At 41.0% G+C, this 40,682-nt stretch carries 40 protein-coding genes and 1 tRNA gene; 25 read left to right on the forward strand and 16 right to left on the reverse strand.

Features of this window, described 5'->3' with window-relative positions:
- Window positions 1-292 precede the first annotated feature (292 nt).
- Window positions 293-369, forward strand: a tRNA-Met gene (locus KXV15_RS13175).
- A 157-nt stretch (window positions 370-526) separates the two neighbouring features.
- Window positions 527-1,717 (forward strand): SAM-dependent methyltransferase, encoded by a 1,191-nt coding sequence (locus KXV15_RS13180; protein WP_240008677.1) that lies wholly within the window; start codon window positions 527-529, stop codon window positions 1,715-1,717.
- On the opposite strand, the gene KXV15_RS13185 is transcribed toward KXV15_RS13180, so the two are convergent.
- The 3 genes from KXV15_RS13185 to KXV15_RS13195 are packed head-to-tail and all read right to left on the reverse strand — an operon-like array spanning window position 1,701 to window position 3,467.
- Window positions 1,701-2,120 carry a DUF2177 family protein gene (locus KXV15_RS13185; protein ID WP_240008678.1) on the reverse strand — a complete coding sequence of 140 codons (420 nt, stop codon included), beginning with the start codon at window positions 2,118-2,120 and terminating at the stop codon, window positions 1,701-1,703. The genes KXV15_RS13180 and KXV15_RS13185 overlap by 17 nt on opposite strands.
- Window positions 2,121-2,127: 7 nt before the next feature.
- Entirely contained in the window at window positions 2,128-2,787 is a 660-nt protein-coding gene (locus KXV15_RS13190) for a cupin domain-containing protein (protein WP_240008679.1), read from the reverse strand.
- Window positions 2,784-3,467 (reverse strand): sigma-70 family RNA polymerase sigma factor, encoded by a 684-nt coding sequence (locus tag KXV15_RS13195; RefSeq protein ID WP_240008680.1) that lies wholly within the window; start codon window positions 3,465-3,467, stop codon window positions 2,784-2,786. Before KXV15_RS13195 ends, KXV15_RS13190 begins: the two co-directional genes overlap by 4 nt.
- Before the next feature lie 54 nt (window positions 3,468-3,521).
- Here KXV15_RS13195 and KXV15_RS13200 point away from each other — a divergent pair, with 54 nt between their 5' ends.
- Entirely contained in the window at window positions 3,522-4,886 is a 1,365-nt protein-coding gene (locus KXV15_RS13200) for an NAD(P)/FAD-dependent oxidoreductase (RefSeq protein ID WP_240008681.1), read from the forward strand.
- A complete protein-coding gene (locus KXV15_RS13205) occupies window positions 4,879-5,664 on the forward strand; it encodes a DUF1365 domain-containing protein (RefSeq protein ID WP_240008682.1) in 786 nt (261 codons plus the stop codon). Before KXV15_RS13200 ends, KXV15_RS13205 begins: the two co-directional genes overlap by 8 nt.
- On the opposite strand, the gene KXV15_RS13210 is transcribed toward KXV15_RS13205, so the two are convergent.
- Together KXV15_RS13210 and KXV15_RS13215 are read right to left on the reverse strand one after the other, a co-directional pair.
- Window positions 5,657-6,682, reverse strand: coding sequence for an SAM-dependent methyltransferase (locus KXV15_RS13210; protein ID WP_240008683.1), 1,026 nt, complete (start codon window positions 6,680-6,682; stop codon window positions 5,657-5,659). The genes KXV15_RS13205 and KXV15_RS13210 overlap by 8 nt on opposite strands.
- Complete coding sequence (locus KXV15_RS13215; protein ID WP_240008684.1) at window positions 6,679-7,461, reverse strand: DUF1295 domain-containing protein; 783 nt, start codon at window positions 7,459-7,461, stop codon at window positions 6,679-6,681. The genes KXV15_RS13210 and KXV15_RS13215 overlap by 4 nt, the downstream gene beginning before the upstream one ends.
- Before the next feature lie 75 nt (window positions 7,462-7,536).
- Between KXV15_RS13215 and KXV15_RS13220 the strand changes: the two genes are divergently transcribed.
- A complete protein-coding gene (locus KXV15_RS13220; protein WP_240008685.1) occupies window positions 7,537-7,917 on the forward strand; it encodes a DUF2147 domain-containing protein in 381 nt (126 codons plus the stop codon).
- A gap of 30 nt (window positions 7,918-7,947) precedes the next feature.
- On the opposite strand, the gene pelA is transcribed toward KXV15_RS13220, so the two are convergent.
- The 4 genes from pelA to KXV15_RS13240 are packed head-to-tail and all read right to left on the reverse strand — an operon-like array spanning window position 7,948 to window position 13,448.
- Window positions 7,948-9,162 (reverse strand): pectate lyase, encoded by a 1,215-nt coding sequence (gene pelA / locus KXV15_RS13225; RefSeq protein ID WP_240008686.1) that lies wholly within the window; start codon window positions 9,160-9,162, stop codon window positions 7,948-7,950.
- Between the two features lie 41 nt (window positions 9,163-9,203).
- Complete coding sequence (locus KXV15_RS13230; RefSeq protein WP_240008687.1) at window positions 9,204-10,562, reverse strand: pectate lyase family protein; 1,359 nt, start codon at window positions 10,560-10,562, stop codon at window positions 9,204-9,206.
- Window positions 10,549-11,979 carry a mannitol dehydrogenase family protein gene (locus KXV15_RS13235; protein ID WP_240008688.1) on the reverse strand — a complete coding sequence of 477 codons (1,431 nt, stop codon included), beginning with the start codon at window positions 11,977-11,979 and terminating at the stop codon, window positions 10,549-10,551. Before KXV15_RS13235 ends, KXV15_RS13230 begins: the two co-directional genes overlap by 14 nt.
- Window positions 11,976-13,448 (reverse strand): UxaA family hydrolase, encoded by a 1,473-nt coding sequence (locus tag KXV15_RS13240; protein WP_240008689.1) that lies wholly within the window; start codon window positions 13,446-13,448, stop codon window positions 11,976-11,978. Before KXV15_RS13240 ends, KXV15_RS13235 begins: the two co-directional genes overlap by 4 nt.
- Before the next feature lie 123 nt (window positions 13,449-13,571).
- Here KXV15_RS13240 and KXV15_RS13245 point away from each other — a divergent pair, with 123 nt between their 5' ends.
- The 7 genes from KXV15_RS13245 to KXV15_RS13275 all read left to right on the forward strand — a co-directional run bounded on the left by KXV15_RS13245 (window position 13,572) and on the right by KXV15_RS13275 (window position 23,040).
- Complete coding sequence (locus tag KXV15_RS13245; RefSeq protein ID WP_240008690.1) at window positions 13,572-14,666, forward strand: LacI family DNA-binding transcriptional regulator; 1,095 nt, start codon at window positions 13,572-13,574, stop codon at window positions 14,664-14,666.
- A 171-nt stretch (window positions 14,667-14,837) separates the two neighbouring features.
- Window positions 14,838-16,259: a glucuronate isomerase gene (gene uxaC / locus KXV15_RS13250; RefSeq protein ID WP_240008691.1), complete on the forward strand. Its 1,422-nt coding sequence runs from the start codon at window positions 14,838-14,840 to the stop codon at window positions 16,257-16,259.
- Between the two features lie 24 nt (window positions 16,260-16,283).
- Window positions 16,284-17,132 (forward strand): 5-dehydro-4-deoxy-D-glucuronate isomerase, encoded by an 849-nt coding sequence (gene kduI, locus KXV15_RS13255; RefSeq protein WP_240008715.1) that lies wholly within the window; start codon window positions 16,284-16,286, stop codon window positions 17,130-17,132.
- A 12-nt stretch (window positions 17,133-17,144) separates the two neighbouring features.
- The gene (kduD, locus tag KXV15_RS13260) at window positions 17,145-17,897 is read left to right on the forward strand and encodes a 2-dehydro-3-deoxy-D-gluconate 5-dehydrogenase KduD (RefSeq protein ID WP_240008692.1); all 753 of its coding nucleotides are present in this window, start codon (window positions 17,145-17,147) and stop codon (window positions 17,895-17,897) included.
- A complete protein-coding gene (locus KXV15_RS13265; RefSeq protein ID WP_240008693.1) occupies window positions 17,894-18,736 on the forward strand; it encodes a 2-keto-4-pentenoate hydratase in 843 nt (280 codons plus the stop codon). The genes kduD and KXV15_RS13265 overlap by 4 nt, the downstream gene beginning before the upstream one ends.
- A gap of 203 nt (window positions 18,737-18,939) precedes the next feature.
- Entirely contained in the window at window positions 18,940-21,918 is a 2,979-nt protein-coding gene (locus KXV15_RS13270; protein ID WP_240008694.1) for a TonB-dependent receptor, read from the forward strand.
- Between the two features lie 111 nt (window positions 21,919-22,029).
- A complete protein-coding gene (locus KXV15_RS13275; protein ID WP_240008695.1) occupies window positions 22,030-23,040 on the forward strand; it encodes a sugar kinase in 1,011 nt (336 codons plus the stop codon).
- Between the two features lie 2 nt (window positions 23,041-23,042).
- Here KXV15_RS13275 and KXV15_RS13280 read toward each other — a convergent pair whose 3' ends face one another.
- The 7 genes from KXV15_RS13280 to KXV15_RS13310 form a co-directional block, all read right to left on the reverse strand.
- Window positions 23,043-24,569, reverse strand: a complete 1,527-nt coding sequence (locus KXV15_RS13280; RefSeq protein ID WP_240008696.1) for a family 43 glycosylhydrolase — start codon at window positions 24,567-24,569, stop codon at window positions 23,043-23,045.
- A 58-nt stretch (window positions 24,570-24,627) separates the two neighbouring features.
- Window positions 24,628-25,533 carry a rhamnogalacturonan acetylesterase gene (locus KXV15_RS13285; RefSeq protein WP_240008697.1) on the reverse strand — a complete coding sequence of 302 codons (906 nt, stop codon included), beginning with the start codon at window positions 25,531-25,533 and terminating at the stop codon, window positions 24,628-24,630.
- Between the two features lie 8 nt (window positions 25,534-25,541).
- A complete protein-coding gene (locus KXV15_RS13290; protein ID WP_240008698.1) occupies window positions 25,542-26,834 on the reverse strand; it encodes an MFS transporter in 1,293 nt (430 codons plus the stop codon).
- Between the two features lie 190 nt (window positions 26,835-27,024).
- Window positions 27,025-27,825, reverse strand: coding sequence for a transporter (locus tag KXV15_RS13295; protein WP_240008699.1), 801 nt, complete (start codon window positions 27,823-27,825; stop codon window positions 27,025-27,027).
- A gap of 32 nt (window positions 27,826-27,857) precedes the next feature.
- Entirely contained in the window at window positions 27,858-28,895 is a 1,038-nt protein-coding gene (gene dmpG, locus KXV15_RS13300; protein WP_240008700.1) for a 4-hydroxy-2-oxovalerate aldolase, read from the reverse strand.
- Window positions 28,895-29,830, reverse strand: a complete 936-nt coding sequence (locus KXV15_RS13305; RefSeq protein ID WP_240008701.1) for an acetaldehyde dehydrogenase (acetylating) — start codon at window positions 29,828-29,830, stop codon at window positions 28,895-28,897. The genes dmpG and KXV15_RS13305 overlap by 1 nt, the downstream gene beginning before the upstream one ends.
- Before the next feature lie 99 nt (window positions 29,831-29,929).
- On the reverse strand, window positions 29,930-30,835 hold the full coding sequence (locus tag KXV15_RS13310; RefSeq protein WP_240008702.1) for a LysR family transcriptional regulator: 906 nt from the start codon (window positions 30,833-30,835) through the stop codon (window positions 29,930-29,932).
- Between the two features lie 188 nt (window positions 30,836-31,023).
- On the opposite strand from KXV15_RS13310, the gene KXV15_RS13315 reads away from it, so the two are divergent.
- From KXV15_RS13315 to KXV15_RS13375, 13 genes are all read left to right on the forward strand, one after another.
- Window positions 31,024-31,383 carry a 2Fe-2S iron-sulfur cluster-binding protein gene (locus tag KXV15_RS13315; RefSeq protein ID WP_240008703.1) on the forward strand — a complete coding sequence of 120 codons (360 nt, stop codon included), beginning with the start codon at window positions 31,024-31,026 and terminating at the stop codon, window positions 31,381-31,383.
- Window positions 31,384-31,407: 24 nt separating this feature from the next.
- A complete protein-coding gene (locus tag KXV15_RS13320) occupies window positions 31,408-32,334 on the forward strand; it encodes a catechol 2,3-dioxygenase (RefSeq protein ID WP_240008704.1) in 927 nt (308 codons plus the stop codon).
- Between the two features lie 80 nt (window positions 32,335-32,414).
- A complete protein-coding gene (locus tag KXV15_RS13325; protein WP_240008705.1) occupies window positions 32,415-33,872 on the forward strand; it encodes a 2-hydroxymuconic semialdehyde dehydrogenase in 1,458 nt (485 codons plus the stop codon).
- On the forward strand, window positions 33,853-34,644 hold the full coding sequence (gene dmpE / locus KXV15_RS13330; protein WP_240008706.1) for a 2-oxopent-4-enoate hydratase: 792 nt from the start codon (window positions 33,853-33,855) through the stop codon (window positions 34,642-34,644). Before KXV15_RS13325 ends, dmpE begins: the two co-directional genes overlap by 20 nt.
- A gap of 6 nt (window positions 34,645-34,650) precedes the next feature.
- A complete protein-coding gene (gene dmpH, locus KXV15_RS13335) occupies window positions 34,651-35,439 on the forward strand; it encodes a 2-oxo-3-hexenedioate decarboxylase (protein WP_240008707.1) in 789 nt (262 codons plus the stop codon).
- Between the two features lie 17 nt (window positions 35,440-35,456).
- Window positions 35,457-36,203 (forward strand): SDR family oxidoreductase, encoded by a 747-nt coding sequence (locus KXV15_RS13340; protein ID WP_240008708.1) that lies wholly within the window; start codon window positions 35,457-35,459, stop codon window positions 36,201-36,203.
- Between the two features lie 12 nt (window positions 36,204-36,215).
- Window positions 36,216-36,656, forward strand: a complete 441-nt coding sequence (locus KXV15_RS13345) for a tautomerase family protein (protein WP_240008709.1) — start codon at window positions 36,216-36,218, stop codon at window positions 36,654-36,656.
- Between the two features lie 210 nt (window positions 36,657-36,866).
- Window positions 36,867-37,121 (forward strand): phenol hydroxylase subunit, encoded by a 255-nt coding sequence (locus tag KXV15_RS13350; protein WP_240008710.1) that lies wholly within the window; start codon window positions 36,867-36,869, stop codon window positions 37,119-37,121.
- A 35-nt stretch (window positions 37,122-37,156) separates the two neighbouring features.
- Entirely contained in the window at window positions 37,157-38,146 is a 990-nt protein-coding gene (locus KXV15_RS13355) for a ferritin family protein (protein WP_240008711.1), read from the forward strand.
- Between the two features lie 4 nt (window positions 38,147-38,150).
- On the forward strand, window positions 38,151-38,423 hold the full coding sequence (locus KXV15_RS13360; RefSeq protein ID WP_240008712.1) for an MmoB/DmpM family protein: 273 nt from the start codon (window positions 38,151-38,153) through the stop codon (window positions 38,421-38,423).
- 13 nt (window positions 38,424-38,436) lie between these two features.
- Window positions 38,437-39,954 (forward strand): aromatic/alkene/methane monooxygenase hydroxylase/oxygenase subunit alpha, encoded by a 1,518-nt coding sequence (locus KXV15_RS13365; protein WP_240008713.1) that lies wholly within the window; start codon window positions 38,437-38,439, stop codon window positions 39,952-39,954.
- Window positions 39,955-39,965: 11 nt separating this feature from the next.
- Window positions 39,966-40,331 carry a phenol hydroxylase subunit P4 gene (locus KXV15_RS13370; protein ID WP_240008714.1) on the forward strand — a complete coding sequence of 122 codons (366 nt, stop codon included), beginning with the start codon at window positions 39,966-39,968 and terminating at the stop codon, window positions 40,329-40,331.
- The coding region (locus KXV15_RS13375; protein ID WP_240008553.1) for a 2Fe-2S iron-sulfur cluster-binding protein at window positions 40,331-40,682 on the forward strand (352 nt) is incomplete at its 3' end. The genes KXV15_RS13370 and KXV15_RS13375, both read left to right, overlap by 1 nt.

A 40,682-nucleotide genomic window follows, 5' to 3' on the forward strand; every position in this document is an offset into this window, starting at 1 on the left:
ATGGTTCCTTCGCTGACTACACCAGTCAGCACATCTTTATCGCGGGGTGGAGCAGCCCTCAACCGAATGAACCCATATTGGGTGAATTCGGCAAACCAAACGAACCGGGCCCTGCCAAGCCCACCAACGGTTCACTCACTGACTACACCAGTCAGCACATCTTTATCGCGGGGTGGAGCAGCCCTCAACCGAATGAACCCATATTGGGTGAATTCGGCAAACCAAACGAACCGGGCCCTGCCAAGCCCACCAATGGTTCCTTCGCTGACAATTTCGTCAGCACCAATTTTATCGCGGGGTGGAGCAGCCCGGTAGCTCGTCAGGCTCATAACCTGAAGGCCGCAGGTTCAAATCCTGCCCCCGCACCCAAAACACACAATAAGTCATTTATTACTCACAGCCGAGAAAAATATTCAGCGGCTTCTCTATTTTCAGAAAAATTCTTTCGTTTAATTGCATTATTTAAAAATCCAATAACTTCTTCCGTGCGTATAAAGACTATTAACGTATAGTTTGAAGAATAAAAATGGATATTATAAACAAGATTATTGAAGCTCAATTTATAAAACTACTAAATCAAAAATTGTGCATTGGTGAGCTTAATATTACGCTACCTAATGGAGCTTCGCATCTTGTTGGTAATTATGTTGATTACTTGCCCATAGGAAATATTGTTATTTATAACTATCGCTTTTTATGGCGTTTATACCTATCGGGTGACATTGGCTTTTTTGAAAGTTATGCAAAGGGTGAATGGGATTCACCTAATTTATTTGCGCTTATGCAAGTTTTGAGTGCGAATTTAGATAATTTTGCAAATATACAAAATGACAGTATTTTAAAGAAAACTATTCATGGCATTACACATGTTTTACGTCCAAATAGTAAAAGCGGGTCAAAAAAAAATATATATGCACATTACGATTTAGGGAATGATTTTTATTCACAATGGCTTGACGAAAGTATGACGTATTCAGCGGCTATTTTCGATAATGATTTAGACTTAAACACGGCCCAAAACCGAAAGTATAAAGAAATTGCAAAATCAGTAAATCTTCAAGCCGGCCAATCGGTTTTGGAAATTGGCTGCGGATGGGGCGGCTTTGCAATTTATGCAGCGGAAGTTATCGGTGCAAATGTAACCTGCGTAACTATAAGTAATGCACAATATGAATTTGCCAAAAAGAGAATTAACGATAGGGGATTGGAAGGTAAGGTTAATCTTTTGCTTTGCGATTACCGTGATATAAAGGGGCAATTTGATGCAATTGTTTCTATCGAGATGTTTGAAGCTGTTGGCTATAAATATTGGTCAGACTTTTTTAGGAAAATTAAAGAGGTTCTAAAGCCGAATGGTATGGCTGGGTTACAAATTATAACCATTCATGATGATTTATTTGACAAATATATAAAGAGTGTTGATTTCATCCAAACATATGTTTTTCCGGGCGGCTTCTTGCCTTCGATTAAGAAGCTAAAAAACTACACAATAGAAAAAGGCTTTGAAACCAATGTAGTTCGCAAATTTGGCCACGATTATGCGCGAACACTTCAAGAATGGCATAGAAGATTTAATAGTGCTTGGTCTAATGGGCGTATTAAGGGCTATGATGAGAAGTTTAAAAAATTGTGGAATTTCTATCTTGCATATTGTAACGCAGGCTTTTTATCTGATCGCACGGATGTAATTCATTTAACTCTTAAACGTGGATCTTAAACAATCTACGCAGTGTGTAAATTGTTATCATGCAAGACAAGGTTGCAGCAAACACGCCCCATAGAATATCGCCAATAGCAAGTTTAATTGAGAAACCCTGTATAACTGATAGTGCGGTAAGGTCGTATGTTGAAAATGCAACTAAGCCAAATAAAGAAGCACGCCAAATCGTTTGTTTATATGGCTTTTCTTTGAAGCTTGGCTGAACAACGAATGTTTGTAAGCCTATTGCATAAATAATATAAAAAATGCCGCCTGCCCATAGATTTGGTGAAGGATTTAGAAGCTCCCCCATAAGTGGTCTATAAAAACTATCAAGACTTGCTATGAACCAAACTGCATCAAGGCAAATTAGCGTTATAATTAAAATGATGACACTTGTTATTATTTGAACTAATCTCATTATAAACCTATATTCTTGCAAATGGTTTTAACAATTTGCCCAAAAATGTTTTGGGAAGAATTGGACCATCTTGATAGACAAGGCATAGACAATCTTCATCACCTAAAACTTCGGGCGCATGGATAGTATGGCCATCTTCATAGATAATATCACCTGCATGATAGCTATTTTCCCCATCCTTGAAGCCGCCTTCAAGTATAAGTGTGATCTCATTATTTGTATGGCTATGCGGAAGCATTTGCATGCCTGCTTTGACCCATAGGAAATATGCTTGATTAGGTGCAGGGATGCCATTGTCAACTATGGGTGCAATCCAAACATTTGGCCCTAAAAAATGACGTGGTTTAGTTTTTATGCCTTTAAGGTTATCAGGCAGACTATGCCCATAAATTTCATTTTGCAATTGTGGTAATGGCATAGTTTTCGTTTTGATTTCAGTGCGTGCCAATGCAATGTCTATGGAGTGTTTAGACATTGGGACTTCTTCAGAATTTTCTAATAATTCCCCGCACGCATCTTCAAAGAGAGACGCGTTTAATTCGCACTCTTTGCATAAGTGAAGATGGGTCGCAATTATTATACGTTCGCCATAATCACGACCGCCACGCACATAATCCCATAAATCCAAATCATCTATGTGGCCATTGATGCCATTCGCCATAATCATAATTTTTCCCCGCTATCAGACCGAAGACTTTTTAATTTTTCCAATGCTAGCCTAAGACGTGATTTAACCGTTCCAAGTGGAAGACCTAATGCATCCGCAATTTGTGTGTGTGATAAGTCTTCATAAAAAGATAAACGTACCACCCTTAATTGATCATCTGGAAGTTCTTCAATTGCTTCGCGGACAATTTTTGCGGATTGGCTTTGGACTATTTTCTCATTTTGCAAGGCTGCAATATTTGGTTCTTCGACATATTCGTTCTTAAGGCGTGAAATGCGATTTTGTTTGCGCAAATAATCAGTTCGTAAATTTCGCACTATTGTATAGAGCCATGTTGATGCCTTTGCTTTTGTAGGATTAAATTGGTTTGCATTTTGCCATACTTTTAACATTGCATCTTGTGCAATGTCTTCGGCTTCTGTGTTTGTGCATCCTCGCCCAATTAAGAACCCCTTAATTTTAGGTGCAAAGCGTCCAAATAATTCGCGATAGGCATCACGGTCTTGGGACGCAGCAATAGATATAATTAATTCTTCATCGCTTATGAAAGGACGCGAAGCGTCACTTGCATTATCATCTATTGATGCCATGAATGGCATTTGACCATAAATTTTATATTCAAGCAAAGCTAAATCCTTTGTTTTGCTGCTTTTTACGTCCGTGATAATGTTTTGGTTCACAATGAAATTAATCCAAATACAGTTTGTGGGCGTATCAAATACAAAGGAATTAAAATGCTTAAAATCCATGATTCATTTGATAATTTACAAAATACAGTAAACCACAGAAAAAAGGTCGCAGTAATTGGAAGCGGTATTTCTGGATTAGCTGCCGCGTGGCATTTGCAACATGATTGTGATGTTGAAATATTTGAAAGCGAAGAACAGATAGGCGGCCATAGCCACACGGTAAAACATATGGATGAATATGGCGACCATTGGATAGATATGGGGTTTATCGTGTTTAATAGGCCGTGCTATCCAAATTTAGTGGCACTGTTTGAAGCTTTGGATGTAAAGCATGAACTGGCAGATATGTCATTTGGTGTTTCTGCAAGAGGCGGTAATTACGAATATTCAAGTCTTGGGGTTGATGGAATTATTGCCCAAAAATCAAATTTATTAAGCCCGCGTTTTTATGGAATGATATTTGATATTATTCGCTTTAATAAAAATGCATTATCGGATTTTGCAAAGGGTAAAAACTTAGATCTCAGTTTAGGAGAATACCTCATAAAGGGTAAATATGGAAAAACTTTTATAGAAGATCATTTATTGCCCCAAGCAGCGGCTATTTGGTCATGCACAGCGGAAAAAATTTCTGAATATCCGTTTGAATCCTTTGTACGATTTTTCTCTAATCATGGTCTTTTGCAATTAAAAGATAGGGTTTTATGGCGAAGTGTTGTCGGCGGTGCACAAGCATATCTAAAAAAAATTATAACCAATTTTAATGGGGAAATTCATGTTTCATGTCCCATTAAAAATGTGGTCAGACATGATAATAAAGTTGAACTATTTGGCACAGATAAAAGCCTTGGCCTTTATGATGATGTTGTCTTTGCAACTCATACAGATGTAACGGCAAAAATATTCAATGATGCCGCAACGTCATTGGAAAAAGAGATAATTGGCACGATAAAATATAGCAAAAATCGTGTTATTCTACACAAGGATGTCAAGCTAATGCCAAAACGCCGTAAGGCATGGGCAGCATGGAATTATATTTCAAACACAAAAGGGCTTTGTGTTTCTTATTGGATGAATATTTTACAACGCCTGGAAACGAAACAGGATTATTTTGTAACACTTAATCCACCTATTGAAATTGCACCAGAAAAAATAATCTCCGAGCGAATATTTGACCATCCGATTTTTGATGCCAACGCGCTAAACGCACAAAAGCGGGTCGGGGAGATTCAAGGCGTAAGAAACTTTTGGTATTGTGGCGCATGGCAGGGGTATGGTTTCCATGAAGACGGTTTACAATCTGGGCTAGCTGTTGCTGAAGCAATATCAGGAAGGAAGCGCCCATGGGATTTTGATAATTCTCAAAGTCGGCTTGCATATCAAATGCCACAAATGGTGCAAAATGCGTAAAGGGTGTATTTATTCCGGTGAAATCATACACAGACGGCTTTTGCCGCGTGCGCATTTTTTATCATATTCTGGATTTATGCTGTTTTTGGACGTTTCTAAGTTGGATGACCTTAGTGGACTAAAGTTTATATCCGTAAACCGCTTTAATCTATTCAGTTTTTATGAGAGTGATTATGGCGTATTGCCTAGCAACAATGGCAAAAATATATATCAGCGCATAAAAAATATGCTGTCAGATTTAGGTATCGCATCCGATGGGCGAGATATTTTCATTCTTACTATGCCGCGAGTATTGGGGTTTGTTTTTAACCCAATAAGCATTTATTATATTATGAATGGCGATAGGGTTGAGTATGTTATCTATGAAGTTAACAATACGTTTGGTGATAGACACTCTTATGTATTGGAAAGCAATAATGACCAAATAATATTACAAGAGACCCAAAAACGGCTTCATGTTTCGCCATTTATGGCGACCAATGGTATGAAGTATAAATTCAAATTGGCTTTACCATCAGATGATATTTTAGTTAATATAAAGCTTTTGGATAATAAGAACCAAAAATATCTTTTTGCTTCCTTCAAAGGGCATGCCGACAAATTGAATGATGCAAATTTGTGGAAAATATTTTTGAAATTACCGTTTTTTACCCTAAAAGTTGTTTTTGGCATTCATTATGAAGCCTTAAAGCTAATTTTCAAAGGTCTTTGGCTGAAACCAAAACCAAAGACCCCAAAGTCAGGTATTAGTTTAAATAATAATCCAACTATTAGTTAATTGGGCGCATTAAATAATGGCTGATTGACCATTCTTTACCATCATCAAAACCAAATAATCCAGAAGTAGACAAGAAGAAAAGTCGCCATCTGCGCATCCAAATTTGATAGTCTTTTCCATATGTAACACGGAAAATATTCGCGATTTTTTCGCGATTTTCATCGAAATTTCTTAGCCATAAATCAGCGGTTTTCTTATAATGTGTACCATTCCAATTCCAGACTTTTTCAATCGTAAAAATATTTCCCATTTGTGCCATAAGATTATGTGATGGCATAATGCCACCTGAAAAGAAATATCGCCCAATCCAATCCGCCGGGTTATTTAAATCAAAGCGATATGAATGTGATTTATGTGTGAAAATATGAATAAAGATAAATCCATCAGGCTTTAACCATGTGCGCGCCCGTTCCAGCAAACTTTTCCAATTCGACATGTGTTCAAACATCTCAACCGATACGATACGATCAAATTTTTTATCCACGTTGAAGTCGTTCATATCAGCAGTAATAACTCTTAGATTTTTTACGCCACGAACTAATGCTTGATTTTCAATATATTCACGTTGGGAATTAGAATTAGAAACAGAAGTTATTTTTGAATTTGGATATTTTTGCGCCATATAAAGCGACAATGATCCCCACCCGCAGCCTAATTCCAACACCTCTTGGCCATCTTCAAGATTGGCACGTTTGCAAGTTTCTGAAAGTGCATTTTCTTCTGCTTGAATTAGGGTTGTGGTATCTGCTTCAAAGAAGCAACAAGAGTATTTTCTGTGTGGTCCTAAAACAATCGCAAAGAACTCGGACGGGATTTCATAATGTTGTTCATTTGCTTCTTGTGTATTGGCAGCAATTGGAAAATTTATCATTTCATTTGCAAATTGTTCGTCCGAGTATTTTGTCTTGATCAAGCGTTTTTTCTGCGTGCCAACTAGATAATTTATACCTTGTGAGTAAAGAAAATCTGGTAATGGGGCGGTTTCTGCAAAGCCTATAATGCGTTCTAGATTAATCATCTTTTGCTCTCTTTTGGTGGTAGTGGAAAAAACGGACTTGTGGTTTGTTGATATTCTGCGAATACTTCACCGCGCGTTTGCAGCATGTACGCTTCTAATGGCGGGATGCCAGATGCATAGCGCAATAATAAATACATCATTATTGGTGCGGCAAATGCCAAAATTGAGATAGGACTACCTTCATTTAAATTTATTGCTGATAGGGCAATTCCACACCAAAACAAGAATTCAAAGAAATAATTGGGATGGCGTGAATATTTCCATAGCCCATTGTTACAAACGCCGTTTCTGATTCCCATATTGCGGAAATCATTTAATTGCTTATCGGCCAATGCTTCACCCATCAGGGCGATTATTATAATTATTGCCGCCAATATGTCTAAAAAATCGATTGTGTGTTTTTGTGCCGAAAGCAATAACGAACAGCTTAAAATAATTGCGCAAAACGCCTGGATTTGAAGAAATATGAATAATTGCAAAGATGCATTTTTACCCCATTGGGTTTTTAATGCTTCATATCGCGGGTCATCTTTAATGCTGCCGCGCTTCCATAAATATGAAGAAAGGCGAAAACTCCAAAAGCTGATTATTAAAGCCAAAATGGTGGAACGAAATGTTGCGCCAACATAAAAAATTGCAATCAGCGACAATAAACCAACGTTTATGGCCCAAACAGCATCTATATAACCACTGCGACTGGTTTTGCGCTCTAAAAACCAAGCAATCGACATAATAAAAAATGCGGTTGCCGTCAAAAACATAAAAAATTGAATAGTCATAACAATGATACGTTATGAGTTTGCGTCTGGTTCAGTTTTACTAATCCAATTACCTGCCCAAGACGTACAAGATTTATGACCAAAAAAATATTTAACCTAATTTTATTCGTTTTTATCACGTTTCCTGTTTCTGCATTTTCAATGCAGCATACGCCGTATGGTAATTGGGCGCGTGGCGATAATATAGCCAAGGTTAATATCTATCAGTGCGGTGCAAATTTATGCGTTAAAAACATTTGGATTAGGCCAGGCACAAAATCAGAAAAAGTTGGCGATTATTTGGTTATTCAAATTCATTCTCATAAAAACGGTCAAATTACTGGTATTGCCGGCGATCCGCAGCGAAATTTAAAATATAAAATATCAATGCAATATGCTTCTGAAAAAATGGTTTCAAAAGGATGTATATTAGGTGGTCTTGTATGCAAAACCGCACATTGGAAAAAGATTGATTAGTATATTTAAAAATTATATTTTTAAATTGGTTTATTTATTATTTGCTTTTTTCCATTCATCATATGCCTTCATCACATTTGAATATGATGTGTTATACCATGAATAGCCATTGCGCCTTTCAAGACTTAGGTCATATACGTTATCGTGGATGGTTTTATCCCTATCGCCAAACAATGGCTGGTTGCTTGTGATATCATAATACCTTGCTAATAAAGGTTTTGCGCCGATTGCATCAATTAATTCTTTATTGCCTGTTTGGTTGCTTTTTTCCCACTTCTTGTTTTCAATTTTGTTGGCATCAAAATATTCTATGCCAGAAATAATTGCGTCTTTAATATCCTTTGAAGGGTTTTGTATCTTCATAAGGTAAAGCAATATATTGGCGCTTTCACCGCTTGCAAGGGACGTCATTTCAAAATTTCTTGCTGAACATGGCAGAAGAGTAAGCGGGTCATATTGCTGCGCCCATATTGTTTTTTTGCCATTCACCTTGACTTGCAGTGAAACTAATAAAGATAGCGCTTTTTGTTGCGCAGTTTTTGCCTGTTCACGAGTTTTGGTGGAAATTTGTGCAAAACCATCTTTGCCATCTGCAATATCACCAAGTATCTTAATGGTATTAAGCATTGCATCATCATTAAGAGTAACAGCATCGTGATACCAACCACGAAGTGGATACATTTGCGGATAGCCGCCATTGGGATATTGCGATTTGATAAGGAACTTTGCGCCATTTTCCAGTGCGTTTATAATTTGTGGTTTGTACTCATCCGGTGCGTTAGAATAGGCATGCGAAAGAAATTTTAGTTCTTCATAGGTTGCATCGTTGTCTATGGTTGCTTCATAACTTCCTTCTGGTGAATAGGCATACCCATTTTGGCGGATAATATTGCGCGGTAATGCCTTGTACCAACCACCAGATGGCATTTGAAAGCTAAGGATTGATAATAGTTTGGTGTTTTCGGTTGCCGTTGATGAGGATAAATTTGCTATTGGTAACAGTTTGTTTTGCCCAGAAAGAATTTGTTTGTCGAATATGGCTTTGTCCTGCTCTCTTTGGGCATCGCTTTGGGCTATATATTCATGCCATTCTTTCTCGTTTATCGGATGGGACGATGAAACCAGGGCATCACTAAGCGGGACTGCAGGGATAAATTTTCCAACAATTTCTGCATTTGCAATCCCGAAAGATAGAAAATAAAAAATGGCTGAGTTCGCAAATAATTTTGAAACAGAATTTTTCATTTCTATCCCTCGGTTTTACATTCTTATGGATGTTTTATAATTTAATGCTCTTGCGATGAATGCGAAAATAAGCTTTGCCAACCTGCCTTTGGTGACATGTCATCAAGATTCCAGTCACTTTCGACAAAGGCCTTGGTGGTTGGCGCATATTTTGGATAACCAATGTAATTTTGGCTTTGGCTGTCAATAATTCCGCCGCGCCCCTCAACCACATCTGATAAGATTTTGAAATCAACTGGGTCTCTTGCCCATGGTCGCGCACCCACTGAAAGATAAATTTCTCTTTCGAGTAATGAAGCCGGAATGGTTTTTACATCGGGGGTTATATATGGCGTTTTTGCTGGGATAATTTCTGCACGTCCTGTGGTGTAACGACCGGTTTGTGCCACTGGTTTACCTTCAAAATCTTGGGCAATATTGTCTTTAAGGTATAATTCAACATCACCATCTCCACCAACGCTAAATAATGGGGTGTCTGGGCGGGTATTTGGCCCTTGGCGATAGACATTGCCAATAAGGGTTACTTTTCCAGTTTGGTACGGCACATTTTCCCATTCGTGCGCTACAAGGTTATAATGGATTGCTTTTTGCCCTGGGTTGTAAATTAAATTATTGATTTCAGCCCCATGCGAACCACCTTTCCATAGAGCATTTCTTTCCATGTTTGAGGCATAAACATTGCCATAAAGCAAAATACCGGTGGTGTTATCATGCATAAGGCCGCCTTTTGAATGTTCACCTTTGGGATGGTTGGCGTTGGCAAGGCCTTCAAAGATTAAATTGTTTGAATAGGTGATATTGTGCGAAGTATTTTGCCGCCATTCATTCACATTCGCACCCTTAAAGCGTTTGCCAGATGCCGACAGGTTTTCATCGGTTCCCCATGAAAAAGAACAATGATCAATGATCACATTATATGCCCCAACAGTTGAAAAGGCATCGTCATCACCGCCAGACATTTTTGCCTTTCCTATATCTCCTGGGCGAAACATAACGTGCTGTATAATTACATCATGGGTTCCGGTTGCATTGGTTTCACCGCGAATAACGGTTATTCCTGGGTTTGGTGCGGTTTGTCCTGCAATTGTGATATATGGGTTTCGGATTGAAAGGTTTTTATCGCCAAGATCAATCACCCCACCAACTTCAAAAACAACGATGCGCGGGCCTTCTGCATCTATGGCTTCACGCAAGGATCCAGGACCAGAGCTATTAAGGTTTGTAACCTTTATAATTCGGCCACCTTTGCCGCCTTTGGTATCTTTTGCCCACGCTGTAAAGTCATAGGTAGAGCGGTTTAATTTATAGGTTTGTGGGGCCTCTTTGGCAAATGCCGTTGAACTAACTGGAAGTGACCCCAATAGGCAAATTGCGGCTATATATTTTTTAAAAGGCTTCAATGTTTCCTCCATTTTCTGCTTTTATAATTTTATTATATTGTTGTTTTACTTCGTTGATAAAGGTTTGGTTTTTTTCCAAATCAGCATCAAAAATCATTTCTAATGATAAGAAGCCGTCAATATCATTTGCTTTATCTTTTGCTTTTTTCGCAATTTCCATAAGGATTTTTGCCATTGGGTCGGTAATTTCCTTACCCTGCCTTGTCATCCTTATAATAAAGCGACACCATGCGGCAATCCCAAGTGACAAATATGAAATGTTGGCATTATCTTTCAGATTTTGTCTGATTGATGGCAATAAGCGAAAGCCAATTTTCTGTGATCCGTCCCATGCAATCTGCGCGAGTTTATGTTGCACCACTGGATTTTTGAAGCGGGCAATAATGTCATTTGCATAAGTTGTGACATCAATATTCCCGACATTTTTTAAAGACGGTATGATGTTTTTGAAAATTAAATCATGCACCAATTTTTCAAGCATTGGGTTTGCCATTGCCTGCGCAACAGTTTCAAAGCCAAGGCACCAACCCAAATAGGCAAGTGTTGAATGAGCGCCATTTAATATTCTTAGCTTTACTTGTTCAAACGCTGCAACATTATCAGTTAGAATTACGCCAACCTTTTCCCAAGGCACATTCTTATGTCCGTCATAGGTTTCAATGACCCATTGCGTAAATTCTTCGCGCCAAACCGCAGCATTATCTTTGTATCCATATTCATCTTCAATCTGGCTAAATAGAGCATTGTCAGATTTTGGGGTAATGCTATCAACCATGGTGGATGGTGCTACAAGATTGTCCATTATATATTTTGCAAAATCAGTATCAATTTTTTGTGCAAAATCGCAAAGGGCATTTTTAACCTTTTTTCCATTTTCGCTAAGGTTATCGCAAGGGATAATCACGAATGGTGGCGTCGCGTTTTTATAGCGTCTCAACAGGCCATTTATAACATAACCAATATAGGTTCTGGGGTTATCAAGGTTTTCTAAATCGTGTTTTATTCCTTCATTGTCCCAATCAAGTTTACCATCATTTTTAATGCAATAACCTTTTTCTGTTATGGTGGAGGTTATGATTTTGATTTCAGGGTTTTGAAGCAAATCAAAAATCTTGCTTTTATTAGGTGGTGCATAAATCGCATCTTTTATCGATGCGATAATGTGGTTTTTGCTATTTTCGCCAAGTTCTTTGATGGTGAATAGATTATCTTGATTTTCAAGGCTTTTGATAGTGTCTTCTGAATTTAGAGCAATTTCAACAATGCCGAAATCAGGCGTAATAGCGTTCAATAAATCAATATAATAACATTGATGCGCGCGGTGAAATGCCCCCGGGCCAAAATGCACAATTGATGCCTTTAAATTGTTTCGGTTAAAGGCTGGTGTTTTGATATGGCTTTGGGATAAAATACTCATAATGTTACCCCATTTTTCCAGATTGCGATTTCACGCTCATCATTGATTTCATTTTTGCTTGGTTTGCCATTGGCGGTTTGAATTATTAAATCCATCAATTCATCAGCAAGGGAATTAAAATCACCACTTTGCACAATTTTCCCGGCATCAAAATCAATCCAATTTGGCTTGCGCTCCGCAAGTGCAGTATTTGAAGCGATTTTCAAAGTTGGAACCGGAAAACCCATTGGCGTGCCGCGTCCGGTCGTAAATAGGATTATATGTGCACCCGCCGCCGCAAATGCAGTTGATGAAATGCCGTCATTTCCCGGTGTGTAAACAACATTCAAGCCAGCTTTATTAGTGCGTCCACCATAATTTATTAAATCAGTAATCGTTGCTTTTCCGGCCTTCTGAACAGCACCTAACGACTTTTCTTCAAGTGTAGTTATACCGCCATCTTTATTTCCCGGTGATGGGTTTTCATAAACTGCAATTTGATTTTTTGTAAAATATTCTTTGAAGTTTCCGATTGTTTCTAAAAATTTGGCTTGCGTTTCTTTGGTTGCGCATCGTTGTAATAAGACTTGTTCTGCACCAAAAATTTCGGGGATTTCACCCATTATTATTGTGCCGTCGGCATCATATATTCTCTCGCTAATATGACCGACAAGTGGGTTAGCGCTTAGTCCAGACATTCCGTCTGAACCACCGCATTTAACGGCAATTTTCAATGACGACAATGGTGCAGGGGTTCTTTGCAGCTGCGCCATTTCATGTTTCCATTTGGTGATATGGTTTAATGCGACCTCAAGTTCATCTGCCACTTCTTGTGCTTTAAAGAATAGTGTTTTTTCTTGTGCGAACTTTGGCAGGGCTTCTATTATTTTGCTGCCCTGATTATTCTCGCATCCAAGCCCAACTAATAAAATGCGGTAGGCGTTGGGGTGGCAAATTAAAGATGTAAGCAAATTTTTGATATTACCTAAATCATCGGATAATTGCGAACAGCCAAATTGATGCGCAAAAACATGGATCTTTCCGTCTAATTCAGGATGGCTTTTTGTTGCCTGAAGCCCAATTTTTTTACAAATATTGGCAACGCAGCCAACCGTTGGGATAATCCAAATTTCGTTACGTATGCCAAAACTGCCATCATCTCGTTGATAGCCCATAAAACTAATTTGTGGGCTGTTATTTGATGGCGTTCTATTATCTATTTTTGGAATTATAGAGGCAATACTTCCGTCAAGATTAGATCGACAATTATGGACATGAACATGTTCGCCCGGCATTATGTTTTGTGTCGCAACCCCAATTGGGTAGCCATATTTTATAATTGCATCACCAGCATTTATTTCACAAATTGCAACCTTATGACCACGACTAATTGGTGAGCTTAAATCAAGATGAAAATTATCGCATGATAATTGTCCCGCTTTGATGTCTTCAAGCGCAACAACAACATTATCAGTGGCGTTTATTTTCATTATTTTACGCAATTTAGCAATTTTCCTCTTTATTAAGACACCGGTGTCATATAATAGTGAATGAATGATTGCAAGTTAAATTTATTTTGCTAATAAAAATATATAAACCAAAGAAATGCTAAGATGTGCGCTGAATCTGTTAATTCTCAGGATATTATAACTGCTGACATTGTCAAAAAAATTGACAGATTATTATCTTCTAAAAAGAAGGTAACAATTAACGATGTTGCTGACGTTGCCGACGTATCTAAGAAAACGGTGTCACGAATTATCAATGATTCCCAAAATGTGAAGGATGAAACCCGAAAACTTGTAAAAGAAGTAATTAGGCTTTTGCATTATACACCAGATCCGCAGGCGCGCGCGCTTGCATCGCGCAAATCATTTTTGGTGGGCTTGGTTTATGATAACCCCAATGCGCAATATGTCGTTAATATGCAAATGGGGATTTTAGACTATTTGCGCTCTAATGGGCGCGAACTTGTGGTTCACCCGTGTGACAGAAATAACGAAAATTTAGTCGATGAAATTCGTGACTTTGTAGAACGCCAAAAACTTAGTGGGGTAATATTATTACCACCTCTTGCGGAAGATAAGCGCCTCATAAATCTTATGATAGAGCTTGATGTGCCGTATGTTCGCATTACCGCGCGTCGTGGCAATCTTACCGAGCCGCCACTTATCGGGGCGCAAGTAATTTCAATTGACCGTGTTGGTTGCGAGGCCGCTGGAAACCATCTTGCGAGGGCCGGACATAAAAATATTGGTTATATTGGCGGTAATCTTTTATATCCATCAGCGCATGAAAGGCGGGCGGGTTTTGAGGCCGGTCTTTTGTCAGAAGGGGTGAAAATCAACCCGCAGTTTGATGAACCGGGTGATTATTCGTTCGAAACCGGATATCTTGCGGCGCTTAAAATATTAAAGCAGCATAATCGCCCAACTGCAATAATTGCCTGTAATGATGAAATGGCTGCGGGTGTTTATAAGGCTGCATATGAGTTAAATATTGCAATTCCTAATGAATTAAGTGTGGTGGGGTTTGACGATGCTCCGCTTTCAGCGCGCTTAACGCCACCTTTGACAACAGTGCGATTGCCAACCCGTGATATGGGGCGCAATGCGGCGCAAATGCTTGTTGAAATTGATAATAAAGGCTTGGTGGAGATGGTGTTCCCGTCTGATTTGATAGTTCGTGGTTCAACCAAGGGATTTTGATAATTTGCATTGAATGCATGCAATTGTCTCTTGTTTTTTAGGTTGTGCATTTAAGTAATTCACTGAAATGAAACGATTTTTAAAAATTTCTGCGATTTAATGAAAAAAGTAAATGACACCGGTGTCTTTTTATTGTAATGCTGGTAAAAATAAATAAGGGAGTTGGTTTTAATGTCGTTGCAATCTGCAAAGCTCATACATAATTCAGATAGGTTATTTCCGTCTGATGTTGGTGTGCGGGCAATTGCGCGTGAATTATTTACCCTTGTTGAAAAGCTACCTATTATTTCGCCGCATGGTCACACTGACCCATCTTGGTTTTCTTTGAATGAAAACTTTGCCAATGCCACAGAATTATTTATATCGCCCGATCATTATGTTTACCGTATGTTATATTCACAAGGTATTGGCCTTGATGAATTGTGCGTTCCAAAGCATGGGGTTTATCCAAAAACTGATAGGCGCGCTGCGTGGCGCATTTTCGCGGAAAATTTTTATACATTACGCGGTACACCATCATATATGTGGTTAAATCATGTATTTTCAGAAGTATTTGGATTTGATATTCTTTTAAATAAACAAAGTGCGGATTTGTACTATGATAAGATAAATGATGCGCTTGCAACGGATGAATTTAAACCGCGTGCGTTGTTTGAACGCTTTAATATCGAGGTTCTTGCAACAACTGAATCGCCAATTGATACGCTTGAATATCATAAAGCCATTCGTGAAAGTGATTGGTCTGGAAATGTTATTACCGCATATCGCCCTGATAATGTAATCGATCCAGAGTTTGAAGGATTTCAAAAAAATCTGGAAATTATGTCGTCATTAAGTGGTGAAGACTGCTTTAGCTATAAGGGTTATATTAAGGCGCATCAGAAACGACGTGCTTTTTTTAAATCTATGGGTGCAACCTCAACCGATCATGGTCACCCAGCTGCCAAGACTGTAAAACTAAGTAGTTCGCGTGCCGAAGCTTTGTTTGAAAAAATTATTTCGTGTCATTTTGATGCGGTTGATGCCGAAGTTTTCCGTGGGCATATGTTGTGTGAAATGGCGCGTATGTCATTAGAAGATGGTTTGGTGATGCAAATTCATCCGGGCGCATACCGCAATCATAATAAAAAGATATTTGATAAATATGGCCGTGATAAAGGGGCGGATGTTCCATCTGTTACAGAATATGTTCAAAATCTAAAACCACTTTTAGATTTGTATGGCAATGAAAAAGATTTAACCATAATTTTGTTTACCCTTGATGAGACGAACTATGCCCGTGAAATCGCACCACTTGCGGGGCATTATCCAGCATTGAAAATCGGCCCCGCGTGGTGGTTCAATGATAGCCCAGAGGGGATGCAGCGTTTCCGCGAAACTATTACACCAATAGCGGGCTTCTATAATACCATTGGATTTAATGACGATACAAGGGCGTTTTTATCAATACCGGCACGTCATGATATGGCGCGCCGCATGGATGCAAGCTTCCTTGCCAATCTTGTCGCGCAACATCGCCTAACAATTGATGAAGCATCCGAAATTGTTGTGGATCTTGCGTATAAATTACCGAAATTAGCTTATAAATTATAGGACAATAAAATGTGCAATAACTCAATATATAATAAGACTTATCACGCAACTCATCCTGACATGATGCAAAATGCCGATAATCAGGATTTACGTGATAAATACTTGTTGGAAAAAATGTTTGAGGATGAAAAAGTCGTCCTAAATTATACCCATTTTGAAAGATTTGTGATTGGTGGTGCCTCACCGGTATCACAAGAAGTGCTTCTTCCCCGCCAAACCGAGCCTGCATCAGCCGCAGGGAAATCATTCCTTGAGCGCCGTGAACTTGGCGTAATTAATGTTGGTGCAGGCAATGGTAAGGTGAAGGTTGACGGTGTTGAATATGTTTTGACACCGAAAGACGGTCTTTATATTCCAATGGGCGTTGAAGAAGTTATTTTTACGTCTGATGACGCAAATAATCCTGCGAAATATTATCTTGCATCTACCCCTGCACATCATGCCTATGAGGTGAAGCACATTTCAATTGCCCAGGCCGTTCCATTGCAACGTGGCGCGCTTGAAACCTCTAATGAACGGACGATTTACCAATATATTGTTCCATCAACTGTAAAATCATGCCAGCTTTTGTTGGGCCTAACCATGCTTAATACCGGTAGTGTTTGGAACACCATGCCACCGCATCTGCATGATCGCCGTTCAGAAGTATATTTCTATTTTAATCTTGGCGAAAATGATCGGGTTTTCCATTTTATGGGGGAGCCAGATAATTGCCGTCACATCGTAATGAAAAATAATCAGGCGGTGGTGTCGCCACCTTGGTCAATTCATATGGGATCTGGAACTTCAAATTACTCATTCATTTGGGCGATGGGTGGTGAAAACCTTGACTATACGGATATGAACCAACTCGACATTTGCCAGCTTGCCTAACAGGGGGACGAAATGAATTTATTTGATTTAAGTGGAAAGACGGCACTAGTAACTGGTGCAAATACTGGCCTTGGGCAGGGTATGGCGTTGGCATTGGCCTCTGCGGGGGCAGATATTGTTTCTGCTGGCGTATCTCCTGCGGATGATACGGGCGAAAAAGTAAAGGCATTGGGACGTAAATTTATTGATGTCTCTGCTGATTTATCAAGCCTTGAGCCAGTGGAAAAAATTGTTGAAGCTGCCAAATCTGAATTTGGTAAAATTGATATTTTGATTAATAACGCCGGACTTATTCGCCGCGAAGATTCCGTTAATTTCAGTGAGAAAGACTGGGATGACGTAATGAATGTTAATATCAAAGGTGCTTTCTTTTTATCACAGCGTGTTGGTCGCGAAATGATTGCTCAAGGTTATGGTAAGATTATCAATGTTGCCTCAATGCTTAGCTTTCAAGGTGGTATTCGTGTTCCTTCATATACCGCTTCTAAATCTGCGATTGCGGGTATTACCCGACTTTTGGCGAACGAATGGGCATCAAAAGGCATAAATATAAATGCAATTGCCCCTGGATATATGGCAACCGACAATACAGCTCAATTGCGTGATGATGAAAAACGTTCTTCTGAAATATTATCACGAATTCCTGCGGGGCGATGGGGCTTGCCATCTGATTTAGGTGGCGCAGTTATATTCCTTGCCTCGTCTGCTTCAGATTATGTGAATGGTGCAATTATTCCTGTTGACGGTGGATGGCTGGCGCGATGAATAAATCACCTTCTGAAATTGCCGGAATCTTGGTGCAAGAACGTATGAACGCCGGAAGTTTTAACGAATATCCGGCACAAATTCCTGCATCTCTTGATGTTTCTTACCAAATTCAGGATGCGGCAATTGCGCTTTGGAATAGTGATATAATCGGCTGGAAAATTGGGCGCCTTGCCCCCGATTTACACGAAGTTCATAATAGTGAACGCCTTGCTGGTCCGATTTTTAGAAATGCCCTTAAACACTCAAAAAGCGAAGCTGTTGAAATACCTATTTATGAAAATGGGTTTGCTGCAGTTGAGGCAGAATTTGTGTTTGAGATTGCATACGATGCCGACATAAACAAAACTGATTATACCGACGACAGCGCGGCGGATTTAATCTCTTGTGTTTATGGCGGTGTCGAAATGGCGGGATCGCCAATCAAGGACATAAATTCTTATGGTCCTTGTGTTGTTGCATCTGATTTTGGTAATAATTTTGGGCTTATTTTGGGTGGGAAATTGGCTGATATTAATTCAGCTGCTGACTTATCACCCGATAATTGTCGTAAATATACCGCTGCTACAAACTTTGGAAAGCAAACCATGGGGGTAGGGGGATTATTCTCAATGCCGGGTGGGCCATTAAAAGCAATCGCATGGCTTGCGGGGCATCTCGCAAAACGAGGATTACCTCTTAAAAAAGGGCAATTAATTTCTTCCGGCGCAAGTACAGGGATTCACGACATTGGAATCAATAAAAGCGCCAAGGTCGTATTTGGGGTTGATGCAAAGGATATTGTTTCTATTGATATTAATACAAGGCCGCTTTTGGTGGGGGATGAATTCCTGCCGTAAAAAGCGGGGAAATAGTTTGAAATAAGTGAAATAAAAAATTTGACACCGCTGTCATTTTGCTTGATTTTTAGTTTTACTTATTTTAAAAAAGTGCTAAGTGAAAATATAATTATATGACACCGGTGTCAGATTTGGCGCCGAGAAGTCATAAAAAGTTACAATTGGGATATTTTACAGGGTAATTATTTTACCGGGAGGAAGATGTGAAATACACATATAACAAGAAAGCCACACATGGAATCCGTGGCGGATTGGTTTTAAGCTCATCAATTTTGGCATTGGCGGTTTCGGGCGTATCTATTGCACCTGCTTTTGCACAAGACGCAGAAACCGCTAAAAAAGATGAGAGTGTGGTGGTGGTTACTGGCTTCCGCTCATCGGTAAGAAGTGCGATTGCGGCAAAAAAGCTTGAAAACGATATTGTTGACGTAATCAAGGCCGAAGATATTGGCAAGTTTCCTGATTCAAACCTTGCAGAATCTTTGCAACGCATTCCAGGGGTCGCAATTGATAAAGAAGGCGGCGAGGGGAAAACCATTACAGTTCGTGGTCTTGGCCCAGATTTTACGCGCGTTCGTTTAAATGGACTTGAGGCAATTGCAACAACCGGTGGACGCGACGCAATCGGCGGTGCGAACCGTGGTCGTGGTTTTGACTTTAACGTATTTGCGTCTGAATTATTCAATTCTCTAACCGTAAGAAAGTCGCTTTCTGCCGAAGTTGAAGAAGGTTCGCTTGGTGCAACGGTTGATTTGCGCACTGCACGCCCATTTGATTATAAAGGCTTTACAATGGCTGGCTCATTGCAGGGCGGATATAATGATCTTTCTGATAAAACAAGTGAACGCGGAACCTTTATGGTTTCAAATCGCTGGCTTGATGGCCGTTTGGGTGGGTTACTTTCTGTTGCGTATTCGACAAAGGATATTTATCAAGAGGGCCCAAATTCAGGTCGTTGGCAAAATGCTTATTCAGCCGGTAATGCCGGTCGTTTCCAATCATATTCAACTGATGGCGGCAATACTTTTAACGCAATTGCGCCATGTACATCAAATGCAACCACAAAAGTTTGTAATACTACAGAAGCTTCAAATCCAGTTGTAACTGGCGAGGGGCTGAAACTTTCACAGGCATTATTCCCACGCTTTCTTCGTAATTCGCAATTCATTACAAATTCAGAGCGTTTGGGTATTACCGGTTCATTGCAGTTTAAGCTGAATGACCGCAACACCTTAACATTGGATGTTTTGCATTCAGTTTATAATGCCGACCGTACAGAATATAACCTTGAACCCATTTCATTCTCAAGAAACGGTACAGGCCTTCCGCAAACCGATATTTATAATTACACAATTGATGCAGCGCGCAATGTAATTACAAAAGCATCTTTTAACGATGTTGATATTCGTTCGGAAATGCGCTTTGACAAGTTGCAAACAACGTTTGATCAAATAAACTTCCAATATGATGCACAGATTACCGATAAACTATCTGGTTCTTTGTTAATCGGTTCATCTAAATCCTTCTTGGATAACCCTGAACAGACCACATTCACTTATGAATCATATAACGTTAAAGGCTATTCATATGATTTAACTGATATGAGTAACCCAGTTGTGAATTGGGGTACAAGCTCAACTGGATGTCGCATTGATCAGGCTTGTTACTGGACCTATGCGGCGGCATCTTCATCAACTGCTTCAACTAATGCTTCGGGTGATGCATCATTAATTCGTTTACGCCCGCTAACCGTTGAAAACACCTATGATACAGGTTCATTAAATTTCAAATATGATTTTAATGATACTTTCAGATTTAAGTTTGGTGGTTCTTATAAACAATTTGCATTTAACACTACTGAAATGCGCCGCTATACAACCACGCCACTAACTTCAAACGAAGCGGCGGCACCGGGTTCAGCAATAGTTACGGAAATAAATGGCAACCTTGCCAATTACTCCAAGTCTGTAACTTATGGCGGTATTACTTATCTGGTTCCAGATTTGGATAAAATTCGCGATAAGTTCAACTATAATTGTAACTGCACAAATTCATGGGGGCAGTTCACAGTAAATGATTTGAACAGCAATGCGCGCCCTAACAACAATTCTGCTGAAGAGGCTGATACTGCACTATATTTGCAAACCGATTATAAAACTCATTTGTTGAATATACCGGTTCGTGGAAATGTTGGCGTCCGTTGGGTTGATACTACACAATCGACTACTGGCTATTTGGCCAAAGGAAGCAATATTGGAACAATAACAATCAAGCGCTCTTATGATGATGTTCTTCCCGCTTTCAATATGACGTTAGAACCAATTGATAATCTGTTGGTTCGTGTTGCCGCAGCAAAAGTTATGTCTCGTCCAACGCTTTCTAGCTTGGCGCCAGGTGGTTCAATTTCAACTGGTGGTCAGACGCTTTCAATTGGTAACCCATATCTTGATCCAATTCGTGCCAAAACTTATGACCTAAGCGTTGAATATTATCCAAACAAAGACACAATGATTGCGGTCAGCGTATTCCATAAGAAAATCGATACATGGATTCAAAGTCTTGTTCGCACAATTCCTTACTCAGAAACTGGATATGATTTGTCATTATTGGATGGAACTGGGCAAACTGGTGATACGGTTTATACGGTTACCCAACCTGTTAACACTCCGGGCGGTAATTTGACTGGTTACGAAGTTGCCATCAACCAACCATTCACATTCTTACCAGGAGTTTTGAATAAAACTGGTGTGCTTTTGAATTACACACACGTTGATTCAAAAATAAATTATGCCTTCTCTTCATCGGCATCAACAACTGTTTATCGTGAATATAACTTACTTGGTATGTCGCCAAATTCTTATAATGCTACTTTGTATTATGAAGGTAACAAACTTTCTGGTCGCGTCTCATATTCGCACCGCGATGGTTATATTTCGGTTCTTAACCCAGGTTCTTCTGCGGACTTCTGGAGCAAAAATGACACTGATTCAATTGATGCCCAGATTTCTTATAAATATGGCCCAAGACTTACCTTTGTTCTTGAGGGGCAGAACTTAACTGATGAGCCAGTAGCATCAACTATCACTTACAATACTGCACAGAACAATGTTGCGAGCGATTTGTTATTTGATAATGCCTACGCAGGTCGTCAAATCTTTTTTGGTTTCAGGTTTAAATTTTAAGCTCTGACCAAGACGAAATTGCAAAACTTCCCCAGTACTTTGCAATTAAACGAAAGGGTGTCATAATATATGACACCCTTTTAAAATTTAACGAGAGAAACGGGTTTTATTATGCTTGATTTGGTTTGTTTTGGTGAATTACTTATAAGAATGACCGCAATTGATGGCTATGTGATTTCTGATCTAAAGAAATTTCAACCGTTTCTAGGAGGGGCAGAGGCCAATGTTGCAACTGGTGTTGCCAAGCTTGGTAATAAGGTTCAAATGGCGGGTGTGTTGCCAAATAACTCGTTTGGTGATGCCGCCATTGCCGAATTAAGAAAACACAATGTAAACACCGATAAAATTGCCAGAGCTGAAGGTCGGATGGGATTATATTTCCTAAGCCCTGGGGCAATTCATCGCCCATCGGAAATTTTGTATGATCGTAAAAATTCTGCTTTTGCGGATTATGATTTTACCAAAATAAATTGGGATGAGGTTTTAAAAGGTGCAAAATGGTTTCACATTTCTGGGGTTACGGCTGCACTTAATCAAAAATGCTATGAGATAACCCTTCATTTGATGAAACGTGCACGGGCGCTTGGTGTAAAGGTTTCATATGATGCCAATTTTAGACCAAAATTATGGGCGGAATGGTCATCTGGCTATGAAGATAAAATCGTAAAATTAATGAATAATGCCGATTTAATTTTTGCCGGACATCGTGACTTCGAAATGATTTTTAATACAAAATATCAAAGTAAGGTTGCCGAAGAAGTGCAATCAATGGCGGCAAATGCGGCATTTGATGTATTTGAAAACTTAACATATCTCGCCAATACCACCCGCAAACAAATAAGTGCGGGATATAATCAATTAAACGGTAATTTATTTATGCGCAAAAAAAATTATCATACAGAAACGTTTGAAATTGATGGAATTGTTGACCGTATTGGCGGTGGTGATGCATTCTGTGCTGGGCTTTTGCATGGCATGATAAACCATTATGAGCCACAAAAGTCACTTGATTGGGCGATTGCCTCGGCGTGTCTTAAACATGCGCAAAATGGTGATTTATGTCTCAATACTACAAAAATGATTGAAGATTTTCTGACGGGTAATTTTGACGTCCAGAGATAATGCTACAACGCCCTGAATTTAAAATCGCGAAAAATTACTTTGCCTTTGCCGCATGAATAAAGTGCTGGCTTTAGCATCATAAAGCCGCCGCGTACATTATGATTATAACCTGAAACTTCCATGCCGCGGTCAAATTTTGACCAATTCAAGCCGTCTTTTGAATAAAAGTAGGAAATAATATTTTCACGGTTTCGCATTTTTAATTTCATGCGATTACCATTTTTATGTGAAGGTTTTCCGCGTTCCATTCCATATTGGTGGGTTATGAAATTTGTGGAATTAAACCCTAGTCCGGCATAAAGAGATTTATCATAATAAATTAAAATTCCACCCCAGCTATTATCGTCAATTTCAACATCAACCTCAATTTCATAGGAATGGTCACCAACAATTATCCCAAGTGGTGGGGAGTTTGATGGCGCATCACCCTTCGCCAATAAAGAAAGTTCACCATTGCCAATCTTAATTCGGGTGGCTTCTGTTGGCGTTGGTTGGATGAAGTTCCAAACCAAACCAAATCTATTGCTTGTAAAATCATCGCTTAAAGCAATCCCGTGAATACCGTTTGATAGCAGAGCAGGTTTTTTTATGGGCTTTTCAATCTCATCACCAAAATCAAACCATCCATTTTTATATGAGATCGGAACCAAAAGCGTTTGCCGACCCAATGTCATGAAATCACGCTCATAGCCATGATATACCGCCCATAATTTGCCATCAGGTGCCGTAAAAATTGTGGCATGACCACGCGACCACCAAAGTTCTGACGCAGATTTTGTGCGTACTAATGGATTATTGGGGCAGTTTTCCCACGGGCCATCAAGTGATTTTGCGCGGGCAGAAATAACCATATGACCAGTAGGTGGCCCTGCGGTTCCGCCAATTGCGGTTATGATATAATAAAAGCCGCCATATTTGAAAATCTTTGGGCCTTCTGGAGAAAATCCCTCTACTTCCCAGTCATCTGGGTATTTCCAGGGGGTATAGATATGTGTGACATCGCTTGTGGTTTTTAAGCCGTCTTTTGACAGTGATACCCTATCGCCACCAGATAGAAATAAAAACCTATTTCCGTTTTCATCAACAGCATGACCAGGATCAATATTTTTATGAAGACCAAGGTCAATAGGTCTTGACCATGGACCCTTGATATCATCTGAAGTAACCACATAAATCGTATTTTGAATGGGATGTTTAACTGCAAAATAGATATAATATTTACCCTTATGTTTGATTAATTCCGGTGCCCAAACCGAGCCAACATAATCAGAAAGCGCAAAGGCAATAGGGGTCCAATTTACTAAATCACGTGAATGCCAGATATGAAGCCCTGGGTAGGCTTCAAATGATGAGAATGTGATATAAACATCATCACCATCAACCAAAACTGATGGGTCGGGTCTGTCTCCTGATATGATTGGGTTTAAATAATAGCCATTGCCTAAATCCGCTTTGCGTTGGTTTTCTATGCCACGCGCCCAAATCGGTGATGGCTTGCAATCGCCGGCAAATGATTGCTGAGCAATCATTAAAGCTCCGCCACCAATTGATTGTGATAAAAAAGCGCGCCTCTGCATCATATTCCACCTATGGAACTAGTGAACCAGATAAATCTGGTTCAACTTTTGCCAGTTCTTCAGTGATGATTTTTGCAAAGATTTTAGCGCCTTCATCGCCAATATGGGTGTAATCAAAATACATATTGACCTTACCGCTTGGGATGTTGGTTGGTTTAATTTCTGCCTGACAATTGCTTGTGCTTGGTGCGGTTGTGCACAGGAGTTGTGCGGGGTTATTTGGTTTTGCAATATTGATGGTATTACCATTTTTCGCGGCAACAATAACATTTTGCGGCGCTGGTAATTGCGCCAGTTTTAGCGATTCTGATGCCCCCATTTTTTGAACGGCTTCATAAGATTTTGCATTAAGATCAATTAGTGCAACATCTTGCTCTTTTGCGACTTGTCTGGTGGCTTCTGCCCATGGGGCAAGGTCGTTTTCCAAAACCCCATCTTTGAATGTGCGGCGCGTTAGGGGGGTGACAAGAATTGGAATTGCACCCATCTTTTTTGTGTCAATTACATATTGGGTTATAAATTTAGGGAATTCTGTTTTTAAATCAGTGCTTCTTCCTGGTTTTCCTGGCATATCATTGTGCCCAAATTGTATAAGGACATAGATATTTTTATAGCCCTTGGTTTGCATTTCGCTAAGGGCAATTTCCCACGATTTTTCTGCCCTGTAAGAAAAGGATGAGCGCCCGCCACGGCCAAGGTTTATACATGAAACATTTGATGTAAGATGATGGGCGCAAAACTCACCGCCCCAGCCAGACATGTTTTGCGTAGTAGAATCGCCAACAAGGATGACTTTCTGCGCAATGATTGGCTTATGGGCGGCGCGTGCCGTAATATCTTCATTAGTCAAACTTTGCGCCATTATTGCACTTGGTATAAATAATGACGCAAAGATTGAACGATGAAAATTTTTCATTTTGCCGCCTATATTGTTACGCGCTCAAGTCGTGGCGAAAGCAAATGAACCAGCAAAAGTGCAAGCAAATATACAGAGCCAGCAATGATAAACAAAATATGATAAGAGCCAGTAAGTTGTAAAATGTGGCCAACGGTTTTGGCAAATACCATGCCGCCAATCGCCCCAACCATTCCACCAATTCCAATCACGGATGCAACTGCTGATTTTGGAAATATATCTGATGGCAAAGTATAAACATTTGCAGAAAATGCCTGATGCGCCGCTGTTGCAATGCCAATAATCAAAACAGCAATCCACATATTACCAACTTGTGTTACGGCAAAAATTGGCAATACACACAATGCAAAAAGTAGCATTGAAACTTTGCGGGCTTTGTTGGCGCTTAAACCCCTTTTGATTAGGGTTGAAGAAACCCAGCCACCAACAACAGAACCAATATCAGAAATCAAATAAATTACGACCAACGGCAAACCAACGGCAAACCACGCAACCGATGATGATTTAAGGTCAAAGTGATAAGTTTTTGACAGAAAATCAGGTAGCCAAAATAGGTAAAACCACCAAATAGGGTCGATTAAAAATTTTGCGAGCGCATAAGCCCAAGTTTCTTTTACCAATAATAATTTAACCCATGGAACTTTGGTTGTTTCATCGGTTTTGTCCGAATTAATATATTCAAGTTCATCAGGTGCAACTTTTTCATGGTCGGCAGGTGATTTATAAACCAATAGCCAAACTACAAGCCATAAAAAGCTTGCGAGACCGGTTACCCAAAATGCCGATTGCCAACCAAAACTAAGGGTAAGTAGTGGAACTACAAGTGGGGCAACGATTGCCCCAATATTGGTGCCGGCATTGAAAATACCTGCTGCCAAGGCACGCTCTTTTTGCGGAAACCATTCAGCAACTGTTTTTAAACTTGCGGGAAAAGATCCAGATTCACCAAGACCAAGCGCAACCCTTGTGATGATGAATTGCGTAATATTGGTGGCAAAGCCTGTAAATGTATGCGCCAGCACCCAAATAGTGAAGGCAATTGAATAGCCAATTTTTGCACCAACACGGTCAATAATTCGACCAAAGCTTACGTAACCAACCGCATATGCCGCTTGAAACCAAAATACCACATTGGCATAGCCATTTTCATCCCAGTGAAAAACATTCTGCAAGTCGTTTTTCAAAAGGCCTAAGGTTTGACGATGAATATAGTTGATTGCCATTGCCGCCAACAACAGGCCGCAAATTACCCAACGATAATTTGAAGACAGCTTTATCTTTTGGGGTTCAAAATCTGGCATATTTCCTCCGTTATTGTTATTTTTTATAACCTTAACGCAAAATGACACCGGTGTCTATATTAAAAGAGCAGACTAAAATTAAATTTTTTAAACACAGACAAATCCAGAATTAAAAAACAAGCTAGGCAATTAAACAAAAAAGGCCCCGAATTAATCGGGGCCATAGGCTTGCTGAGGTTTCTTTGAAGCTTTACTTTTTAGGCATCCAAAGAGGTTTGATGACGGTAAGCCAGAAGCGCTTGTCATCACCGCCATAGTTCTTTTCAGATACTGTTTGGGTATATTTTGCTTGAACCTTAAAGGCCCCAAAATCATAGCCAACCAATGGACCAATTGCTGTCTGGCTTTGTTTAAAACCTGCCGCATTGTTCAAATCTTGTGACATGAAACCAACTGCACCCAATTCCCATTTTCCAAATGCCTTGGTCGCAGTTAAATCAAGGTTCATCCAATCTGGTGCACCTGCGCTGTCTTTACCTGTACCATAAACCAAAGTTGCAGATAGGTCATAACCTTGTCCAAGATATGAAACCGCACCAATCCCTTGGAATGATGACCAGTCACGGCCAACATCAGAAGAACTTGGCAAATATGCACCGGCTTGGAAACCGCCAAACCAGCCATCGCCTAAATTCCATTTTACTTGTGCATCAAGAAACGTATTGGCCCAGCCAGATGCAACGCCATTGCCATTAACACTGGCATTGACATAAGGGGTAACGGTGTCGAGAACCAATGTACCGCCTGCAACTTTCCAAGGAGTTGACCATATAATCCAAGGTGCAGCTGCATTAACTTTTAAATCAACGCCACCACCCAAGTCACGGGTTCCTGTTGTACCGATACCAACGCCCCAAACGCCTTCTGGCAACGGCGCACCTAATGGGATACCGGTTGAAATCCCTGGGAATAATTCTGAGCCAGCCTGTGCTGTTCCTGCAAAACTCATTGCCGCAAGCAACGCTACCGCTGCTATCTTTATCTTTTTCATTCTCTTTCCTCCTCTTGTTTTAAAATTACCATTTAGGCAGGTAACAAACCCCTCTCTTTAGCCATTGTAAGGGTTGTGTCGTAAATCATATCTTCTTGCCCGCCGATCATTTTTTTGCGGCCAAGTTCGACCAAAATATCACGTGCCGGAATGCCGTATTTTTCACCAGCACGCTTGGCATGAAGCAGGAATGTTGAGTAAACACCCGCAAAGCCAAGGGTTAATGAAGCGCGGTCAACGCGCACCATGTGATCCATGAATGGCAGTATGACATCTTCGGCAATATCCATAAGTTTGAATAGGTCGCATCCGGTTTCAATTCCCATTCGATCACAAACAGCGACAAAAACTTCGGTTGGGGTGTTACCTGCGCCTGCGCCAAGACCAGCAACAGAGGCGTCAATACGGCTTGCGCCTGCTTCGATTGCGGCAATTGAATTGGCAATGCCCATGCCCATATTATGGTGCCCATGGAAGCCGATTTCAGTTTCAGGATTAAGGATATCGCGCAATGCAGATACGCGCGCTTTAACGTCATCAGGAAGCATATAGCCAGCGGAATCCGTCACATAGACGGTCTGCGCGCCATAATCTTCCATTAATTTACCCTGTTTGGCGATGCCTTCAGGGGTGTTTAGATGTGCCATCATTAGGAAGCCAGATGCATCCATCCCAAGTTTACGGGCATATGCAATGTGTTGTTGTGCGGTATCGGCCTCTGTACAATGGGTCGCGGCATGAACAGAACGTGCGCCACAATCATATGCAGATTTCAATTCAGGCATGGTTCCCAGACCAGGGATAAGCAGAACCGAAACTTTTGCCTGTTTCATTTTTGATGAAACAGCAGAAATATATTCCTCATTTTTGTGCGGGGCAAAGCCGTGCTGGATTGAATTGCCACCAACGCCTGCGCCATGCGTTACCTGTATCATTGGCACGCCTGCATCATCTAGAAGGGTTGCAATTTCAACCATTTTATCAACAGAAATTTGTTCCCGTTTGGCATGCATACCGTCACGCAATGACATGTCGTGTATAATAATTTTACGACCTTTTAGGTTTGACATTATGCATTCTCCTCAAGTGCTTTTGGCGCCAAAGTTGGTTTAAGGGTAATTTTGCCGTTTAAAATTTCTTCGGCAAACATTTCTGCGGTGCGTGCCGCTGCCGCAGTCATAATATCAAGATTGCCTGCATATTTTGGCAAATAATCGCCAAGACCGGCAACCTCTAAGAAGACGGCAACGCGATTTTCTTCAAAAATTGGCCCGTTCACCAATTTATATCCAGGGACATATTTTTGAACTTCGGCAATCATTTCCATTACAGATTTGGTGATTGCTGCCTCATCTGGGTTTTCTTCTGTGATGCAATAAACGGTGTTCCGCATAATCATTGGGGGATCAGCAGGATTGATAATTGCAAGTGCTTTGCCTTTTTTTGCGCCGCCAACTTTAACCAGTGCCGATGAAGTTGTGAAAGTAAATTCATCAAGGTTAGCACGCGTGCCTGGGCCAATTGATTTGGAGCTTAAAGAAGCAATAATTTCGGCATAATCAACTCCTTGAATACGTGAAACCGCGTAAACCATTGGAATCGTTGCCTGACCTGCGCACGAAATCATATTGACGTTCATTTCAAGCTTATCTGCATGTTCACGCAAATTAACGGGAGGAACGCATAATGGGCCAATTGCTGCCGGCGTAAGATCAACCATCAAAACGCCCAATTCATTTAATTTGCGGCTGTTTTCTGCATGTACATATGCAGAAGTGGCATCAAAAGCGATTTGAATATTGTCTTCTTTGACATGTGGTAAAAGACCATCAACGCCTTCATGTGTGGTTTTTAAACCCATTGAAGCGGCACGTTTTAGGCCATCTGATTCTGGGTCAATTCCGACCATCCAAACAGGTTCAAGAAATTCAGAACGTTGTAATTTGTAAATTAAATCCGTGCCAATATTGCCCGACCCGATAAGGGCGCATTTTATCTTTGCCATGTTACAAGGTTTCCCCGCTTTTATTAAATTACTTGCAAGCGAAGATATTAAGCAAAATTAAAACCGTCCAATACCGTTTTTTAGGGGTAACAATACCTATTAGGTATCGTTCATGCTGCTATTAATACGAAAGTCGTTAGTGGTTTTTAGGAAGGCCTCAAGAATTGGTGATTTGTCATCCTTCATATACATACATGAAATATCCACTTTAACGTCTGCAGATTCTTTTAATGGAATATATTTAACGCCAGTTGCACCAAATGACATTGCCGATTCAGGCACAAAACATACCCCAAACCCTGAAGCAACAAGTGCAATCCCCGTTGCCGCATCGCCTACAACCTGTGCAACATTAGGAGTGATATCGTACTTATAAAATTGGCTTAGGATAAAGTCAGCAAAGTTTGGACGGCCGATGTTGGGGAATAAAACAATTGGCTCGCTTGCAAGTTCGGAAAAAGAAATAACCTCTTTTTTACTTAGTGGGTTGGATTTATGCACGCCAACTACAATGGATTCAACCGCAATGGTTTTAACGCCAATATCCGGCAAATCAGGTATAAGACGGTTAAATCCAATTTTAATACGTCTTTGTCGCAATGCCTCAATCTGTTCGGTTTTATTCATCGTGTGTAAGACAATTTGCACGTCGGGAAAAGATTCGCGAAAGCGTAATAATAGGCGCGGTGCAATTTCAAAAACACCAGAGCCAAAAATCGCAACGTCAAGCCGTCCGATGATTCCTTCTGCAGCGCGTTTAGTTCGCGAAATTGCAACATCGACTAAAGATAATATGTTGATTGCTTCGTCATAAAGCGTTTTTCCGGCATCCGTTAACTCAACACCTTTTACAGAGCGTTTAAAAAGTTGGACGCCTAATTGATCTTCAAGTTGCTTAATTTGGCGTGTCAATGGTGGTTGCGAAATATGAAGAATGCTTGATGCACGGCCTATATTGCCTTCTTTTGCAACGGCAACAAAATATTTCAAATGGCGTAATTCCATTCTTCCACCCTCCTAAATGTCTTAAAGACAAATGTAATTTTGTTAAGGTTACTAAAGAAAATTATATAGTAAACCATTGTAGCAATACTTTTTAGGTATGGCTGTGGCTCGAAAAAAGTATTTCCCCAGCGCAAAATTTTATTTCATAAATATCAAAATACAAAAAGCCAAAGAAACAAGGGCTAAAGATGGAAACGCAAAAAGGGAACACAACTTCGGTTATGACTGAAGAAGCATATGAATATGTAAAAATCACCATCGCCGAAACTGGGGAATCTTTTGATTGTTCCACGAATGAAAGCGTTCTCGAAGGGATGCGCCGGCTTGGTAAGCGCGGCATTCCAGTCGGGTGTCGTTCAGGGGGATGTTCAGTTTGCAAGTGTCAGGTTGTTAAGGGTGAATATCACCAACACCGCCCCATGAGCACTGAATATATCAGTAAACAAGAATTGGAAGAAAACTGTGTTTTGACCTGCTGCATCAAACCAAAAGATAATCTTGAGGTGAAAGTCATCGGGAAAATGCACAAGAATGTCTGTGAAAAATAAACTTATTTCTGGAGGAAATTTACAATGGCAATTACAGGTGTTTTAAGACCAGGGCACGCACAAATCCGCGTTCTTGATCTCGAAGAAGGCGTAAAGTTTTATCGCGATGTTTTGGGTCTCGTGGACATGGGCCGCGATTCACAAGGTCGCCACTATTTCAAAGCATGGGATGAGCGCGACCATCACAGCGTTCTTATTCGTCAAGCGGATAAAACTGGCATTGATTTATTTGGCTTTAAAGTTGATTCAGAAGCAACTTTAGAAAAATTTGAAAAAGATCTTCAGGCTTATGGCGTTACAACAAAACGTATTCCTGCGGGCGAAATGATGAATACAGGCGAACGTGTTCAATTTACATTGAATAATGGTCACGCAATCGAACTTTATGCCGATAAAAAAGATGTTGGCAATGGACTTGGTTATCACAATCCAAAACCTTGGGGTCCAGATGCGGAGCGTGGTATTGCGCCAACTCGTCTTGATCATGCCCTGCTTGCGGGTGGCGATTTGGATCAAGCTCTTGATATTTTTGTAAATGTTCTTGGCTTCTATTTGGTTGAAGAAGTTGTTGCACCAGATGGCATGAAAATCGCGGTTTGGCTATCTTGCTCTAATAAAACCCACGATATCGCTTTCTTGCGTCACGCCGAAGATGGCAAATTGCACCACGTTTCATTCTGGCTTGAAACCTGGGAAAAAGTTCTTCGCGCCGCAGACATTATGTCAATGAATGACGTTCCTGTTGATATCGGCCCTACACGTCACGGTATCACACGCGGCGCAACCATTTACGCATGGGATAGATCTGGCAATCGCTTTGAAACATTCTCTGGCGGTTATCCTGCATATCCTGATCATGCAGTTATCACTTGGCCGGTTGAGCACCTTCCAGAAGGTCTCGACTACGCCCAACGCAAACTTCACGAAACATTCTTGACTGTATTCTCGTAAACTACGGGCAAGTGTTTCATTCTATCGATGCAGGCATATCGTGCCTGCATCACCCCTCTCTAATTGTGTGAGAAATGACAATGAAAAAAGTCCAAAACTTTATAAATAACGAATACAAAGACGGCTCAGACGCCAAAACTTTCCCAAAACTATCCCCCCTAAACAATGCGCAAATCGCCGAGGTTTGTGAGGCATCAAAATCAGATGTCGATGCCGCCGTATCATCGGCAAAAAAGGCATTAAAGGGACCTTGGGGAAAAATGACGACCGAAGAGCGTGTCGCAATTCTTTATAAAGTTGCGGACGAAATTACGCGCCGTTTTGAAGATTTTGTTGCCGCCGAGGTTGCCGATACCGGTATGCCACAACATACATCACAATTTATGTGCGTTCGCGGTGCACAGAATTTTAAAATTTTTGCCGATGTAATTAAGAATGTGCCAACTGAATTTTTTGAAATGGCAACGCCTGATGGCAAAGGCGCAATGAATTACGCAATTCGTAGACCCGTTGGCGTTGTTGGGGTCGTTTGCCCTTGGAATGCGCCATTATTGCTTATGACATGGAAAGTTGGTCCGGCACTTGCTTGCGGTAATACGGTTGTGGTTAAGCCATCAGAAGAAACTCCACAAACCGCTGCGTTATTGGGCGAAGTAATGCGCGATGTTGGCGTTCCTGAAGGTGTTTATAATGTTGTTCATGGGTTTGGCCCGAATTCGACTGGTGAATTTTTAACAACGCACCAAGATGTTGATGCAATAACCTTTACTGGTGAAACCCGAACTGGTGCAGCGATTATGAAGGCTGCCGCCGATGGTGCGCGTCCCGTGTCGCTTGAAATGGGCGGCAAAAATGCGGCAATTGTCTTTGCCGATGCCGATTTGGACGTCGCAACAGAAGCCTTGATGCGCTCTTGCTTCATGAATACTGGGCAGGTTTGTTTAGGGACAGAACGTGTATTTGTTGAACGTCCTTTATTTGATACCTTGGTCAACGCTTTGAAAGAAAAAGTGGCGGCGTTGAAAATTGGTATCCCATCTGATCACTCGTCAAATATGGGGCCACTTATTTCCAAAGAGCACCAAGCAAAAGTGTTATCTTATTATAAGAAGGCAGTTGAAGAAGGCGCAAACGTTGTTATTGGCGGCGGCGTTCCCAAAATGGAGGGCGACCTTGCCAATGGTTCATGGGTTGAACCAACAATTTGGACAGGTCTTAATGACGATGCAACAATTGCCGTTGATGAAATTTTCGGGCCATGCACGCACATATTCCCATTCGATACCGAAGATGAGGTTATTGAACGCGCAAATAATACAAAATATGGTCTTTCAAGTGCAATATTCACAAGTAATCTACAACGTGCCCACCGTGTTGCGGCGCAAATTGAGGCTGGCGTTGTTTGGGTTAATTCGTGGTTCTTGCGTGATTTGCGCACTGCTTTTGGTGGCGCAAAAAATTCTGGCATCGGGCGCGAAGGTGGCGTGCATTCATTAGAATTCTATACGGAGCTTAAAAATGTCTGCATCAAACTCTAATATTATAAACGCATTGGGTGATGAGTTGCACGCGGCATTAATGGCATGTACGCCTGTTGCGCCATTAACTTCGCGTGGTCACGACTTAACCATTGAGGATGCCTATAAGATACAAGAACGCATGTTAAGCCATCGTTATAATGGTGGCGCGCGCCTTGTTGGCAAAAAGGTTGGGGCAACTTCGGCTGCTGTGCAAAATCTTTTAAAAGTTAATCAGCCTGATTTTGGCATGTTATTATCTGACATGATTTATAATGAGGGTGAAGAAATTCCAATTTCACGCTTAATCCAACCACGTGCCGAAGGTGAAATTGCATTTATTCTTAAACGCGATCTTATGGGGCCTGGTCTTACTATTGCTGAGGTTTTGTCGGCAACCGAATGCGTTATGCCATGCTTTGAAATTGTTGATAGCCGTATCGAAAATTGGCAGATTAAAATTCAAGATACCGTGGCGGATAATGCCTCTTGTGGCGTGTTTGTGCTGGGTGGCGCGGCGAAACCACCTAAAGAAGTCGATTTAGAGCTTTGCGGTATGTATCTCGAAAAAAATGGAGCTTTGCAGGTTACGGGGTCTGGCTCTGCGGCGCTTGGTCATCCGGCAAATGCGATTGCATGGCTGGGCAATACGTTGGGAAGGCTTGGCATCGGTTTAAAAGCTGGTGAAATTATACTTTCAGGGGCCTTGGCGGGGCTTGTTCCAATTACCAAGGGTGATGCTTTAACAATGACAATTGGCGGATTGGGTTCTGCCTCGGTGAAATTCGGGTAGGATAAAATGGCACTTTCAAAAGAAATTCTCGAAGAACTAGCAACTATTGTCGAAAATGCCGAGCTAGAAGCAAAAGCAATCGCACAATTATCAATTAAATATCCTGAAATTGATGAGCAGGATGGTTATGATATTCAACATATTGTCCGTGATAGGAAAATTGCCCGTGGTCATAAAATTGTTGGCATCAAGGCTGGTTTAACCTCACGTGCAAAGATGATCCAAGTCGGTGTTGATAAGCCGTCATATGGATATTTGGCAGACTATTTTGCTGTTGGTGATGGTGAAACAATTGATATCACAAAACTTATCCATCCACGGGTTGAGCCAGAGATTGCATTTGTTCTTAATAAGGATTTGGAAGGCGCTGGGTGTCATGTTGGTGCAGTTTTAGCGGCAACAGATTTTGTAATGCCTGCATTAGAAATTATCGACAGCCGCTATGAAAATTTCAAATTCGATTTGCCAAGTGTGGTTGCCGATAATTCGTCCTCAAGCCGTTTTGTTCTTGGTGGGCGCGCACGTGCGGCATCGGATTTGGATTTGAAATCACTTGGCATTGTTATGACGCATAACGGTAAGCCATTTTCATTTGGTGCGGGTGCTGCGGTTCTTGGGCATCCTGCGATGGCGGTGGCAATGGTTGTCAACCTTCTGGCGCGCCGTGGCGAAGGGATAAAAGCAGGTTCAGTAATCTTGACCGGAGGCATCACCGAGGCCGTGGCAGTAAAAGCTGGTGATAACGTGCAATTACGTGCGCAGGGTCTTGGCTCTGTGAATGTTAACTTTGCCTAAAATCGAAAGAGGGGCTGATGGATAAATTAGCGGTCATTGCGGGGGCAAGTGGTGAATTTGGTCGTGAAATCACCAAAAAACTTGTGGCACGCGGCTTAAAAATTGTTGCCGTTGGGCGCAATTTAGAGGAATTGCAAAAACTTGGTGCCGAAATTGGCAATATAATTCCTTGCAAGGCTGATTTATCAAAAGATAGTTCAATCGAGATTATCAAGTCCGCATGTAACGCCCCGGTTAAAATTATTGTTAATTCAGCAGGGGTTCCGGTTGCGGGTGGCGTTATGGATGCTGATATTGCCGCCATGAGTGAGGCCGTAAATATAAAAGTTGGCGGTTTTTTACGCATGGTGCGTGCGGTTGATAGCCGTCTTGAAAAACATTCACGCCTCGTGGCAATTGGTGGTCATTATGGTCTTGAACCAACTGCCTATGCCGCAACCGCAGGGGTTGGCAATGCCGCACTTATTAATGTTTCGCGTCAATTATCGCTTGCTTATGGTGCGCGTGGGATCACAAGTCACATAATTGCACCCGGTCCCGCAGATACGCCACGCCTTAGAAATGTTGCTAAAGCCCGTGCCGAGCGTGATGGACAAACATTAGAAGAAGTTTTGGAAATTATGGCGTCAGAATCATCGCTTGGTGCATTTACAACGCCTTCACAAGTTGCATGGGCGGTTTCGTTATTACTTGATGAAGAAGCCGACGCCATGACAGGTTCAACAATTATGCTTGATAGCGGTCGCCGTAAAGGTTTACCGTAAAAGGAGATTGCAATGCCAACGGCAATAATAAATATATTAAAAGGGCATGATCGCCAAAAATTAAAACAAATTATCCGTGAAACTACGGACGCTATGCATAAGGTGCTTTCGGCACCAAAAGAGCGTCTTATGATTTGGATAAATGAAATTGATCAAGATTTATGGGGGCTTGCTGGCAACCCTGCATCGGATATCAGCGATTTTGAAACCCGTAAATCACTTGAAATTCCATTTGTGCAGATGACCCTTATGAAGGGAAGGCCATTAGAGCAATTCCATAAAATTATGGACGAAATATCTGAAATAATTGCCCGCAATTTAGAAATTAATAAATCACAAGTTCGTGTTCATATTGCCAATGCAGAACCTGAATTATGGGCAATTGGTGGTGTGCCTGCGTCCATTCTGCGCGCCAAGGAATTAGAGGCACGCAAGACGGAAATGGCAAAATAATATTAATACCCAAAAGGTATTACATAGACAGAAAAAAAGTATTTTATTGTATAAAGATTTTAATACATAAATTTCCATATAAAAAATAAGTGTTAAAAATCACAAGTCAGGAAACGAACGGGTAATCCCAAAACACAGGTTAAGCCTGAGGTTTAACGAACGCATAATTGCGGGCGATGGGGGTATTTTGCCCGAGAAAAGGGAGAAAAAATGGCCGATAGAGCCCCTTTGAAAAAACTGCTGGGCAAAGGGTTTGTAAAAATCCTTGGGACGCGCCTTGGCAAATATATCGAATTTGAATTTTCCCTCAATGATAGTGACCTTGCGGTGGAATTAATCCTTCCGCCTGACGCGTTTAAAGCATTTTGCGAAGCAAATGACGTTGTAATGCTTTCCCCTGATCCCGAACCATCAAGAGAGGTGGCCGGGCTTTTAGGAAAGTTTATGCCTGATGAATTTGAATAAATAAAATAAATACAAATAGTTACTTGGAGTTTGAAATGACCGTTGAAATTAAAACTATGGATTTTGAACCGAAACGTCACACTTTCGGTCATGTCGCCCGCCGTATAGGTGGTGACAAACCCGCATCGCGCTATCAAGAGGCAACTCTTGATGTGCAAGCAACAGAAAACTTTCATTATCGACCATTATGGGAACCTGAATTCTGGCACTATGATACCGGCAAAACCAAGGTGGTTATGGAAGATTGGTATAAACCCCTTGACCCACGCCAATATTATTATGCGACATATAATATTGCCCGCGCGAATATGAACCAGTCTGTTGAGCGTAATTTTACCTTTGTTGAAGACAAAAACCTTTTGGGCAAACTTTCCGATGAACTTAAGCAAAAATTGATTATAGGTCTTATCCCTGCGCGCCATGTGCATTGGGGCAGTAATATGAATACCTCTGAAATGTGCCAGCGCGGATACGGCACGGCGTTTACTGCACCTTGCATGTTCTCTGCTGGTGATCATTTAGGAATGGCGCAAATTGTATCACGTATCGGCCTTGAGCTTGATGGTCAAACTGGCAACGGTTTGGACAAGGCAAAAGACGCATGGATGAACGATAAAGCATGGCAAGGTATTCGCAAATTGGTTGAAAATACACTCGTGCAACGCGATTTCTTTGAACTATTTGTGGCACAAGTGTTGGGCATAAACGGCGTAATCCTTGAGGCAATTTATAACGGTTTGGATGATGCTTGGGGTGAGGCCTCTTTGCCAATTTCTATGCTTAGTGAATTTATGAATGACTGGCAAAAAGAAGAGGCGCGTTGGTCACACTCAACCATAAAAATCGTTGCCGCCGAAAGCGCAGAAAACAAAGCAATTGTTTCGGCGTGGGCGAGTGATTGGATTAATCGTGCCGAAGACGCATTGCGTACATATACGGCTGCAATTGCGGGTGATGAAAATATTGCCAAAACCTATGCCGATAAAGAGCGGGTAACCGCAAAATCACTTGGATTGGAGATATAATCAGATGGCACAAATAGCATCAATAACCTTGTACCAGAATGATGAAGCCCGCCCAGTGATGGAGGCTATTTTGCAAGACAATCCGACGGCTCGCGTATTGAATATGCCGGGTGCGGTTAAAATCGACGTTGATGATGAATTGGTTATCAATCGTGCGACTGTGGAGGAAAAATTGGGTTCTGAATGGGACCCGCAACAAATCCACATGGTTTTGATTTCGATGGCGGGCAACCTCGATGAAGATGATGACCAAATAAAATTAAGCTGGAAACATTAAGGAAGGGAAGAAAATGGCACCTACAAAGAAAATGGGCATCAAGCAAAAATACGCCCACCTTACACGCGGTCTTGATTGGGAAACAACCTATGAAAAAATGGATGATGTTTTCCCATATGATAAATTCGAAGGCATCAAAATTACTGATTGGTCAAAATGGGAAGATCCATTCCGTTTGACAATGGATTCATATTGGAAATTCCAAGCCGAAAAAGAACGTAAACTTTATGCGGTTATCGATGCGTTCGCACAAAATAATGGGCAAACGAATATTTCTGATGCACGCTATGTAAATGTGTTGAAATTATTTCTTACTGGTATTTCGCCTGAGGAATATCAAGCGCATCGTGGTTTTGCCTTCACGGGCCGCCACCTTCGTGGCGTTGGCCCACGTGTCGCATGCCAACAACAATCGCTTGATGAATTGCGCCACTTCCAAACGCAATGTCATACAATATCGCATTTCAACAAGTTTTTTAACGGTCTATCAGAATTTAGAACTATGCATGATCGTGTGTTCTATCTTTCTGTGCCTAAATCATTCTTTGATGATGCACGTACTGCTGGCCCATTTGAATTTATGATTGCGATTGGTTTTGCGTTTGAATATGTTTTGACCAACCTTCTTTTCGTTCCATTCATGTCTGGTGCCGCATATAACGGCGATATGTCAACTGTAACCTTTGGCTTCTCTGCGCAATCAGATGAAAGCCGCCACATGACACTGGGCATCGAGGTTATCAAATTCTTGCTTGAACAGCATCCAGATAATTTACCAATCGTGCAGGAATGGGTTGATAAATGGTTCTGGCGTGGGTTCCGCTTGCTTGGTTTGGTGTCAATGATGATGGACTACATGCTTCCGAAAAAAGTTATGTCTTGGAAAGAAGCGTGGGAAATCTATTTTGTTGAAGCTGGTGGTTCATTGTTCAAGGATTTGGAGCGCTATGGTCTTAAGATGCCAAAATATCACGAACAAGCAACTGAGGCTTGTGAGCATATTTCACATCAGCTTTATGGCCTATTATATCAATTAAGCCATGTAACAGGTCTTCATGCATGGATGCCTGATGATGAGCATATGGATTGGCTAAGCGAGAAATATCCAAATACTTTCGATAAATATTATCGCCCGCGTTTCGAGCTTTGGAAGCAGCAAGAGGCAGAAGGAAAGCGTTTTTACTACAATGGTCTTTTGCAATTATGCCATACCTGCCAATTGCCAATGACTTTCACAGAACCTGATGACCCAACTACAACTTGCTTCCGTGAAAGCGAATATGAAGGTCAGCATTATCACTTCTGTTCCGATGGTTGTAAGGATATTTTTGACCGTGAGCCTGAAAAATATATTTCTTCTTGGCTTCCAATTCAGCAAATCTTCCAAGGTAATTGTGGTGGCCCAACTATTCCTGATGTTTTGGCATATTATATGTTCGGGCCAAATGATGGAGGCGAATATGTCGGTTCCGAAGATAATAAACTTTGGGAATCTTGGAAAAATGCCACCACCAAAGAAGCCGCAGAATAGGGGAGGGTGATATGCCAGTAAAAGCAATTGTTGATAATTATAAAGACTTTAACCCAAACCGTGACTTGCCTGAACAATATCACGGTAATCTGATGGTTTATCTATATTGGAATAAACATATGTCATTCGTGGCGGCAATGGCGGCACCATTGCCCCCGCCAACCCCTTTTGGTGCGTTGCCAGAAGTCGCAAAGTCAGTTTATGGCACACACCCTGATTTTGAAAAAATCGACTGGTCTAAGGTTGAGTGGACATTAGATGGTAATCCTATAACCCCTGATTTTGCCAAATCAATTGGTGAACAAGGTGTGCGCCATAAGTCATTGATACGTTTTACAACGCCTGGGTTGGACGGCTTTGAGGGGAAATACGTTTAATGACCTATACCTTGACGATAGAGCCATTGGGCGAAGAGATAGAAGTAGAAGAAGGCCAGACAGTGTTGGATGCGGCATTGCGTGCGGGAATATATTTACCGCATGCGTGCGGCCATGGATTGTGTGGAACCTGCAAGGTTGATGTTCTCGATGGGGAAGTTGACCATGGTGCTGCTTCACCTTTTGCTTTGATGGATTTTGAAAGGGATGAGGGTAAGACATTAGCTTGTGAATGCCGCCTACAATCGGATGTAACGATTGAAGCGGACATTGACGAGGATGATGATGCAAGAAGGATTGCGGTGAAAGACTTTGATTGTGAAGTCACCGCAATCACTAATCTAACCCATG

The organism is Pseudaquidulcibacter saccharophilus, from assembly GCF_019455445.1.
GTDB classification, from domain to species: domain Bacteria; phylum Pseudomonadota; class Alphaproteobacteria; order Caulobacterales; family Aquidulcibacteraceae; genus Pseudaquidulcibacter; species Pseudaquidulcibacter saccharophilus.

What these genes read in the sequence shown, in the direction of transcription:
- KXV15_RS13185 (WP_240008678.1), bottom strand. Translation starts at nt 2,120, where the DNA reads ATGAGATTAGTTCAAATAATAACAAGTGTCATCATTTTAATTATAACG.
- KXV15_RS13290 (WP_240008698.1), bottom strand. Translation starts at nt 26,834, where the DNA reads ATGCCAGATTTTGAACCCCAAAAGATAAAGCTGTCTTCAAATTATCGT.
- KXV15_RS13305 (WP_240008701.1), bottom strand. Translation starts at nt 29,830, where the DNA reads ATGGCAAAGATAAAATGCGCCCTTATCGGGTCGGGCAATATTGGCACG.
- KXV15_RS13295 (WP_240008699.1), bottom strand. Translation starts at nt 27,825, where the DNA reads ATGAAAAAGATAAAGATAGCAGCGGTAGCGTTGCTTGCGGCAATGAGT.
- KXV15_RS13215 (WP_240008684.1), bottom strand. Translation starts at nt 7,461, where the DNA reads ATGACTATTCAATTTTTTATGTTTTTGACGGCAACCGCATTTTTTATT.
- KXV15_RS13280 (WP_240008696.1), bottom strand. Translation starts at nt 24,569, where the DNA reads ATGATTGCTCAGCAATCATTTGCCGGCGATTGCAAGCCATCACCGATT.
- uxaC (WP_240008691.1), top strand. Translation starts at nt 14,838, where the DNA reads ATGTCGTTGCAATCTGCAAAGCTCATACATAATTCAGATAGGTTATTT.
- dmpG (WP_240008700.1), bottom strand. Translation starts at nt 28,895, where the DNA reads ATGTCAAACCTAAAAGGTCGTAAAATTATTATACACGACATGTCATTG.
- KXV15_RS13235 (WP_240008688.1), bottom strand. Translation starts at nt 11,979, where the DNA reads ATGAGTATTTTATCCCAAAGCCATATCAAAACACCAGCCTTTAACCGA.
- KXV15_RS13345 (WP_240008709.1), top strand. Translation starts at nt 36,216, where the DNA reads ATGCCAACGGCAATAATAAATATATTAAAAGGGCATGATCGCCAAAAA.
- KXV15_RS13370 (WP_240008714.1), top strand. Translation starts at nt 39,966, where the DNA reads ATGCCAGTAAAAGCAATTGTTGATAATTATAAAGACTTTAACCCAAAC.
- KXV15_RS13180 (WP_240008677.1), top strand. Translation starts at nt 527, where the DNA reads ATGGATATTATAAACAAGATTATTGAAGCTCAATTTATAAAACTACTA.
- pelA (WP_240008686.1), bottom strand. Translation starts at nt 9,162, where the DNA reads ATGAAAAATTCTGTTTCAAAATTATTTGCGAACTCAGCCATTTTTTAT.
- KXV15_RS13245 (WP_240008690.1), top strand. Translation starts at nt 13,572, where the DNA reads ATGTGCGCTGAATCTGTTAATTCTCAGGATATTATAACTGCTGACATT.
- KXV15_RS13220 (WP_240008685.1), top strand. Translation starts at nt 7,537, where the DNA reads ATGACCAAAAAAATATTTAACCTAATTTTATTCGTTTTTATCACGTTT.
- KXV15_RS13315 (WP_240008703.1), top strand. Translation starts at nt 31,024, where the DNA reads ATGGAAACGCAAAAAGGGAACACAACTTCGGTTATGACTGAAGAAGCA.
- KXV15_RS13350 (WP_240008710.1), top strand. Translation starts at nt 36,867, where the DNA reads ATGGCCGATAGAGCCCCTTTGAAAAAACTGCTGGGCAAAGGGTTTGTA.
- KXV15_RS13355 (WP_240008711.1), top strand. Translation starts at nt 37,157, where the DNA reads ATGACCGTTGAAATTAAAACTATGGATTTTGAACCGAAACGTCACACT.
- KXV15_RS13320 (WP_240008704.1), top strand. Translation starts at nt 31,408, where the DNA reads ATGGCAATTACAGGTGTTTTAAGACCAGGGCACGCACAAATCCGCGTT.
- kduD (WP_240008692.1), top strand. Translation starts at nt 17,145, where the DNA reads ATGAATTTATTTGATTTAAGTGGAAAGACGGCACTAGTAACTGGTGCA.
- KXV15_RS13340 (WP_240008708.1), top strand. Translation starts at nt 35,457, where the DNA reads ATGGATAAATTAGCGGTCATTGCGGGGGCAAGTGGTGAATTTGGTCGT.
- dmpH (WP_240008707.1), top strand. Translation starts at nt 34,651, where the DNA reads ATGGCACTTTCAAAAGAAATTCTCGAAGAACTAGCAACTATTGTCGAA.
- dmpE (WP_240008706.1), top strand. Translation starts at nt 33,853, where the DNA reads ATGTCTGCATCAAACTCTAATATTATAAACGCATTGGGTGATGAGTTG.
- KXV15_RS13240 (WP_240008689.1), bottom strand. Translation starts at nt 13,448, where the DNA reads ATGAAAATAAACGCCACTGATAATGTTGTTGTTGCGCTTGAAGACATC.
- KXV15_RS13285 (WP_240008697.1), bottom strand. Translation starts at nt 25,533, where the DNA reads ATGAAAAATTTTCATCGTTCAATCTTTGCGTCATTATTTATACCAAGT.
- KXV15_RS13310 (WP_240008702.1), bottom strand. Translation starts at nt 30,835, where the DNA reads ATGGAATTACGCCATTTGAAATATTTTGTTGCCGTTGCAAAAGAAGGC.
- KXV15_RS13360 (WP_240008712.1), top strand. Translation starts at nt 38,151, where the DNA reads ATGGCACAAATAGCATCAATAACCTTGTACCAGAATGATGAAGCCCGC.
- KXV15_RS13210 (WP_240008683.1), bottom strand. Translation starts at nt 6,682, where the DNA reads ATGATTAATCTAGAACGCATTATAGGCTTTGCAGAAACCGCCCCATTA.
- KXV15_RS13265 (WP_240008693.1), top strand. Translation starts at nt 17,894, where the DNA reads ATGAATAAATCACCTTCTGAAATTGCCGGAATCTTGGTGCAAGAACGT.
- KXV15_RS13325 (WP_240008705.1), top strand. Translation starts at nt 32,415, where the DNA reads ATGAAAAAAGTCCAAAACTTTATAAATAACGAATACAAAGACGGCTCA.
- KXV15_RS13200 (WP_240008681.1), top strand. Translation starts at nt 3,522, where the DNA reads ATGCTTAAAATCCATGATTCATTTGATAATTTACAAAATACAGTAAAC.
- KXV15_RS13365 (WP_240008713.1), top strand. Translation starts at nt 38,437, where the DNA reads ATGGCACCTACAAAGAAAATGGGCATCAAGCAAAAATACGCCCACCTT.
- KXV15_RS13275 (WP_240008695.1), top strand. Translation starts at nt 22,030, where the DNA reads ATGCTTGATTTGGTTTGTTTTGGTGAATTACTTATAAGAATGACCGCA.
- KXV15_RS13190 (WP_240008679.1), bottom strand. Translation starts at nt 2,787, where the DNA reads ATGATTATGGCGAATGGCATCAATGGCCACATAGATGATTTGGATTTA.
- KXV15_RS13205 (WP_240008682.1), top strand. Translation starts at nt 4,879, where the DNA reads ATGCGTAAAGGGTGTATTTATTCCGGTGAAATCATACACAGACGGCTT.